This is a genomic window from Actinoplanes sp. HUAS TT8 (genome assembly GCF_051380535.1).
GTDB lineage: Bacteria > Actinomycetota > Actinomycetes > Mycobacteriales > Micromonosporaceae > Actinoplanes.
Genome location: NZ_CP195646.1, coordinates 9,612,335 through 9,670,005 on the forward strand (window position 1 = coordinate 9,612,335; position 57,671 = coordinate 9,670,005).

At 70.2% G+C, this 57,671-nt stretch carries 49 protein-coding genes (2 of these 49 running past the window's edge); 30 read left to right on the forward strand and 19 right to left on the reverse strand.

The genetic code is table 11. From position 1 onward, the window contains the following. Positions 1–850, forward strand: the 3' portion of a protein-coding gene (locus ACSHV8_RS42795; protein WP_436525657.1) for a serine/threonine-protein kinase. 131 nt of this gene lie to the left of the window's left edge; the window shows 850 of its 981 coding nt (coding positions 132–981); its start codon lies off the left edge, out of view; it ends in the stop codon at positions 848–850. A gap of 678 nt (positions 851–1,528) precedes the next feature. Here ACSHV8_RS42795 and ACSHV8_RS42800 read toward each other — a convergent pair. The 3 genes from ACSHV8_RS42800 to ACSHV8_RS42810 all read right to left on the reverse strand — a co-directional run bounded on the left by ACSHV8_RS42800 (position 1,529) and on the right by ACSHV8_RS42810 (position 5,865). Beyond that, the gene (locus tag ACSHV8_RS42800; protein ID WP_436525659.1) at positions 1,529–3,532 is read right to left on the reverse strand and encodes an acetyl/propionyl/methylcrotonyl-CoA carboxylase subunit alpha; all 2,004 of its coding nucleotides are present in this window, start codon (positions 3,530–3,532) and stop codon (positions 1,529–1,531) included. 11 nt (positions 3,533–3,543) lie between these two features. Next, a complete protein-coding gene (locus ACSHV8_RS42805; RefSeq protein ID WP_436525661.1) occupies positions 3,544–4,914 on the reverse strand; it encodes a carboxyl transferase domain-containing protein in 1,371 nt (456 codons plus the stop codon). A 273-nt stretch (positions 4,915–5,187) separates the two neighbouring features. Beyond that, positions 5,188–5,865: a Crp/Fnr family transcriptional regulator gene (locus ACSHV8_RS42810; RefSeq protein ID WP_014447921.1), complete on the reverse strand. Its 678-nt coding sequence runs from the start codon at positions 5,863–5,865 to the stop codon at positions 5,188–5,190. A 205-nt stretch (positions 5,866–6,070) separates the two neighbouring features. Between ACSHV8_RS42810 and ACSHV8_RS42815 the strand changes: the two genes are divergently transcribed. From ACSHV8_RS42815 to ACSHV8_RS42835, 5 genes are all read left to right on the forward strand, one after another. Next, positions 6,071–7,276 (forward strand): CapA family protein, encoded by a 1,206-nt coding sequence (locus ACSHV8_RS42815; RefSeq protein WP_436525664.1) that lies wholly within the window; start codon positions 6,071–6,073, stop codon positions 7,274–7,276. A 93-nt stretch (positions 7,277–7,369) separates the two neighbouring features. After that, entirely contained in the window at positions 7,370–8,212 is an 843-nt protein-coding gene (nth, locus tag ACSHV8_RS42820; protein WP_436537193.1) for an endonuclease III, read from the forward strand. Next, entirely contained in the window at positions 8,209–8,760 is a 552-nt protein-coding gene (locus ACSHV8_RS42825; RefSeq protein WP_436525666.1) for a TlpA family protein disulfide reductase, read from the forward strand. Before nth ends, ACSHV8_RS42825 begins: the two co-directional genes overlap by 4 nt. 58 nt (positions 8,761–8,818) lie before the next feature. After that, a complete protein-coding gene (locus ACSHV8_RS42830; RefSeq protein ID WP_436525668.1) occupies positions 8,819–9,529 on the forward strand; it encodes an NUDIX hydrolase in 711 nt (236 codons plus the stop codon). Positions 9,530–9,556: 27 nt separating this feature from the next. After that, positions 9,557–10,735, forward strand: coding sequence for a MarP family serine protease (locus ACSHV8_RS42835; protein WP_436525670.1), 1,179 nt, complete (start codon positions 9,557–9,559; stop codon positions 10,733–10,735). Positions 10,736–11,062: 327 nt separating this feature from the next. Here the strand turns inward: ACSHV8_RS42835 and mycP are convergent, their stop codons facing one another. Both mycP and eccCa read right to left on the reverse strand, forming a co-directional pair. Further along, a complete protein-coding gene (gene mycP, locus ACSHV8_RS42840) occupies positions 11,063–12,568 on the reverse strand; it encodes a type VII secretion-associated serine protease mycosin (RefSeq protein ID WP_436525672.1) in 1,506 nt (501 codons plus the stop codon). A gap of 69 nt (positions 12,569–12,637) precedes the next feature. Continuing rightward, a complete protein-coding gene (gene eccCa / locus ACSHV8_RS42845; protein WP_436525674.1) occupies positions 12,638–16,543 on the reverse strand; it encodes a type VII secretion protein EccCa in 3,906 nt (1,301 codons plus the stop codon). Positions 16,544–16,674: 131 nt separating this feature from the next. Here eccCa and eccD point away from each other — a divergent pair, with 131 nt between their 5' ends. Then, positions 16,675–18,057, forward strand: coding sequence for a type VII secretion integral membrane protein EccD (gene eccD, locus ACSHV8_RS42850; RefSeq protein WP_436525676.1), 1,383 nt, complete (start codon positions 16,675–16,677; stop codon positions 18,055–18,057). Positions 18,058–18,129: 72 nt separating this feature from the next. Here eccD and ACSHV8_RS42855 read toward each other — a convergent pair whose 3' ends face one another. Further along, positions 18,130–18,633: an inorganic diphosphatase gene (locus tag ACSHV8_RS42855; protein WP_436525678.1), complete on the reverse strand. Its 504-nt coding sequence runs from the start codon at positions 18,631–18,633 to the stop codon at positions 18,130–18,132. 493 nt (positions 18,634–19,126) lie between these two features. On the opposite strand from ACSHV8_RS42855, the gene dacB reads away from it, so the two are divergent. The 6 genes from dacB to folE all read left to right on the forward strand — a co-directional run bounded on the left by dacB (position 19,127) and on the right by folE (position 26,398). Next, on the forward strand, positions 19,127–20,707 hold the full coding sequence (dacB, locus tag ACSHV8_RS42860; protein ID WP_436525680.1) for a D-alanyl-D-alanine carboxypeptidase/D-alanyl-D-alanine endopeptidase: 1,581 nt from the start codon (positions 19,127–19,129) through the stop codon (positions 20,705–20,707). A gap of 60 nt (positions 20,708–20,767) precedes the next feature. After that, positions 20,768–21,826, forward strand: coding sequence for a zinc-dependent metalloprotease (locus ACSHV8_RS42865; RefSeq protein ID WP_436525682.1), 1,059 nt, complete (start codon positions 20,768–20,770; stop codon positions 21,824–21,826). A 2-nt stretch (positions 21,827–21,828) separates the two neighbouring features. Then, the gene (gene tilS / locus ACSHV8_RS42870; RefSeq protein ID WP_436525684.1) at positions 21,829–22,803 is read left to right on the forward strand and encodes a tRNA lysidine(34) synthetase TilS; all 975 of its coding nucleotides are present in this window, start codon (positions 21,829–21,831) and stop codon (positions 22,801–22,803) included. A 65-nt stretch (positions 22,804–22,868) separates the two neighbouring features. After that, complete coding sequence (gene hpt / locus ACSHV8_RS42875; RefSeq protein WP_436525686.1) at positions 22,869–23,444, forward strand: hypoxanthine phosphoribosyltransferase; 576 nt, start codon at positions 22,869–22,871, stop codon at positions 23,442–23,444. Positions 23,445–23,741: 297 nt separating this feature from the next. After that, positions 23,742–25,754, forward strand: a complete 2,013-nt coding sequence (ftsH, locus tag ACSHV8_RS42880) for an ATP-dependent zinc metalloprotease FtsH (RefSeq protein ID WP_436537195.1) — start codon at positions 23,742–23,744, stop codon at positions 25,752–25,754. A gap of 5 nt (positions 25,755–25,759) precedes the next feature. Continuing rightward, positions 25,760–26,398: a GTP cyclohydrolase I FolE gene (gene folE, locus ACSHV8_RS42885; protein WP_436525688.1), complete on the forward strand. Its 639-nt coding sequence runs from the start codon at positions 25,760–25,762 to the stop codon at positions 26,396–26,398. A gap of 492 nt (positions 26,399–26,890) precedes the next feature. On the opposite strand, the gene ACSHV8_RS42890 is transcribed toward folE, so the two are convergent. The 3 genes from ACSHV8_RS42890 to ACSHV8_RS42900 are packed head-to-tail and all read right to left on the reverse strand — an operon-like array spanning position 26,891 to position 30,464. Then, complete coding sequence (locus ACSHV8_RS42890) at positions 26,891–27,151, reverse strand: hypothetical protein (RefSeq protein WP_436525690.1); 261 nt, start codon at positions 27,149–27,151, stop codon at positions 26,891–26,893. A 20-nt stretch (positions 27,152–27,171) separates the two neighbouring features. After that, positions 27,172–27,873: a hypothetical protein gene (locus ACSHV8_RS42895; RefSeq protein ID WP_436525692.1), complete on the reverse strand. Its 702-nt coding sequence runs from the start codon at positions 27,871–27,873 to the stop codon at positions 27,172–27,174. Then, positions 27,870–30,464, reverse strand: coding sequence for an FtsK/SpoIIIE domain-containing protein (locus ACSHV8_RS42900; protein WP_436525693.1), 2,595 nt, complete (start codon positions 30,462–30,464; stop codon positions 27,870–27,872). Before ACSHV8_RS42900 ends, ACSHV8_RS42895 begins: the two co-directional genes overlap by 4 nt. A 216-nt stretch (positions 30,465–30,680) precedes the next feature. On the opposite strand from ACSHV8_RS42900, the gene ACSHV8_RS42905 reads away from it, so the two are divergent. Beyond that, on the forward strand, positions 30,681–31,280 hold the full coding sequence (locus ACSHV8_RS42905) for an Rv0361 family membrane protein (protein ID WP_436525695.1): 600 nt from the start codon (positions 30,681–30,683) through the stop codon (positions 31,278–31,280). Here the strand turns inward: ACSHV8_RS42905 and ACSHV8_RS42910 are convergent, their stop codons facing one another. The 7 genes from ACSHV8_RS42910 to ACSHV8_RS42940 are packed head-to-tail and all read right to left on the reverse strand — an operon-like array spanning position 31,281 to position 39,570. Next, entirely contained in the window at positions 31,281–31,877 is a 597-nt protein-coding gene (locus ACSHV8_RS42910; RefSeq protein ID WP_436525697.1) for a hypothetical protein, read from the reverse strand. Continuing rightward, positions 31,874–32,995, reverse strand: coding sequence for a M23 family metallopeptidase (locus tag ACSHV8_RS42915; protein ID WP_436525699.1), 1,122 nt, complete (start codon positions 32,993–32,995; stop codon positions 31,874–31,876). The genes ACSHV8_RS42910 and ACSHV8_RS42915 overlap by 4 nt, the downstream gene beginning before the upstream one ends. After that, positions 32,992–33,537: a hypothetical protein gene (locus ACSHV8_RS42920; protein ID WP_436525701.1), complete on the reverse strand. Its 546-nt coding sequence runs from the start codon at positions 33,535–33,537 to the stop codon at positions 32,992–32,994. The genes ACSHV8_RS42915 and ACSHV8_RS42920 overlap by 4 nt, the downstream gene beginning before the upstream one ends. Positions 33,538–33,540: 3 nt before the next feature. Then, complete coding sequence (locus ACSHV8_RS42925; RefSeq protein WP_436525703.1) at positions 33,541–35,526, reverse strand: MFS transporter; 1,986 nt, start codon at positions 35,524–35,526, stop codon at positions 33,541–33,543. A 1-nt stretch (position 35,527) separates the two neighbouring features. Then, on the reverse strand, positions 35,528–38,878 hold the full coding sequence (locus ACSHV8_RS42930; RefSeq protein WP_436525705.1) for an ATP-binding protein: 3,351 nt from the start codon (positions 38,876–38,878) through the stop codon (positions 35,528–35,530). A 31-nt stretch (positions 38,879–38,909) separates the two neighbouring features. Beyond that, positions 38,910–39,272 carry a hypothetical protein gene (locus tag ACSHV8_RS42935; protein WP_436525707.1) on the reverse strand — a complete coding sequence of 121 codons (363 nt, stop codon included), beginning with the start codon at positions 39,270–39,272 and terminating at the stop codon, positions 38,910–38,912. Between the two features lies 1 nt (position 39,273). Then, on the reverse strand, positions 39,274–39,570 hold the full coding sequence (locus tag ACSHV8_RS42940) for a hypothetical protein (protein ID WP_436525709.1): 297 nt from the start codon (positions 39,568–39,570) through the stop codon (positions 39,274–39,276). Positions 39,571–39,936: 366 nt separating this feature from the next. Between ACSHV8_RS42940 and folP the strand changes: the two genes are divergently transcribed. The 7 genes from folP to ACSHV8_RS42975 all read left to right on the forward strand — a co-directional run bounded on the left by folP (position 39,937) and on the right by ACSHV8_RS42975 (position 44,422). Beyond that, on the forward strand, positions 39,937–40,746 hold the full coding sequence (folP, locus tag ACSHV8_RS42945) for a dihydropteroate synthase (RefSeq protein ID WP_436537197.1): 810 nt from the start codon (positions 39,937–39,939) through the stop codon (positions 40,744–40,746). Between the two features lie 66 nt (positions 40,747–40,812). Then, positions 40,813–41,178, forward strand: a complete 366-nt coding sequence (gene folB, locus ACSHV8_RS42950) for a dihydroneopterin aldolase (protein WP_436525711.1) — start codon at positions 40,813–40,815, stop codon at positions 41,176–41,178. Continuing rightward, entirely contained in the window at positions 41,175–41,702 is a 528-nt protein-coding gene (gene folK / locus ACSHV8_RS42955; RefSeq protein WP_436525713.1) for a 2-amino-4-hydroxy-6-hydroxymethyldihydropteridine diphosphokinase, read from the forward strand. Before folB ends, folK begins: the two co-directional genes overlap by 4 nt. After that, positions 41,699–42,232, forward strand: coding sequence for a DUF3180 domain-containing protein (locus tag ACSHV8_RS42960; RefSeq protein WP_436525715.1), 534 nt, complete (start codon positions 41,699–41,701; stop codon positions 42,230–42,232). Before folK ends, ACSHV8_RS42960 begins: the two co-directional genes overlap by 4 nt. Before the next feature lie 126 nt (positions 42,233–42,358). After that, complete coding sequence (locus tag ACSHV8_RS42965; protein WP_436525717.1) at positions 42,359–43,582, forward strand: ABC transporter permease; 1,224 nt, start codon at positions 42,359–42,361, stop codon at positions 43,580–43,582. 16 nt (positions 43,583–43,598) lie between these two features. Next, positions 43,599–43,880 (forward strand): hypothetical protein, encoded by a 282-nt coding sequence (locus tag ACSHV8_RS42970; RefSeq protein WP_436525719.1) that lies wholly within the window; start codon positions 43,599–43,601, stop codon positions 43,878–43,880. A 47-nt stretch (positions 43,881–43,927) separates the two neighbouring features. Then, a complete protein-coding gene (locus ACSHV8_RS42975) occupies positions 43,928–44,422 on the forward strand; it encodes a hypothetical protein (protein ID WP_436525721.1) in 495 nt (164 codons plus the stop codon). A gap of 18 nt (positions 44,423–44,440) precedes the next feature. On the opposite strand, the gene ACSHV8_RS42980 is transcribed toward ACSHV8_RS42975, so the two are convergent. Beyond that, the gene (locus ACSHV8_RS42980) at positions 44,441–45,439 is read right to left on the reverse strand and encodes an ABC transporter ATP-binding protein (RefSeq protein WP_436525723.1); all 999 of its coding nucleotides are present in this window, start codon (positions 45,437–45,439) and stop codon (positions 44,441–44,443) included. Between ACSHV8_RS42980 and ACSHV8_RS42985 the strand changes: the two genes are divergently transcribed. From ACSHV8_RS42985 to ACSHV8_RS43000, 4 genes are all read left to right on the forward strand, one after another. Then, positions 45,412–46,134, forward strand: coding sequence for an ABC transporter permease subunit (locus ACSHV8_RS42985; protein WP_436525725.1), 723 nt, complete (start codon positions 45,412–45,414; stop codon positions 46,132–46,134). The two genes, ACSHV8_RS42980 and ACSHV8_RS42985, sit on opposite strands and share 28 nt — an antisense overlap. After that, positions 46,131–46,847, forward strand: a complete 717-nt coding sequence (locus ACSHV8_RS42990) for an ABC transporter permease (RefSeq protein ID WP_436525727.1) — start codon at positions 46,131–46,133, stop codon at positions 46,845–46,847. The genes ACSHV8_RS42985 and ACSHV8_RS42990 overlap by 4 nt, the downstream gene beginning before the upstream one ends. 107 nt (positions 46,848–46,954) lie before the next feature. Then, the gene (locus tag ACSHV8_RS42995) at positions 46,955–47,956 is read left to right on the forward strand and encodes a glycine betaine ABC transporter substrate-binding protein (RefSeq protein WP_436525729.1); all 1,002 of its coding nucleotides are present in this window, start codon (positions 46,955–46,957) and stop codon (positions 47,954–47,956) included. A gap of 97 nt (positions 47,957–48,053) precedes the next feature. Continuing rightward, positions 48,054–49,958, forward strand: a complete 1,905-nt coding sequence (locus ACSHV8_RS43000) for a hypothetical protein (RefSeq protein WP_436525731.1) — start codon at positions 48,054–48,056, stop codon at positions 49,956–49,958. A gap of 6 nt (positions 49,959–49,964) precedes the next feature. Here the strand turns inward: ACSHV8_RS43000 and ACSHV8_RS43005 are convergent, their stop codons facing one another. Beyond that, the gene (locus tag ACSHV8_RS43005; RefSeq protein ID WP_436537199.1) at positions 49,965–51,089 is read right to left on the reverse strand and encodes an NADH-quinone oxidoreductase subunit D; all 1,125 of its coding nucleotides are present in this window, start codon (positions 51,087–51,089) and stop codon (positions 49,965–49,967) included. Between the two features lie 237 nt (positions 51,090–51,326). Continuing rightward, entirely contained in the window at positions 51,327–52,298 is a 972-nt protein-coding gene (locus ACSHV8_RS43010) for an SAM-dependent methyltransferase (protein WP_436537201.1), read from the reverse strand. A gap of 488 nt (positions 52,299–52,786) precedes the next feature. On the opposite strand from ACSHV8_RS43010, the gene ACSHV8_RS43015 reads away from it, so the two are divergent. From ACSHV8_RS43015 to ACSHV8_RS43035, 5 genes are all read left to right on the forward strand, one after another. Then, positions 52,787–53,644: a Rossmann-like and DUF2520 domain-containing protein gene (locus ACSHV8_RS43015; protein ID WP_436525733.1), complete on the forward strand. Its 858-nt coding sequence runs from the start codon at positions 52,787–52,789 to the stop codon at positions 53,642–53,644. Between the two features lie 55 nt (positions 53,645–53,699). Next, positions 53,700–54,533: a pantoate--beta-alanine ligase gene (panC, locus tag ACSHV8_RS43020; RefSeq protein WP_436525735.1), complete on the forward strand. Its 834-nt coding sequence runs from the start codon at positions 53,700–53,702 to the stop codon at positions 54,531–54,533. Further along, positions 54,533–54,961, forward strand: a complete 429-nt coding sequence (gene panD / locus ACSHV8_RS43025; RefSeq protein WP_436525737.1) for an aspartate 1-decarboxylase — start codon at positions 54,533–54,535, stop codon at positions 54,959–54,961. The genes panC and panD overlap by 1 nt, the downstream gene beginning before the upstream one ends. 91 nt (positions 54,962–55,052) lie before the next feature. After that, the gene (locus ACSHV8_RS43030; RefSeq protein WP_436525739.1) at positions 55,053–56,051 is read left to right on the forward strand and encodes a septum formation family protein; all 999 of its coding nucleotides are present in this window, start codon (positions 55,053–55,055) and stop codon (positions 56,049–56,051) included. A gap of 62 nt (positions 56,052–56,113) precedes the next feature. Further along, on the forward strand, positions 56,114–57,671 hold the 5' portion of the coding sequence (locus tag ACSHV8_RS43035) for an L-aspartate oxidase (protein ID WP_436525741.1). The gene runs 89 nt beyond the window's last position; the window shows 1,558 of its 1,647 coding nt (coding positions 1–1,558); the start codon lies at positions 56,114–56,116; its stop codon lies off the right edge, out of view.

Here is a 57,671-nt window from a genome sequence, read left to right on the forward strand (position 1 = left end):
CATCAAGATGGAAAACCGGACCCTGGACAACGCTCGGGACCAGGCCCGCTTCCTGCGAGAGGCGCGGGCCGCCGGGCGCATGTCCTCGCACCCGCACGTGGTCGACCTGTTCGACGTCGGGGTGACCGTCGACCAGCATCCGTACCTGATCATGGAACTTTGCGACGGGTCGTACCTGGACCGCATGCGGGTCAAGCCGCTGACCCCGGCCGAGGCCCGCGACGTCGGCGTGAAGATCGCCGACGCGCTCGTGCACACCCACGCCAACGGCGTGCTGCACCGCGACGTGAAGCCCGCCAACATCCTCTACTCGCAGTTCAACCAGGCCGTGCTGGCCGATTTCGGTCTGGCCGTGCTCGGCGAGATGCGGGACTCCTCGGTCACCCTCGAGGTGCTCACCCCGGCCTACGCGCCACCCGAGATGTTCCGCCACGAGCAGCCGTCCGGCGCCGCCGACGTGTACTCGCTGTGCGCCACCCTCTACGCGGTGATGAGCGGCCGGCCGCCGCGCTGGGAAACCGACCGCAGTCCGAGTCTGATCACCCTGATGGACCTGTTCCTGCGCCCCATCCCGGACCTGCCCGGCGTGCCCCGCACCCTCACCGACATCCTGCGCCGCGGCATGCACAACGACCCGCGCGGCCGGCCGTCCGCGCAGGACCTGTTGCAGGAGCTGAACAACCTGCACCTGGACCCGAACGGGCCGCCGCCGACCGTGTACCGCTCGGCCTCGACCTACACGTCGGCGCCGCGGCCTCGCCCGGTTCCGCCGTCGACGCCGACGCTCGACGAGACGCCGACCGTCAACACCGACCGCAAGGGCTTCTTCGCCAAGTGGTTCAGCTGGTAAAACCCAACCCCTGAAGATCAAATTCTTCATTGCCTCGGTCCGCCGGGGTACAGACCGTCGCTCCCGCGGGGACCCTTCCGGGCTTCGCAAGGGCCGCGGGCGGCCCAGAACGCAAAGCCCTCCAGGGCGACGTAGTCGGTTGGTCGCGCTCAAACCACAAACCCACCCACAACGCCCCCACCCACCACCGTCCCGCCCGCCGGCCCACGCGACGCTGCGGCCTACCCAAGCCCCAGCCGCGCTCCCGCCCGCCGGCTGGTGCTGAGGGCTGTAAAACGGGCCGGATACAGCCCTCAGTGCCAGCTGAGCCGGTGACCCGCGTCGTTGGTTGACCCGGGCGGGCGTCGCGCGGGGTGGCTGCCGCGCGAGGCCTCGGCCGCGCTCCCGGCCGTCGGCTGGTGCTGAGGGCTGTAAAACGGGCCGGGTAGAACCCTCAGTGCCAGCTGAGTTCGTGGACCGCGTGGCGGAGCTGGGGTGGCCGCGGCCTTGCGTGGGGCGGGGCACGGAACGTCGGTGGGCGGCGGGCGTTGTGGGTGGGTTTGTTGCTCTGAGCGTGACCAACAGCGGACGTCGCCCTGGAGGGCTTTGCGTTCTGGGCGCGCCAGCGCCCTGCGAAGCCCGGAAGGGTCCCCGCGGGAGCGACGATCTGGACCACGGCGGACATAGGCAATGAAAAAGTTACTCTGGGTCTAGGACCGCGAGCAGTTCGCCGGTGTCGACCTCGGCGCCGGGATGGACCGGGAGTGAGGCGACGACGCCGGCTGAAGGGGCGTGGACGGGGTGCTCCAGCTTCATCGCTTCGAGAGTGAGCAGCAGTTCACCGGCTCGGACACGCTGGCCCGGGACTACCAGGACGCGCCGGACGGCGCCGGGCAGGGGTGCGATCAGTGAGCTTTCGGCGGCTTCGGGGGCGGGCAGCGGGAAGCGGGAGATCTCACGCAGCGTGACCGAGCCTTCGGGGCTGTCGACGTAGGAGACGTCGCCGACGCGGTGCACCAGGACCGCCAGGCGGATGCCCTGGACGTTGAGGACGACGCGGTCGCGGCTGGCCGAGACGACGACGATCGGTGGGTGTTCGTCGACCGGGGCTTGACCGAGTCCGGCCAGGTCAAGTTCCTCGGGGTCGACCGAGCGGACCCACCAGCCGGCGAGTTCGCCGTGCCGGTTCATCCGGTAGCCGACCTCGACCGGGCCGGTCGGGCCGTCGTAGACCGCGGTCTGCGAGCCGGACGGGACGTTGCGCCAGCCGGACGGCAGCGTGCTCAGCACGGGTGCGCTGGCGCGGCGGTCGGCCGCCCCGGCCAGGGCCGACGCCAGGCAGGAGAGCCGGACGGCGTCGACCGAGGAGAGCAGCGGCGCGAAGACTTCGGGGTGCCGGTCGAGGAAGCCGGTGTCGATGTCGCCGGCCCGGAACGAGTGGTGCCGCAGTGTGCGGACCAGCAGGTCCCGGTTGGTCACGACGCCGTGCAGCTGGGCCCGGGCCAGCGCGGAGGCCAGCATCCGGGCCGCCTCCTGGCGGGACGGCGCCCAGGCGATCAGCTTGGCCAGCATCGGGTCGTGATGCGGTCCGGTGATCGAGCCGTCGGCGACGCCGGAGTCGAGGCGCAGGCCGGGCTGGGGTAGCGGGCGGAACGCGCCGGCGACGTCCGGCACCGCGAATCGGTGCAGCGTGCCGGCGCTGGGCAGCCAGGCGTAGGCCGGGTCCTCGGCGCAGATGCGCACCTCGATGGCGTGCCCGCGGATCGGCGGCGGCCCGGGCATCGGCAGGCTGCCGCCCTCGGCGACGAGCAGTTGGAGCCGGACCAGGTCGTAGCCGGAGGTGCACTCGGTGACCGCGTGATCGGTCTGCAGGGTCGGGGTGAGCTCCAGGAACCAGAAGTCGCCGTCGGCGTCGAGCAGGAACTCGACCGCGCCGGCCCCGACGAAGCCGAGGGCCCGGACCGCGACGATCGCCGCCCGGCACAGGTCCTCGCGCAGGGCCGCGTCGACCGCCGGGGACGGGGTCTCCTCGACGATCTTCTGGTAGCGGCGCTGCACCGAGCACTCGCGCTCACCGAACGGTACGACCGCACCCATCGCGTCGGCCAGGATCGGCACCTCGATGTGCCGCACGTTGGCCACGTAGGGCTCGCAGAACACGTCGCCGTCGACCTCGCGCCGGGCCGACGCGACCGCCTCGGCCAGCGTGGACGCGTCCCGGACGACCCGCATGCCGGCCCCCCCGATGCCGGCGTCCGGTTTGATCAGGACCGGGAAGCCGGGCACGGTCGCCGGGTCGGTGAAAGTCGGCAGGACCGGGACCTTGGCCTCGGCGACCAGTTTCTTCGTCTCGGACTTGCGGTGCAGGGTGCGCAGCGTCGCGGCCGGCGGCCCGACCCAGATCATCCCGGCGTCGGTGACCGCGGCGGCGAACTCGGGGTCCTCGGCCAACGTTCCGTTGCCCGGGTGCACCGCGTTCGCCCCGGCCCGCTTGGCCGCCGCGATCAGTGCGTGCTGTTCCAGGTACGTCGTGGCCGGGGTGCCACCCTCCAGGTGGACGGCGTAGTCGGCCTCGTTGACGTGCGGAGCGTCGGTGTCGACGTCCGAGTAGACGGCGACCGTCTCGATACCGACCAGACGGCAGGTGGCGAACACCCGGCGGGCGATCTCACCACGGTCGGCCACCAAGAGGCGTCGGATCACTGGTCTACCTTTCAAGGTCGGAACACGCCGACGTGTTCGGCACCAGCCACGGCGGCGCTGTGCACTGCGGAGAGGCAGAGGCCGAGGACCGTACGGGTGTCGCGGGGGTCGATGACGCCGTCGTCGGCCGCGGCGGGCTCCGCCGGGGGACGCGGCCAGCTGAACTGGAATCGGGGCTGGTCGGCGCGGTCGGCCTGGTCGACCGGTTCCGGTCCGATGGTGAGGACCAGGTGCGGCACGGTCGACTTGGCGACCGCGTGGACCAGGGGGGCGTCGTGCCGTACGTCGGCCTCGTCGCTCGTCTTGATTTCTCCGGGGTGTCGCAGGAACAGGACCGGGGTGGCCGTGGCATTGGCCAACTGCAGGAAGTGGACGGCCTTCTGGGACTCGGCCGGGGACAGCCAGGTGCCGGGGCCGGCCAGCACCCCGATCGGGTATCCGTGCAGCTCACCCCAGCCGGCCACGAGTACGCCGCCCTGGCCGGGCTTGAACTCGTCGAAGTCGGAGTCGTCGAGGATCCGGGCCAGCACCTCACGGGCTTCGAACCCGGCCGGGCCGGTCGCGGCCAGGCTGAGCAGTGCCTCGGCGGTGTAGCGGGGATCACGCGGACGGGTAGTCCGGGGCGGGGGACCCTGCTTGCGCCAGTTGAAGCGGCGTACGCACTGGCGGGCCAGCCGCAGCCCGTCCCGCTCGTCCTCGGCCAGCTGGTCGGCCGGACCGGGCGGGCCGGCCGGCACCACCGGGGTGGCCCGTACTTCGACGCCGCTGCGCTGCGGGTGGATGGTCAGCACTTTGGCGTGACCCCGCACCACGATCGTGTAGTCGGAGAGGGCCGGCAGATAGGCCGCGTCCCCGCTCGTGGTCCCGAAGACCACGCAGACGGTCGGCACCCGGTCCGCGGTCAGCCGGCTCAGTTCGCGGGCGATGCTCCCGGCCGGTGCCGCCTCGCCGGACGACTCGACCAGGTTGACCAGCGGAAGCCGGTTCTCCGAGGCGATCCGCGCGGCCCGGCGGATCTTCTCCGCGGTGTACGGATTCACCGCGCCCCCGGCCACCGTCGGGTCGTTGGCGATCACCACGCACTCGACGTCCTCGACCGCGCCGATGCCGGTGACCACGCTCGCGCCGACCGGGAACTCCGAGCCGCGGGCGGCCACCGGGGACAGCTCCAGGAACGGGCTGTCCTGATCGAGCAGCATCTCGATGCGCTCGCGGGGCAGCAGTTTCCCGCGCGCGTGATGCCGGGTCACCCACTTCTCGCCCCCGCCGGCGCGCGCCTCGTCGAGAGCGCCCTCCAACGCGGCGAGCCACTGCATGGTGGTGCCGCGACCCTCCAGGTATGCGGGGTCGCGCGGGTCCAGCGTGGTGTCGAGCACGGTCACGTCGACACCCCGATGCCCGCTACGCGCCTACCTGCGTCCAATGCCGCGCCCTTCCCTGTCACGCCGGTGCCTCTCGGCCACCTCCGTAACGAGCGGCTGTGCGGGCGCGACACGGATCACGGGTTCTGGGCCCGGTCACCAGGAAGGGTGAACTTTTTTCAAAGATGGCCAGGTGGGCCCGGGGGCTCGGACCGGCCGCGACCTTGAAAAAGGTTCATCGGATCAAGCACGTTTAAGGGGCTGTCCGTGTGGACAGCCCCTTAAAGCGGTGGGTCAGACCCGAGCGCGCCGAGCGAGACGCTCGGGGTCGAGAATGATGACGCTCTTGCCGTCCAGCCGCAGCCACGCCCGCGAGGCGAAGTCGGCCAGAGCCTTGTTCACCGTCTCGCGGGACGCGCCGACGAGCTGGGCCAGCTCCTCCTGGGTCAGGTCGTGCGTGACCCGCAGCACACCACCGTCCCGGGTGCCGAACCGGCCGGCCATCTGCAGCAGGTTCTTCGCCACCCGGCCGGGCACGTCCGTGAAGATCAGGTCGGCCAGCGCGTCGTTGGTCCGCCGCAGGCGGCGGGCCAGCACGCGGAGCAACTGCTCGGCGATCTCGGGCCGGTTGTTCAGCCACGGACGCAGCGACGACTTCTTCAGCCGGGCGAGCCGGCTGTCGGTCACCGCGGTCGCCGTGGCCGTACGCGGGCCGGGGTCGAAGAGCGAGAGCTCACCGAGCATGTCGGACGGGCCCATGATGGAGACGAGATTCTGCCGTCCGTCCGCCGCCCGGCGACCGAGCTTGATCTTCCCGGACAGAACGATATACAGGCTGTCGCCGGCCTCGCCCTCGTTGAAGACCACGTCGCCCTTGCGGACTTCGATCGTGTCCATCTCCTTGGCGAGCGCCTCTGCGGCTTCCGGGTCAACGCCCTGGAAGATTCCGCTGCGCGCCAGTACCTCATCCATCGCCGCACCTCCGAAACGCGCAACGTCTGCGCTCGATCAGTCTAGGCGCACGCGGGCGGGAAACGGGCGGCCACCCCTTGATCCAGATACTGGACGGTAACCAGATTTGCCGAGACCGGCGGTGACAATTCGACGGTTCCGGCATATCGGGACGGCACTTTCGTCGGTCGCTCCCGCTTGCGAGCCGACGGTATCGTCCCGGTCGATGAATTCGGAACCCCGGTCCCACCGCAAAAGCGCTTCTGGGCGTTATGCCCTATATATCACGCTCGTCGGCGTCGTTGTCGCGGGCGCTGCCGTGGGCGGGGTCGCTCTGCTCAACCAGGGTGACGAAGCCGACGCGAGCTGGCATTCCTCCTCCAAGACCCCGGCCGCCGCCGGGACGTCGACCGCCCCCGTTCCCGGAAAGACCGCGGCGGTCCGCGAGGAGTCGACCACGGTCGAATCCCTGACACTTTCGGCCACCGGCGACATCATGATGTCGAGCGCGCCGAACGGGTTGCCCCCGAAGAACGGTGACGGATTCTTCGACGGCGTCCGCAAGGATCTCGCCTCCGATCTCGTGATGGGCAATCTCGAACAACCGCTCACCGACGACACCGGCGCCTCCAAATGCGGCTCGCCGGCCCGATCCGGCTGCTTCGCCTTCCGTTCCCCGCCGTCCTATGCCGGGCACCTCAAGGACGGCGGCTTCCAGCTGATGAACCTGGCCAACAACCACGCCAAGGACTTCGGTACGACCGGCAACCGCAACACGATCAACGCGCTGACCGGCGCCGGCCTGAAGTACACGGGCACGGAAGACCTGATCACCACGGTCGAGGTCAAGGGCATCAAGGTCGCCGTGATCGGCTTCGCGCCGTACGCGGGGTCCAACAACCTGAACGACCTGGCCCACGCCAAGTCGATCGTGGCCAAGGCCAAGACACAGGCCGACCTGGTCATCGTGCAGGCCCACATGGGCGCCGAGGGCGCGACCATGAACCACGTGAAGCCGGGCACCGAGAACTACCTCGGGGAGAACCGGGGCGACCCGGTCAAGTTCACCCACGCCGTGATCGACGCGGGCGCCGACCTGGTCATCGGCCACGGGCCCCACGTGCTCCGGGGCATGGAGTTCTACAAGGGCAAACTCATCGCGTACAGCCTCGGGAACTTCGCCGGCGGCGGGCACACGCTCTCCAAGGACGGCATTCTCAAGTACGGCGGGATCCTGCGCGTGACGCTGAACTCCGACGGCTCGTACGGGGGTGGCAAGTTCGTCTCCACCTACCTGAACAGCTCCGGTCTGCCCACCCGGGACTCCGCCGGCGAGCACGGCCGCAAGCTGGTCACCGACCTCACCGCGGCCGACTTCCCGGAGAGCGGAGTGAAGATCGGCACCGATGGGACGATCAAGCCGTCCGCGTGAGGCGAAGCGGTGGGCGGGCCGACGTACTCTTTACCGGTGACACGTCCCCGCACCGCGCCCGCCGACCCCGGGACAGCCGTGCTGGCGCGGTCGATGAAGCGCTTCGCGAAAGAGACTCCGATCGGGCGCAAGCGCCGGGCCCGCAAGATGGCGCAGGTCCTGGCCGACACTCACCCGGACGCGCACTGCGAGCTCGACTTCACCACGCCGCTGGAACTGGCCGTGGCGACGATCCTCTCCGCGCAGACCACCGACGTCCGGGTCAACCTGGTCACGCCGGTCCTCTTCCGGAAATTCCGGTCCGCGGCGGATTACGCGTCGGCCGACCGCGCCGAGATGGAGGAGATCCTCCGGCCCACCGGGTTCTTCCGCGCCAAGACCAACTCGCTGATAAACCTCGGTCAAACCCTAATTGCTTCGTACGGTGGTGAGCTGCCCCGCAAACTCGACGAGCTCGTCAAGCTGCCCGGCATCGGGCGCAAGACGGCCAACGTGATCCTGGGCAACGCGTTCGACGTCCCCGGCATCACCGTCGACACCCACTTCCGGCGGCTGACCAACCGGTTCGGCTGGGTCGACGAAGAGGACCCGGTGAAGATCGAGTTCCTGGTCGCCGACCTGATCGAGAAGCGCGACTGGACGATGCTCTCGCATCGGGTGATCTTCCACGGGCGGCGGGTGTGCCACGCGCGCAAGCCGGCCTGCGGGGCCTGCACGCTGGCGGCGTCCTGCCCGTCGTACGGGACCGGTCCGACCGAGGCGGCGCCGGCGGCGAAGTTGCTCAAGGGTCCGCGCGCCCGTGACCTGGCCGTGGCCGCCGGTGTGGACCCGGATCTGGTGCCGGCCGCGGCCGCGCTCGCCCCGGAGGAGCCGCTCGCCCCGGAAGGATCGCTTCTCGCCCCGGAGGAACCGCTCCTCGCCCCGGAGGAACCGTGAGGGCGTTTCTGCCGATCGTTGTCGGTGTTTCGCTGCTGGCCGCCGGGTGCACCGCGGCCGCGAGGTCTGAAGAACCGGAGACGCCTTCGCCGTTCGCGGCCTGTTCGCCGTCCCCCGCTTCCTCGTCTTCCGGAGCCGGTGCCCTGCCGGACATTTCGCTCGAGTGTTTTGCCGGGGGCGAAGCCGTGAAACTCCGTGACCTACGCGGCCCGGCTGTGATCAACTTCTGGGCGTCCTCCTGTGGGCCGTGCCGGGAAGAGCTGCCGGTCATGCAGAAGCTGGCCGACACCGGCAAGCTGACCGTGCTGGGCGTCGACACCCGGGACACCCGGGCGGCCGCGGCCTCGTTCGGCAGCGACCATGGAGTCAGCATGCCGACGCTCTTCGACCCGGACGCGAAACTGGCCGCCGCGCTCAAGGTGTTCGCCCTGCCGAGTACGGTCTTCGTCGACCCCGCCGGGAAGATCTACGTGCACCGCTATCCACTCGATGCTGCCGGCCTGGAAGAGCAGGTCAAGGTGCACGCCGGGCTTGAGGTGGAGCTGTGAGGGCGGGGCGGTCGGCACGACGTACGCGGAAATTGGTGTTGATCTTGGGGTTTGGCGCATGAGTCAGGGTGTGGTGCTGGATCGGCCCGATGACCTGCCGTCGTGGTTCGAGCCGCTGCTGACCCGCGTCGGCCAGTGCCGCACCGAGGACTTCAGCGTGCTGCGCAAACCGAGTGGCACCAACGGGCGATCGAGCGCCGTGCTCGTGCTGCTCGGCGAGGGTGACACCGGCCCCGACCTGCTGGTCCTGCAACGGGCCGCGACCATGCGCAACCACGCCGGCCAGCCCGCCTTCCCCGGCGGTGCGACCGACCCGGAAGACGCCGACGTGGTCGCCACCGCGCTGCGCGAAGCCAACGAGGAGGTCGGTCTCGAACCGGCCAGCGCCCACGTCCTGGCCCTGCTGCCCGAGCTGTGGATCCCGGTCAGCCGATTCACGGTCGCGCCGGTCCTGGCCTGGTGGCGGCAGCCGCACCCGGTCCGGCCGCGGCAGGTGACCGAGGTCGCACATGTGGCCAGGTTGCCGATCAGTGAACTCGCCGACCCCGCGAACCGTATCCGGGTGCGACACCCGAGCGGCTGGATCGGACCGGCCTTCCAGGTCCGCGGACTGCTCGTCTGGGGTTTCACGGCGGGGGTGATCTCGGTTCTGCTGGACATGGCCGGCTGGGCGCTGCCCTGGGAACCGGGTCGCGTCGTCGACCTGCCCGACGCCGAAGCCCCGGTTCCGGCGGCGCGCGGCGGCGCCCCCGACGAGGTGGTGCCGTGACGTGCGTCTGACTTCTATGTTGAGTGAGTGCCCGTGGTCGATGTCATCCTGATCGTGCTGATGCTGCTGTTCGCGATCAGCGGCTATCGCCAGGGCTTTGTGATCGGCGCGCTGTCGCTCGGCGGCTTCTTCAGCGGCGTGCTGATCGGGCTGCAGCTCGGCCCGTTGCTGGCCAAGCAGTTCGCCGACGGCACGACCCGCATGATCGTCGCGCTGGCCGTGATCCTCGCGCTCGCCGTGCTCGGCCAGACCCTGGCCGGCTGGCTCGGCACCAGCCTGCGCAAGGCCATCTTCAACCGGCCGCTGCAGCACCTCGACGACGCCGGTGGTGCGGTCGTGTCCGTCGTCGCGGTCCTGATGGCCGCGTGGCTGGTCGCCGTGCCGATGGGCTCCACCCCGTTCCCGGGCATCAACAAGGCGGTCCGGAGCAGCGCGATCCTCGGCGGCATCAACGGGCTCATGCCCGAGCAGGCGCAGGCCCTGTCCTCGGCGCTGCGGGAGACGCTGGACACCAACGGCTTCCCCGACGTGTTCGGCGGGCTCGCCCGCACCCAGGCCAAAGAGGTCGCCGAGCCGGATCCCGCGCTGCGTAACTCGAAGATCGTCCAGACCTCGAAGCAGTCGGTGCTCAAGGTTCTCGGCGCCGCGCCCAGCTGCTCCCGGCGCATCGAGGGCACCGGGTTCGTCTACGCCGACGAGCGGGTCATGACCAACGCGCACGTCGTCGCCGGCACCAAGGACGTCGTCGTGGAGACCACCCGCGGCCAGCTCGAAGGCACCGTCGTGGTCTACGACCCGAAACGCGACCTGGCGGTGATCCGGGTGCCCGGGCTGAAAGCGCCGGTCATGCCGTTCATCACCAAGAAAGCGGCGTCCGGGGCGAGCGCCATCGTGCTGGGGTATCCGCAGGACGGGCCGTACAACGCCCAGTCCGCCCGCGTTCGCGACGTCGGCGACATCACCGGGCCGGACATCTACGAGTCGGGCGACGTGACCCGGGAGATCTACACGATCAAGTCCCTGGTCCGCAGCGGCAACTCGGGCGGCCCGCTGATCTCCCCGGCCGGCGAGGTCCTCGGCGTGATCTTCGCGGCGGCGGCCGACGACAAGAATGTGGGCTTCGCCCTGACCGCGTCCGAGGCGGCACCGATCGCCAAGTTGGGCCGCGAGAGCACCCAGGCCGTCAAAACCGGCGAGTGCGCCTGACCCCACCGCGCCGCCCGCTGTCGCATCGAACCACCCGCCACCCGCCACCCGCCAGGTTCCAGCTGGCGCTGAGGGTTGTCTCGCGGCCCTTGAAGCAGCCCTCAGTGCCAGCTGGTGAGCCTCAGCTGGTGCTGAGGGTTGTGTCGGCGGGCTTGAGGCACATCTCAGGACCAGCTTGCGGATTCGGGCTGGCTCGCAAGGGTGTGTCGGTGGCTGGGGGTGATGGGCCGGGCCGGTGGCGTGGGGGCGCCGGCCCGGGCCGCCAGCGGGGTGAGGCGCCGGCGTGGTGGGACGGCGGCTGTGAGTGGCTGAGTGCGACTGGGTTGGTCAGCCGGCGGTGCTGGCGAAGCGGCGAATGGTGACGGCGGCGGCCAGAGCTGAGATCACGAACAGGGCGATCGCGATGAACCGGCCCCGATGCGACCCGCTCGGTTCGGCGGTTGTCGGCGCCGCCCAGCCTCCGGCGTTCGACCCGGGTGCGGCCGCGGCCGGCTGCTCGCCGGTGCCGGCGTCCGGCGCGGACTGGGCCTCACCCGAGGCCGGCGCGCTGCCGAACCGGGCCACCCCGACCGGCGGCGTCGTGTCCAGCGGATTGTTCAGTGCTTCGGGCACGGTCGCGGTCAGCGCCCCGGTCGGGTCGATCAGCCCGAACCCGAACACGTCGTCGCGGCCCGGCGCCCCACGGTCCTTGGCGGTCCGGATGATCCGGTTGATCACGTCACTGGCGGACATGTCCGGCCAGCGGGAGCGGATCAGCGCGGCTGTCCCGGCCACCATCGGCGCGGCGAAGCTGGTGCCCTGCACCCGCCAGTAACCGCCCGGTTTGGCCCCGACGAGTTCGGTCGCGGGCGCGGTGACCACGGTTTCCTTGCCGGTGATGGAGCCGGACCACAGGTCGGTGCCGTTGCGTTCCATGCCGGCGACCGCGATCACGCCGGGTTCGCGGGCCGGGTACCACACCCCGCGGTTGCTGGTCGAGGATGCGCTCACGTTGCCGGTGCAGGCGACGACCACCACGTCCTTGGCGAACGCGTAGTCCAGGGCGGCGGCGAGCGCGGGACTGTTCGCGCTGCCTCCGAGCGACAGGTTGACGACTCGGGCACCGTGGTCGACGGCCCAGCGCAGGCCTTTGGCGACGATCAGCGCGTCGTCGTACCGGTTCTCCTCGTCCAGAACCCGTACGGGAAGGATCTTGGCTTTGGGGGCGATGCCGACAACGCCGGTGTTGTCGTCGTTGCGGCCGGCGATGATCGCGGAGACCGTGGTGCCGTGGCCGACCGGGTCGGTTTCGCCGTCGTCCTTGGTGTTTACCAGGTCCAGCCCGGGCAGGACCTGGCCCTCCAGGTCGGGGTGGTGCGCGTCGACCCCGGAGTCGATGACGGCGACGGTGATGCCGGTGCCGTCGGCATACGTCCACGCGTCGGCCAGGTCGAGGGTCTGCAACTGCCACTCGTCGGCGCGGACCGTGTCGATCGCGGCGCCCGGGTCGGCCAGCGGCTTGCTGAATGTGGTGTCCTCGATCACCTCGTCGGCCGCGCCCGGCTCGGCCAGCGGCAGCCCACTGACCGAGAGCGGCGCCCGGCCGAGAGCAGCCGACCCGCCGATAGCGGCCGACCCGCCGAGGGGGGAAAGGCTGCCGAGGGGAGAAGGGCCGGTTACGGGCGGGGCCGCGAAGGCGGGCGCGCTCACCGGCGCCAACGCGATGAACCCGGCCAGGGCCGCCGCCCCGAGTCGCCGTCCGCTCACCAACGGGCACCGCCGAAGGGCGCACCACGCCACGGCCGCAGCGGCCGGATGGTTGTGCTCACTCTGGTCACGGGTCGGCGTCGCCATTCTCATGATGGTCAGTCGATGGGGGGAGATTACTCCGAAACCGTTGCGCGTCGCTGCGGTCCGAGGTCCCTAATCGCACTGGGAGTCTGTCCCTGCCTCGGATTCCGGAATCGCCAGCTGAATCAGGCGAATTCCCTCACGACGGGTGATGAGCCGGCCACGCCCCGGCGGCATCCGCTCCGGCCGTACGGTGCCGATCAGCGCTCCCTCCTCGGGTGCCCCGGACATGACCAGCCCGGGCGCGGACAGTTCCCGCAGTCGTTGCAGCACCGGTTCGTAGAGCGCCCGCCCAGCCCCGCCGGCCCGCCGGGTGAGGACGAGGTGCAGCCCGACGTCCCGGGCCTGCGGCAGGTATTCGAGCAGTGGTGTCAGCGGGTTGGTCGGCCCGGCCACGACCAGGTCGTAGTCGTCGACCAGGACGAACAGTTCCGGCCCGGTCCACCAGGAGCGCTCCCGCAGCTGCTTGGCGGTGACCTCGGGTCCGGGCAGGCGCTTCGCCATGTAGCCGGCGACCGAGTGCATCAGGTCGAGGGTGGGCTGGGCCTGCATCCCGTACCCGATGCGGTGTTCGGTCTCCGGAAGGTCCATCAGGCTGCGGCGGTAGTCGACCAGAATGATCCGGGCCTGCTCGGGCGCGAATCGGCTGGTCACCGACGTGGCCAGGGTTCGGAGGAAGGACGATTTGCCGCACTCGGCGTCGCCCAGGAGCAGGAAGTGCGGATCGGTCGCGAAGTCGATGGTCACCGGCTTCAGATCGGCCTCGGCCAGCCCGATCGGGATGCGCAGGCCCGTGCCGGCCGACGCGATCTCCGCGTACGCCACCGTGTCCGGCAGCAGCCGCACCCGTGGCGCGACCGCCCCCGACCAGGCCGCGGCCACGGCCTTGACCAGCGCGGCGGTGTCGCCCAGGGAGATCACCTCGGGCCGCACGGTGAGCAGGTGCAGCCCGTTCCCCTTGATCGTCGGGTGCTCGGTCACGCCCCGGCCCGGCTGTTGCTCCGGGACGGCTCCGGCGGCGCGGCGCCCGACGTGCGAGTCGGAGGTGTCGCCGAGTCGCAGCTCGACCCGGGAGCCGAACAGATCCCGTACGGCCGGGCGGAAGTCCATCCATCGGGAGGCCCCGGCCACCAGGTGGATCCCGTACGACAGCCCGCGCGTCGCCAGGTCGGTGAGCACCGGCTCAAGCTCCTCGAAGTCGGTCCGCACGGTGGCCCAGCCGTCCACCACCAGGAACACGTCCGCCCCGGCCCGGGACCGCCGGAACTCGGCCATCGACCCGACTCCGAGCTCGGCGAACGAGCGTTCCCGCTCGGCCAGCAGGGTGACCATCTCGCCGACGGTCCGGCGCACACCTTCGGCCTCCAGCCGCCCGAACACCCCGCCGACGTGCGGCAGCCCGCGCAGCGAGCCGAGCGACCCGCCCCCGAAGTCCAGGCAGTACGCCTGAGCCTCGGCCGGCGTGTGGGTCAGCGCCAGCCCACAGATCAGGGAGCGCAGTGCGGTCGATTTGCCGCTGAGTGTCCCGCCGACCACGGCCACGTGCCCGGCGGCCCCGCCGAGCTGCAGCCACAGCACGTCCCGCAGTTGCTCGCGCGGCTTGTCGACCAGCGCGATCGGCACCTGCAGAGCACCCTGCAGGGCCGGGTTGGCGCAGGTCAGCCCCCGATCCGCGTCGATCACGGGCGGGCCGAGCAGGTCGTCCAGCGCGGCCGAGGAGTCCAGCGGCGGCAGCCACACCTGATGGGCCGGCGGTCCCTGCCCGGCCATCCGGTCGACCAGCACGCTGAGCAGGGTCGGCCGGTCCTCGATCGGCTCGGGGGCCACCGGGAGAGCCGCGGGCGCCGCGACTGCCCGGGTGGTGTAGGCGAGCACCCGTGTCTCGGCGGCCCGGCCGGGGGTGCCGGCCCGGCGCATCGGCCCGGAGACGAACGACCCGCGGAACCGGGTGAGCGGTCCGCTGCCGAACTTGAGATAGGCGTGACCGGGCGCGCTGGGCAGGTCGGCCGCGTCCGGCACCCCGAGCACGACCCTCGATTCCATGCCGTTGAAGGTCTTCAACCCGATCCGGTACGACAGGTGAGTGTCCAGCCCGCGCAGACGCCCCTCCTCCAACCGCTGGCTGGCCAGCAGCAGATGCACGCCGAGCGACCGCCCGACCCGCCCGATCTGCAGGAACATCTCGATGAAGTCCGGCTTGTGCAGCAGCAGTTCGGCGAACTCGTCGACGATCACGAACAGCGACGGCAGCGGGGGCAGGGTCGCGCCCGCGGCCCGGGCCCGCTCGTAATCCGGCAGGCCGGCGAAGTTCCCGGCCTTGCGCAGCACCTCCTGCCGCCGGATCAGCTCGCCGTCGATCGCCTCGGCCATCCGGTCGACCAGCGGCAACTCGTCGCTCAGGTTGGTGATCAGCGCGGCCGTGTGCGGCAGCCGGTCCAGCGAGGCGAACGTCGCCCCGCCCTTGAAGTCGATGAGCACGAAGTTCAGCGACTCGGAGGAGTGCGTGCCGGCCAGGGCCAGCACCAGCGTGCGCAGCAGCTCGGACTTGCCCGAGCCGGTGGCGCCGATCAGCAGCCCGTGCGGGCCCATCCCGTCCTGGGCCGACTCCTTCAAGTCGAGCTCGACCGGCAGACCCTCGGGTGTGACGCCGATCGGCACCCGCAGCCGTTCCCGGGCCGATCGTGGCCGCCAGCCCCGGGCCGGCCGGAAGCTCTCCGGGTCGCCGAGGCCGAGCAGGTCGGTGAACCCGGTCTCGGCCGGCGCCGGTGTCCCGTCCGGATCGCCGGCCGCGGCCAGGCGCAGCGGGGCCAGCCGCCGGGCGACCGCCTCGGCCGCGGGCACCGGAAGGGCGTCGGCCCGCCCGGCCTCGGTCTCGACGTCCATCGTGGCGGTGCGCAGGGCGCCGGAACGGTCCACCTCCAGCGCCAGGGTGGTCCGGTCGAGCAGCCGGGGCGGCGGTGTGTCCAGGTCGAGCACGGTCACGCCGTCCAGGCCGTCGTCGCCGGCGAGCGGCCCGGGGCCGTCCCGGACGATCACCACGTGCGGCCCGGACCGGCCCGGCGCGCCCGGCTGGAACCGCGGACGGCCGCCGATCACGTCGTCGAGCAGCCGGTCCAGCTCGGGGCCGGAGGCGGCCACCAGCCGCAGCGGGCCGAGCGCGTCACCCCGCCGCGGGTGCAGGGCGTGGGGCAGCCACTTCACCCACTCCCACTCGGAGCGCCGTTGCGGCCCGGCGCAGATCGCGATCAGCAGATCGTCGGGCGCGTGGAAGACCGCGAGCTGGGTGATCACGGCCCGGACCAGGGCGCGGGCCGGCTCGCCGCCGACCAGGCAGACCCGGGCGAACCCGCGCAGCGACATGGCCACCGGCAGATCGGGCACCACCGAATACGCGTCCAGGAAGCGGCGCAGCGCGCCCGCGGCCATCGGCTCCAGCTCGTGCAGCGGCCGGGTGGACGGTGGCAGCAGCGGGGTGGCCAGGGACTGCGGCCCGAGCCCGACCCGGACCACGCCGAAATCCGGATCGTCGGGTCGGCGCTCCCAGACCCGGTGGCTGGCGACCGTGGACCACAGGCGGGTCGGGTCGGGATGACGGTAGAGCAGCCCGGCGCGCTGGCGGCGCACGGTTTCCCGGACCCGGCGCCGCAGGACGGCCAGATGCCGCAGGTAATCCCGGCGGGCGGCGGCCATCTCGGCCCGGCGTGGACCGGTGGCCGAGCCGAACGAGGTGGCCAGCATGGCGAGCGAGGAGACCCCGAAAAGACCACCGATCACGTACGAGTAAGCGCCGCCCCGCCCCTGCCCCATCATCATCGCCATGGCGACCGTGCCGCCCAGCATCGGCAGCACCATGAGCGCCTGCTGCCAGCGCCCGGCGAGCCGGGCCGGAGTCTCGGGCGGCGCCTCGACCGGCAGGTCCCCGAACGGGATCTCGGGCGCCGGTCGCCGCTCGGCCCGCTTGACCACCACGGTGCCCATCCGTCCGCCGCCTCTCCGTCGCGGAACGTGCCCCGGCGATCACGGGGCATCACGACGCGCCCATGCTAGATAAAGTTCGGTCGATCCGGCAGCATCGATTCCCTCCCCTGTGGACAACCGAAAGGCGCCTGGTGGACACCGGTCTGGCTCGCGTGACGATCAGCGCTCCGCAGCGCCGTGTCGACGTGGCGCTGCCCGAGCACGTGCCCCTGGCCGAGCTGTTGCCCGAGGTGCTGAAACACGCCGGTGAGGACCTGGCCGACGCCGGTGAGCGACACGGCGGCTGGGTGCTGCGGCGGGCCGACGGCGCCGCCCTGGAGGTCGGCCGCGGACTTTATCCACAGGGTGTGCGCGACGGCGAGGTGCTGCATCTGGGCCCGGCCCACGACGACTGGCCGGAGTTGGAGTACGACGATGTCGTCGAGGCGATCGCCGAGGGCGCCCGCCGCCGCGGCGGAGTCTGGACCCCGGCCGCCACGCGAATGTCGGCCCTGGTCGCGGCCGGTGTCATCCTCACCCTGGGCCTGTCGGCGCTGCGCGGCGACCCCACCGGATGGATCGGACTGGGCCTGGCCACGCTGCTCGTCCTCGCCGGGACGATCACTTCCCGCGCGTACGGCCTGGCCACCCCGGCCGTGGTTCTCGGCGCCTTCTCGATGCCGTATGCGTTCTCCGGCGCCACCGCCTGGGTCGCCGAGCCCGGCCGCCCGTGGATCAGCGGCCCGGCGCTGCTGGCCGGCTCGATCGCGGTGCTGCTGGCGGCGACCGCGGGCGGGGCCGGGGTGGCGGCCGGCGCCCGAATCTTCACGGCCGGCGCGACGGTCGGCCTGCTCGGTGCCGCGACCGGTCTGACGACCCTGGCCGGCGGCCCGGCGGCAGGCGCCGCGACCCTGCTGGCGGTGCTGGTCTGCGGGGTCGCGCTGCTCCCGATGCTGGCCCTGCGTCTGGGCCGCACCCCGACACCGCCGGACACGCTGCCCGACGACACGCTCGACGACCCGGCCGGTGCGGCCCTGGAGGCGATGCGCCGGCGACCCGACCGGGCGGTGGTCTTCGCCGCGGCCCGTCGCGCCGACGAGTTCCTGGCCGGTCTGCTGCTCGGCCACGCGGTGCTGGTGGCCGGCGCGGCGGCGGCGCTGGCCGTGATCGGCACCCCGGCGGCCCGGATCCTGCTCGCGACCGGCGGGCTCGCGCTGCTGTCGCGTTCCCGGTTGTTCCGCGCGGGACGGCACCGGCTGCCGCTGCTCGCCGGTGGGCTGGCCGCGCTCGTGGCTCTCGGGACGGGCCTGCTCGCCGCCGCGCCCGCGAGCGCCCGGCCGGTGGTGACCGTGGGGTGCGTGCTGCTCGCCCTGACGATCGTGGCGGCCGGGGTGACCTGGTCCGACCGCCCGCCGTCACGCTCGCTGAGCCGGGCCGCGGACCTGCTCGACGTGCTGGCCACGGTCTCGGTGATCCCGGTCGCGTGCGCGGTCGCCGGGCTCTACGGCGCGATCAGCGGACTCACGATCGGATAGCCATACGACCGCACCTGCGAGGCGTGGAGCCCCGCAGGTGCGGTCGTCAGCGGTATCAGGGGATGCGAACGGTCAGTGCTCCCCTTCTTCGGCCTCGGCGTCCTCGGCCCGCTTGAAGGAGGCGCGGATCTCGGCCTCGGCCTCGACGCGGCCGACCCAGGTCGCGCCCTCGACCGACTTGCCGGGCTCCAGGTCCTTGTAGACCGTGAAGAAGTGCTGGATCTCCATCCGGTCGAACTCGCCCAGGTGGTGAATGTCGCGCAGGTGCTCCTGACGCGGGTCCTCGAACGGCACGCAGAGAACCTTGTCGTCGCGGCCCTTCTCGTCGGTCATCCGGTACATGCCGATCGCGCGGGAGCGGACCAGGCAACCGGGGAAGGTCGGCTCCTGGATCAGCACCAACGCGTCCAGCGGGTCGCCGTCCTGGCCCAGGGTGCCCTCGATGAAGCCGTAGTCGGCGGGATACTGTGTCGCCGTGAAGAGGGTCCGGTCGAGCCGGATGCGACCGGTCTTGTGGTCCACCTCGTACTTGTTGCGCTGCCCCTTGGGGATCTCAACCAGAACGTCGAAATCCATTATTTCGCTCCCCTTATGCTTGCCCGCTTGATGAGACCGGGCCGCCGGGCGGGGAAGCGGGGGAGTGGAAGCAGGCCCGCAGGATCCGCGCGCAACGGTGTGCCGGATGTCGCTAGTCTCCCCTAAGTCTGACGCCACGGGCGAGGAGGGGCGTGTGACGAGGCAAGATTCACAGAACGGTCCGGACTACGACGGCGTGTCGAGCGGGGCGAATCACCCGGATGACGGTAAAAGGCCGCCCGGGTGGTCGAGCGCGCCCACGTCGCCGCTGCAGCCGGCGAGTCCCGGCTGGGCCGGTGGCTTCCCGCCGCCGTCGCCGGATTCGCAGACGACCGTGCCGATCCCACCCGCGGGCGCCTATCCACCCAGCGCGCCCCAACCGCCCCAGCCCATGCCGGCGCCGCCACCTGCGGCTCTGCCGGCTCCACCGCCCGTGGCCCCGGCCGCGCCGGCGGCGAGTGGGGGCGGCTCACCGTCGTACGGGAAAGCCTCTGTGCCCTTGAACACCGCGCGCCCGGCGGTGCCGCCGCCGGTCGGCGGAGCCCGGCCACCGGCCCCGCCGAAGCCGGTGGCGGCGGCCGAGAGTGCCCCCGGCGAAGGCCCGTCCGAGTCCGCACCGGGGTTCTTCTCCAGCACGAAGACGGCGTCGATCGTCCTCGCCGCGGTGGTCCTGCTCGCCGTCGTGGTGGTCGGCGTGGTGGAGAAGCCCGGCCCGATCGCCGGCTGGTTCGGCGACTCGGCCACGCCCAGCCCGGCGGCGACCACGCCCGACCCGAAGCCCACCCCGGTGCTCGCCGCGGCGAACGCGCAGGGGAAGGCGCCGACCGCCGCGGCGGTCCAGGCGGCGCTGGATCCACTGGTCAAGTCGTCCGCGCTGGGTTCGACCGTGCACGTCTCGGTCCTGGACGTGACCTCGTCGCAGGTCCTCTACGCGCAGAACGCCGACATCCCGACCACCCCGGCCTCGACCACCAAGATCCTCACCGCGGTGACCGCGCTGGCCGCCCGTGGGCCGGCCTATCGCCTGGCCACCCGCGTGGTGGCGGGCGAGAACCCGGGCGAGGTGGTGATCATCGGCGGCGGTGACCCGACCCTGTCGATCGACGCGAAGGGCCAGTTCCCCGGCGCGGCCCGGCTCGACCTGCTGGCCAAGCAGGTCAAGGCCGCGATGGGCGCCACCCCGATCACCAAGGTGACGGTCGACACCTCGCTGTTCAGCGGCCCCGAGACGGCGACCGGCTGGTCTTCCGACGACATCTCGCCGAGTGGCCAGGTCGCCCGGATCCAGGCGCTGATGACCAACGCGGGCCGCATCACCCCGGTGCATAACGAGAACGGTGGTGATCCGCGCTTCAGCAACCCGTCCATCTCGGCCGGCAAGTCCTTCGCGAAGCTGCTCGGCGTGGCCGCGTCCAAGGTCGTCAAGGGCAAGGCCCCGGCCGCCGCCGCCGACAACGCCTCGGCCCCGGCCTCGGCCGCCGCCGGCGCGGCGACTACTCCCGGCCAGGAGCTGGGCAAGGTCGAGTCGCCACCGCTGGTGCAGATCCTGGACTGGATGCTGCAGCAGAGCGACAACACCATCGCCGAGACGATGGCCCGGCAGGTGGCGATCGCGGCGGGCAAGGAGGCCAGCTTCGACAGCGCGTCCGAGGCGATGATCGACAAGCTGCGCGAGCTGGGACTTCCCGGCGACGAGGCCGATTTGTACGACGGCAGCGGCCTCTCCCGGCACGACGGCATCAGCCCGACCCTGCTGGTGCAGACGCTGGCCCTGGCCGCCGGCGGCACCAAGCCGGAGCTGTCCGCGATGTTCAACGGCCTGCCGGTGGCCGGCTGGTCGGGCACGCTGCGGACCCGGTTCGTCACGCCCAGCCCGAACCAGGCCGCCCAGGGCATCGTGCGCGCCAAGACCGGCACCCTGAGCGGAGTGAACACGCTGGCCGGAGTGCTGATCACCAAGGACGGGCGGGTGCTGGCCTTCGCGATCATGGCGAGCGCCACCTCGAACGCGTCCACCGCCAAGGCCGCGCTCGACAAGGTCGCGACCCGGCTGGTCGCCTGCGGGTGCTCGTAGGGACGGGCATCAGGGTTTCACCGGAGTGCGCTATGGAGCCGCGCGGGTACTGTCGGCTGCATGGCGCAGTTCGTTGACTGGGACCTGGCCGCCGCAACCGCGGGCGCGCTGTCCAAATCAGGCCCGGCGGTCTCCTACGACGAGGCCGCTCAGGTGGTGTCCGAGCTGCGGCAGCTGACCGAGGAGGCAGCCGGCCACGTGGCGGAGTACACGGGGCTCACCTCGCAGGTCGAGGTGCCCCCGGTGCGGGTGGTCGACCGGCGCGACTGGGCGAAGGTGAACATCGCCGGCCTGCAACAGGTGATCAACCCGCTGGTCACCAAGCTCTCCGGGGAGAAACCGCCGGGCGCGTTCGCCGAGGCGATCGGTTCCCGGGTGACCGGAGTGCAGGCCGGGACGATTCTGGCCTATCTGTCCGGGCGCGTCCTCGGGCAATATGAGGTGTTCTCCGGCGACCCCGGTCAGCTGCTGCTGAACGCGCCGAACATCGTCGAGGTCGAGCGCAAGATCGGCGCCGATCCGCGGGACTTCCGGCTCTGGGTCTGCCTGCACGAGGTCACCCACCGCACCCAGTTCACCGCCGTCCCCTGGATGCGGGGTTATTTCCTCGGCCAGGTGCAGGCGTTCGTCGACGCCTCGCAGGGCGGCGAGCACGTGCTGGAGCGGCTGCGCCGCGGCGTGGCCACGGTCTCGGACGCGCTGCGCGACCCGGAAAGCCGGGTCTCGGTGCTGGACATCGTGCAGACCCCCGGGCAGAAAGCCGTGCTGGACCGGCTCACCGCGCTGATGACGCTGCTGGAGGGCCACGCCGAGTTCGTGATGGACGGCGTCGGCCCCGAGGTGATCCCGTCCGTCGAGTCGATCCGGGCCAAGTTCAACCGCCGCCGCGAGGGCGGCAACCCGCTGGAGAAGACGGTTCGCCGCCTGCTCGGCATCGAGGTCAAGATGCGGCAGTACGCGGAGGGGCACAAGTTCGTCCACGGCGTGGTCGAGCGGGTCGGGATGGACGGCTTCAACAAGATCTTCGAGTCTCCGCTGACCCTGCCCTGGCTGGAGGAGCTCGGGGACCCGGACGCGTGGGTCGCGCGGGTGCACGGCGCGCGCCCGGCGCTCGACTGACCGTGGCCCGGATCCCGGCGCCGGTCGCCGCGGTCCGCACGGCGGTCCGTCGTGGTCTGGCGGATCTGCCGTCCGGTGCGCTCGTGCTGGTCGCCTGCTCGGGCGGCGCCGACTCGCTGTCGCTGGCCGCCGCCGCCCGCTTCGTGGGCGCACGGGTCGGCCTGGTCACGGTCGATCACGGCCTGCAGGAGGGCTCCGATCGCCGGGCCCGCTCGGTCGCGGCCTGGGCCCGGGATGCCGATTTCGATCCCGTACGGGTGTCGACCGTCACCGTCGCCGGTTTGCCCGGCGGCCCGGAGGCGGCCGCCCGCACGGCCCGTTACGCCGCCCTCGAAGCCGCCGCCGGTGAGCTCGGGGCGGCCGCCGTGCTGCTCGGGCACACCCGCGACGACCAGGCCGAGACGGTGCTGCTGGCGCTGGCCCGGGGCGCCGGCCCGCGTGGGCTGGCCGGGATGCCGCCGCGCCGCGGGGTGTTCCGCCGCCCGCTGCTCGACGTGGCCCGCTCGGACACGCGGAAGGCGTGTGCCGCCCTGGGCCTGGCGCCCTGGGAGGATCCGCACAACACCGATCCGGCGTATGCGCGTTCCCGCGTCCGGGCCACCGCCCTGCCCACCCTCGTCGCCGAGCTGGGCGCGGCCGTGATCGGCAACCTGGCCCGGACGGCGGCGCTGCTCGCGGCCGACAACGAGACGCTCGACGGCCTGGCCGCCGAGGCCCTGGAACGGGCCCGGTCCGGTGACGGCCTGTCCGTGCCGGCGCTGGCCGGGCTGCCCGACGCGATCCGTGGCCGGGTGCTGCACCGGTGGGCGCGGGAGCTGGGGGCGCCCGGGGGTGCGCTGGCCTACGGGCACGTGATGTCGCTGGACGCGCTGGTGACCGACTGGCACGGCCAGGGTCCGGCCTGCCTGCCGGGCGGAATCACGGTCGGGCGGCGGGAAAGTGACCTCGTTCGGGTGGTTCCGCCCCTTATCAACTGAGCGATCCCGTACGGAATCCGGCCCCGTTTCACGAACGGTAACCTCCATGCGGCAGGCTTAGGCCCATGGCTGATGGCTCTTGGTACGACCGCGACATCGACCACGTGATCATCTCGGAGGAGCAGATCCGCGAGAAGATCGAGGAGCTGGCGAAACAGGTCTCGGTGGACCACGCCGACGCCGCCGACGGCATCCTGTTGGTCTGTGTGCTCAAGGGCGCGGTCATGTTCATGGCCGACTTCGCCCGCTCGCTGGGCCGGCACGGTCCGTCCACCGAGATGGAGTTCATGGCGGTCTCCTCCTACGGGCAGGGCACGACCTCGTCCGGCGTGGTCCGCATCCTGAAGGACCTGGACCGTGACATCGCCGGCCGGCACGTGCTGGTCGTGGAGGACATCGTCGACTCCGGGCTGACCCTGTCCTGGCTGATGAAGTACCTGGAGTCGCGCCAGCCGGCCAGCGTCGAGGTGGTCGCGCTGTTCCGTAAGCCGGACGCGGTCAAGGTGCAGGTCCCGGTCCGCTACGTGGGCTTCGACATCCCCAACGAGTTCGTGGTCGGTTACGGACTTGACTTCGCTGAGCGTTACCGGGAGTTGCCGTACGTGGGCGTTCTCCGGCCCGAGGTCTACGCCCGTAGCTGAACCGCTTTCTCAGCGTGTTCTCAGTAATGGAGGTTATGGGCCGTTTTATTACTGAAACGCGCTGGATTGCGGGGGGTTACGTGGAGTTCGCCCTACAGCCTCACGGGTTCGCAATGCGTGCCCACGGTGTACGGTCGAGTGACCGATGGCGTGGTGTCACGAGCGCCGGAGGGGCCGGGAGTGATTCACCGCCACCCAAGCGGGGCAATTGATCCCGGCGGCCGCCGGTGGGCGGCGACGTTGAGGTGACCAGGACGCCGATCAGGAGGGTCCGGGCGCTTGGCGCCCGACAACAGTATGGAACGTACGCGTTTCTTCCGCCGCCCGGTGGTCTGGATCATTCTGGTGATCATCGGCGTAGTCGCGCTGAGCTCGATCTTCACCAGTGGTCCCAGCTACCAGCGGGTAGATACTTCGGTCGCTCTTGAGCGTCTGAATCAGCCCGGCATTGAGAAGGTCGTCCAGAAGGACAAGGAGCAGACGCTCCAGATCGATCTCAAGAGCCCTGAGCAGTTCAACGGCAAGACCACGAAACAGATCGAAACCCAGTATCCGTACGAGGTCACCGACAAGATCTGGGACACCGTCGAGCAGGCCAAGTCGGCCGGGCGGATCACCGGGACGATCAACGCAACGGTCTCCGGCGACAACATCCTCCTCAGTCTGCTGATCAACCTGCTGCCGATCGCCATTCTGGTGGTCCTGCTGCTGCTGTTCATGTCGCAGATGCAGGGTGGCGGCTCCCGGGTGCTCAACTTCGGCAAGTCCAAAGCGAAGATGATCACCAAGGACACCCCCAAGACGACGTTCGCCGATGTGGCGGGCGCCGACGAGGCGGTCGAGGAGCTTCAGGAGATCAAGGACTTCCTGCAGAACCCGGCGAAGTACCAGGCACTCGGCGCCAAGATCCCGAAGGGCGTTCTGCTCTTCGGCCAGCCGGGTACCGGTAAGACGCTGCTGGCCCGCGCGGTCGCCGGCGAGGCCGGGGTGCCGTTCTACTCGATCTCCGGCTCGGACTTCGTGGAGATGTTCGTCGGTGTCGGCGCCAGCCGGGTCCGCGACCTCTTCGAGCAGGCCAAGTCGAACGCGCCGGCGATCGTCTTCGTCGACGAGATCGACGCGGTCGGCCGGCACCGTGGTGCCGGCATGGGCGGCGGTCACGACGAGCGCGAGCAGACGCTCAACCAGCTGCTCGTCGAGATGGACGGCTTCGACACCAAGGGCGGCGTGATCCTGATCGCGGCCACCAACCGGCCCGACATCCTGGACCCCGCGCTGCTGCGTCCCGGCCGTTTCGACCGGCAGATCCCGGTCGACAACCCGGACATGGAGGGCCGCAAGGCGATCCTCCGGGTGCACGCCAAGGGCAAGCCGTTCACGCCGGACGTCGACCTCGACTCGGTGGCCCGTCGCACGCCCGGCTTCTCGGGGGCCGACCTGGCCAACGTGATCAACGAGGCCGCGCTGCTCACCGCGCGTAACGAGAAGCGGGCGATCTCGAACTACTTCCTCGAAGAGGCGATCGACCGGGTCATCGCCGGCCCCGAGCGCCGCACCCGGGCGATGAGCGACAACGAGAAGAAGATCACGGCGTACCACGAGGGTGGTCACGCACTGGTCGCCTACGCGTTGCCGCACTCCGCGCCGGTGCACAAGGTGACGATCCTGCCGCGTGGCCGCTCGCTGGGCCACACGCTGGTGCTGCCGACCGAGGACAAGTACACCCAGACCCGCGCCGAGATGATCGACACCCTGGCGTACGCACTGGGTGGCCGGGCCGCCGAGGAGCTCGTCTTCCACGAGCCCACCACCGGCGCCGGCAACGACATCGAGAAGGCCAGCGGCCTGGCCCGCGCCATGGTCACGCAGTACGGCATGAGCTCCAAGCTGGGCGCCGTGAAGTACGGGACCAGTGGGGACGAGCCGTTCCTGGGCCGCAACATGGGCCACGAGCGGGACTACTCGGACTCCGTCGCCGCCGACATCGACTCCGAGGTGCGGGCTCTGATCGAGCTCGCGCACGACGAGGCGTGGGAGATCCTGGTGGAGTACCGGGACGTTCTCGACGACATGGTCCTGGAGCTGATCGAGAAAGAGACGATCACCCGCGAGGACATGGACCGCATCTGCGCCCGGGTGCAGAAGCGTCCGCCGATGGCTCCGTTCAACGGTTTCGGCAAGCGCCTGCCGTCGGAGGCCCCGCCCGTGCTCACCCCCGGCGAGCGGGAGAAGCTGAAGGCGCAGGCCGAGTCCGACGGTCAGCTTGCCGTCGGGCCGAACGCGAACGGCACCATCGAAGGCAGTAACTGATCAGCGTGCCCGACGAACTCGACTATCTCGCCGCCCGGCTGGTCGACGGCAAGGTCACCGGAACACCGGTGGAGCAGGCCGTCGACCTCGGGCGGATCGAGAAGGCGGTCCGGGAAATCCTCATCGCGATCGGTGAGGACCCGGACCGGGACGGCCTGGAGCGGACCCCCGCCCGGGTCGCCCGCGCGTATGCGGAACTCTTTGCCGGCCTGCGGGTCAACCCGGCGAGCGTGCTCACCACCACCTTCGAGGCGGACCACGAAGAACTCGTCCTGGTCCGCGACATCGAGGTGCAGAGCATGTGCGAGCACCACCTGCTGCCGTTCAAGGGTGTGGCCCACATCGGCTACATCCCGGGCGTCGACGGGCGCATCACTGGCCTGTCGAAACTGGCCCGCCTGGTCGAGGTCTTCGCCCGGCGGCCCCAGGTGCAGGAGCGCCTCACGTCGCAGATAGCCGACCTGCTGATGTCGAAGCTGGGGGCGCGCGGCGTGATCGTGGTCCTCGAATGCGAGCACCTGTGCATGGAGATGCGCGGCATCCGGAAGGTCGGCGCGCGGACGCTCACGTCGGCGGTTCGCGGCGCGTTCCAGACCGACGGCAAGGTCCGGGCCGAGGCCATGGCGTTGATAAACGCCCGCTGACCCCGCCTCACCACCAGCAACCATGAGCACCAGCCGACTGCGGCTGGTGCTCATGTCGCTTCCCACCCGCACCGGTCCAGCTTGCGACGCGACTCCCCGCCTCAGCTGGTGCTGAGGGCTGTTTCGAGGGGCTGATACAGCCCTGAGCGCCAGCTCGGCACCGCGAGCTTCGCGCGGGTCCGGCTTGCGCCGCGGGTCGCCGGCTCAGCTGGTGCTGAGGGTTGTTTCTGGCTGGTTTTAGAGCCCTCAGTGCCAGCTGGCGGGCGGGGGCGCGGCTGGGGCTGGGGTGGGGGCCGCAGCCTTGCGTGGGCCGGCGGGCGGGACGCTGGTGGGTGGGTTTGTTGCTCTGAGCGTGACCCGAAGACCACGTCGCCCTTTCGGGCGTCGCGTTTTGGCCGCGCCAGCGGCCTGCGAGGGTCGGAAGGGTCCCCGCGGGAGCGACGGTCTGTACCCCGGCGGACCGAGGCAATGAAGAATTTGATCTTCGGGGTTCTAGATCATGCCGCGGAACTGGTTTGCGGAATCCATCGCGGCCCGGGTCAGCTGGGTCGCCTCGTCGAGGCGGCTGCGGGCCTGCTCAAGGTGGGCGATGGCGGCCGCCGCGGCCGGGTGGAACGAGCCGATCGTGGTGAGACGCAGCAGGGCCAGCGACTGGTCGAGCTGGTCGGCGACGATCTGGATGCCGGCGATCGCGCGGTTCGAACCGTCGACCGACGCGGCGATGTTGACCTTGACCTCTTCGACGCTCGCCAATGCTCTGGTCCTCTCGTGACTCAGCCGAGCAACTGTTGCAGGCCGACACCCATGCAGGTGAGCAGTACCGGGATCAGGCAGGTGACGATGCCGAGCACGGGCGTGCGATCCACGCTCGGCCCGCTCTGCTCGCCGTCAGCGCCCCAGACGAAGCCGATGGTGGCCCACCCCAGCCCGAACGCGAGCAGCGGCATGCTGAGGCCACACAGCAGCGCGTACGTGGGCAGTGTGCCGCTCGGCGCCACCAGGTAGAGGATGATCTGGATGATCAGGACCGCGGCGGCGAACGGGCCGTAGACCAGAAGGTTCCGCGCCCAGGGGCGACCACTTCCGGCCGGGAGCGGACCGATGAACGCGTGATCGGCGGCGTCCGCGGTGACCCTGGCCTGCCGCAACGCGGAAAGCACGGCGGGCGGACCACCGGTCACCGCGGCCAGCGCGGTTGCCCGTTCACCCTCCAGAGGAACAAGATCGATTTCCGGTACGCCGAAATCGCGCACCAGACGCGCACGCTGCGGCGCCAGCCTCGCGCGGACCGCGGCAAGCTCCTGCCGGGCGCCGGTGACCGTGGCGGCCTGCTCACCGGCGACCGAACTGGCCGCCCGGCGGACCGCGTCCAACTCCCGGGCGGCAGCCAGATACGCCGCCCAGGGACCGTCGGCCGGCGGCCCGGCCTGGGCCGGCACGACGCCGCGCTGCTCGGCCTGCTCCTGGTCCGTCATGGATTGTCGCCCTCCGGCTGCACGAACGGAACCACGGTGACCGTGCGGTCGGTGTGCCGGTCGTGGAGCAGAGCCCGGTTCGCCCGCGGCTGCCAGTCCACCGCCCGGCCCAGCATCAGCGTCACATCCGACTGCGGAACATTCAGGAAGAGCAGGCCGGCCACATCCTCCCGGCCCAGGCTGCCGCCGGTCTCCTCACTGAACCGGCGCAAGCCGCGCCACCAGGACAGCAGGTGCGCGCCGCGGCTCGGCCCCTCGCGCAGCAGCTGCCGCAGGCCGGACAGCGCGCCCGGTGGAGCCGCGTCCATCCCGAACACCACCAGGTAACCCGGCTGGTCGGAGGCGAACTCGGCGGCCAGGCCGGACGCGTCCACCACGACCACCTCCTGCCGGTGCGCGATCTCCTCGGCCAGCTCGGCGGCGAGCACGTCGCCCTCGGCGACCAGGGAAGCGATCACGAACCGGGTGGTCCGCGGCGCGTGACAAGCGGCCACGCTGCGGGCCGCCGCGTCCAGCACCTCGGAGCCGGTCGTCTGCGAACCCAGGATCGCCAGGTGCCGGCCCGGCGACGAGTCCAGCGGGAACGCGGCAGTCGTCAGACTCACGTCGATCATGCGGCCGAGCAGGGCGGTCGGCCGGCTCGCGCGACCGGCCAGCGCGGCCCGGTAGGTCGGATCGTCGGCCAGGTGCTGAAGCGCATAACCGGCGAAGATGCGCGGCGGAATCGACTCCGGATCGCGGGCGCCCCACAGCTTGTGGCGCAGGTCGCTCAACAAACCCTGATCGGCGTGCGGATCCGGGAACCGAACCACCCGTTCGTGTCCCCGCGTCGCCCCGCGTGGCCCGCCGAGACCCCCGGCCGTGTTCACCACCGCGCTGCCCAGAGGCAGGCCGGCCGCCGAATCGTTGGTCGGCTCCAGCACATCGCCGCCACCCGGCAGCGCGATCCGGACCGGGAACTGACCGAAAATCGAATCGCGTTTCGCATAGAGCGCCTCGACGCCCAGCACCGTCTGACTCGCGAGAACCAGATGGATTCCGTACGACCGGCCCTTGCGCGCCAGCGACTCGAGCAGCCCCACGGCCTCGGCCGCGGTCGGATCATTGCCGGCCAGCAACACCTGGAACTCGTCGATGACACACAGGACCCGAGGCAGCGGACGCCCCCGCCCCTCCTCCGCGGCGACCGCGCGCAAGTCGGCGAAACGGGAGACACCGGCCCGCTTGTACGCCATCGAGCGGCGGCCCATCTCGGCGTCCAACTCGCGCAGAACGGCCAAACCGTACTCCCGGTCGGACTCCACGCCGACCGCCCGCGCGTGCGGCAGCCAGGTGCGATCCCGCTGGGTCGGCACGAACTCGGCGAACGACACGCCCTCCTTGAAATCGAGCAGGTAAAGCGCCAGCTCGTCCGGGGAGTAGCGGGCGCCGAGCCCGTACAACACGTTGATCAGGAAGGCCGTCTTGCCGGCACCCGAACGGCCGCCGACCATCCAATGCGGGGTCAGATCGTTGAAACGCAGCACCAGCGGCACGTCACCGTGATGCCCGACCACCGTCTCCACCCCGGCCGACGCATCAGCCGACCACAACTCCTCGGTCGGCTCCGGCAACAAATCGGCCAGCGTCACCCGGGAAGCAGCCGCACTGTGCGCCGCCAACTCCCGGCAGACCGCGTCGACCAGATGCGGCGGAGGCTCCTCGTCCAAGAAAACCGGCGCGTTCAACCACGGAGTTTCCGGAGTCGACCCGAAAGAACCCCCGGGCGGGTCACCGACGACCGCGAACGGATTACGCACCGAGACCGCCGTGGTCCGCGGCAACGGGGCCTGCGTGGTCTCCGCGGTCAACGGCGGAGGCGGCCAACCGGCCACAATCAGGTGCAAGCCGGAATCCGGGCCCTGCTGGGCCAACGCGGCAATCCGGCGCAACTCCTCGCCCTCGGTCATCTCCGGCAGACTGGCGATGACCACCAGCAGCATCCGATCCCGCCGGACCCGCTTGCTGCCCGTGCGGGCCGGACGCAACCACTTCTCGGCCTCGGCCAGCACATCCCGCAGCCCCTGCCGATCAACCGCCGGCGGCGACATCAAACCCGCGTCAGCCAGCTCCTCGAACGGCTCGAAAACGGCGCCACCACCCACCCCGTCCACCGTGCGGACCAGCAGCGACCCGGCCGGCGCAGTCGCCAGCATGCGCAACAGAAGCGACCTGAGCAGCCCGAACACCCGCGGATCGGTGGCGCTGGCATCGACCGTGAGATGACCCACCCCGAGCAGCGGCACAACCGCCGGAAACCGCACATCGTCGAGCGGCTGGGCCAGCCCGATCCGCACGAACTGCGGCCCCGAACCCCCACCGAGCGGCGCCTTGGGCGTCAACGCGTCCAACGGCGCCCCCAGCCAGCCCGGAGCAACCTGCGCCGCGGCCTGCTGAAGCCGCTTGGCCAGACGATGCTGTTCCCTAGGGTCGGCGGTGCCCGGCGCATACGCCTCCAGGGCAGCGGCGGCCGCATCTGCCGTCGCCACCGCCTGCCGGTGCAAAGCAGCAGCCTGCCGGACCCGCAGAGCCGAATCCGCCACTGCTGTCACCTCCTGTCGCGCGCATAAAACCTATCCCAGACCAGCGGGGGACCACGCAATGCGGTCCCGGCGCGGTTTGCTGCCATCCGGGCGGATGGATCCCGTGATGTCCGCGGGGTGTGTCCTATCAGGAGCTTGCGATCATGGGTACGGGCGCGGGGGTTGATACGGTTCGGCCCTCGCCCTGCAGTGATGAGCGAGCGATGACGAATTAGTGTCGTATGTATGCAGCCGCACGAGCCGAACCCCGGAGCCGAACCAGCCTCCTCGAGCGTGCCGTCGGTACCCGCCCGGGAGCCTAAGCCAGGCGGGATCCTTCCTGAGGTAGTCACGGTCGGTGCTGACGTGCGCCCGAAACGTCGTGGGCGGCTGCAAAGCCGCCGGGCCCGTCTTTGGCTCGCATTGGGTATCGGAGTCGCAGCCCTGCTGTGTCTTGGCGGAGTCGGGGTTTTTGTTGCGCTCTACGACAGCGCGACCAAAATCGAAAGGTCCGATCCGAGTGTTGTAATGGTTAACTTCCTGGGTGCCTACATGGCTCATCGCGACGACCAGGATGCCGCGCTTTACACGTGCAAGTCAGGCAGCGATCTCAGTAAGCTAAATTCATTTCGAAATGAAATTCAAGCTGCTGAGGATAAGTATTCTATCCAGGTGGTGGTTACCTGGAGGAACCTAAATGTTCAGACTTCAGGTGATCGTGCCGTTGCGACTGTTGACATAGTGCGCACAGTTTCGGATGGATCCGAAAGGACCTTTGATCCTTGGCGGTTCGATTTATTTGATGACGGTGACTGGCGGGTTTGTTCTGCAGCTCCCGGACCGTAGTTATTCGATCCAGAGAAGTTCTGCAGGAACCTCCAGGGTTTGAGGAAATCGTCCATTCCAGGACCACCTGTACCACTCCAGCTCGTTCGCTACTCGAGCGCAGATGTCGCCACTTTCGCTGGTGTAGAGCTCAGTGGTCACTCTTAGGTCGCGCTGTTCACCGCCGTCATCGAGGAGTCTGACGGCGCGACATCCCGTCAAGGAGTTTGCGTGGGCTGCCGATGTCGGAGGCCGTCTAGATGGCTCGTCGAGCGAGACGAGTTGATTTCCGTTCTGCCTTGATGAACCGGATATTCCAAAGTCCTCGACCCAGACCCTATCGACAGGAACAAGGGCGGCAAATACTTCAGTCTTTTCCGATTCTGCTCTATACCATTCGGACTCGGGCATGACGGGGACGTATGTGCGACTCCCCTGGATCACTTTTTCATCGGCTCTAAGGTCACTTCGCCAACCGAGCCCAGGAAGTCCAATAAGCACACGCTTGCCACGTAGGTTGCCGCTCATGATGGCTGGGATGGGGATAATTGGGCGAGGTGGATCGAGCTCCCAAGAGCTATTCGCGGCCAACGGATCGGGGAACGCCTCGCCTGTCATCCTGCATTGCCTAGGGGTGCGCCTTGTTTTTGCATGAACGGCACGGGGTTTGTTGCGCCCGCGCTTGACCGGTCGTTGTTGTAGTGAACCTCGAAGTGGAGATGCGGGCCGGAAGAGTTCCCGCTTGTGCCGACCTTGCCGATGACCTGGCCGGCAATCACCTTCTGATTCACCGTGACAAAGGGTTTCTGCACCATGTGACAGTAACGGGTCATCACGTTGCCGGCGTGCTGGATCTCCACCATCCAGCCGCATCCGCCCTTGCCCGGGTAGCCGTCGACGTTGCAAGTCTTGCGGCCCTTGAAGTCTTCATCGCATTTCACCACGGAGACGATCCCGCTGGCAGCGGCAACGATCGGCGTGTAGCGGGAGACGATCAGGTCGACGCCTTGGTGGTTCGGCCTTTCGGGGCTTCGGAAGCCGGATCCCACCTCTGCCTTCACCGGGACAGTCCATCCGGAGGCGGCGATCTGCCCGGCTCCCGCGCACGACATCGAGAGCGAATTCCCGACGGCGTTCGCCGCGCCGTGGGCCAGCATGTTCACGATCTGGGTGGCCGCTGGCTCATGCTTTGCGTACGCGTCCGGATAGGCGCTGATCTGCACGGCTTGCGCCGCCCGGGTCAGCGACATGTCCTCCCAGCCACTGATCGTCTTGAGCTTCTCGTAGAACTTCGTTGCGGCGTACTCCGGATTCTGGATTTCCTTTGGGGTTCCCCAGCCGGAACTGGGCCGCTGCTGAAACAGCCCGAGCGAGTCATGATCGTTGCGACTGCCCAGATTGCCGAGGTTGGACAGCCGGGACTCCTGCATCGCGGTGGCCACGGCGATCACCCAGGCCCGGGGCGGCATCTTCAGCTTCGCGCCGACATTGATGATGACAGCCGCGTTGCGAACCTGCTGAGCACCGTAATCGCGAGCCTTCGGCAGTTTGGCATTCGCATCGATCACCCCGCCCTGACCGCATTCGAACGAGGTGGCGTTCAGGTTGGTCTGGTCCTTGTTGTCCGCGAGCTCGCCGTAGAGGAGCAGCCCGACGCTTCCACCGCAGCACACCAACGCGAGCGTCACGACCAGGGCAGCCAGGAGTACGACCTTGCGGGGGCGACGGAGACTCATGCCCCCTCCCAATCGATGCCGTCGACCAGCCAATGGCCGTCTGGCGCGACCAGTCTGAGGCTGAGCTTGCCCGAGTTCATCGTGACGATCGCGTTGACCTGCGTCTCGTTGACGACGTCGAGGGTGGGGCGACCGATCACCTGATCTGCTGGGACGCCAGCCGGATCTACACCGCGGAGTTGGTCAGCGAGGTCGGTGGTGGCATTTGGCAGCAGCCGGTCCAGCCACTTCTTCGAGGTGACGTCGGTGTGGCTCACCCAGGCAGACGCGAAGGCATACGCGACTTGCTCTGGTTGAGCCCGCCCGGGACTTGTCTTCGGCTTGGGGGGCGGCTCGGCGGAGACGACGCTGTCGTCCTCGGAAGGATCAATACTGATGGCGGGTGCTGGAGATCCCAGGCCGACCGATGGACTGCTGGACTTACCGTCCGACAGGAGCCGACCGACGCCGACGATGCCCAACACGATGGCGACAAGGACCAAGGCGACGCCCAGACGGCTGCGGAAGAGCGCGTTGAGCCCGCGCGCGACTATTCCCGACATGTGTCACCTCGCCTCGGAACGCACCCGCGGGGTGACCGGCTCCTGGCCGGTGGAACCCGTAGCCGGCCGGTAGATCGTGTACGACGCCGGTTGTTCGGCTACGTCCGGTTCCGTCCACTCAGTGCGCCGCGTCCTCGGCCGAGTCGGTGCGGGCCGCACGGTATCGCCGGGGCCATCGCTGGGGGAGGTTGTCGCCGATTTCTCTGGGCGCACAGTCTCTTTGCCGTCGGGGCGTGTTGGCACCGGAAGCCTTGAGCCGTCCTCGGAGGTGACCCTAGTCGACTCGGTGCGGGTAGAACCGGAGTGTGATGGGTCTTCCAGCCGAGCTTCGGGGCGCATGTTGCGCGGCTCGACGAAAACTGTCCGCCTATCCTTCCCGAAGGTCGGCTCCCGCGTTCCGCCACCCTCGGCGATGTCGAGCTTTGCTGCCTCACGCATGTCACGGAAGAATCGCCGGTGCCAAGACCCGCCAGAAGCGATAGTCGCAGCACCGTCCTTGCCGCCGAGCTGTGTGATTCTGCGATACGGGCGGAGTAGTAGCCATCCAACTACGCCGCAGAGCCAAACCAGGACCACTTGAAGCCATCCTGGGAGTGTCGCGGTATTCATGATTAGGTCAACGGCGAAAAGATAGATAGCCGCACCCGTACCGAAAATTGTGATGTTGAAGATAGCTGCTACGACGGCATTTCCGAGGCGGCGAATTCCTGCGCTCGCGGGCCTGAGTAACCCTACCGTGCCGAGGATTGGTGCGACGATCACCGCCCAGCGGAAAACAAGGAATCCGAGTAGTACGAGAACAGAAGCCGTGATGTCGAACATCGCAAACATGAGCGCTGTAAGGGCGGCAATGAAGCCTGCCCCGATACGCTCCATGCCGTTAGTTCCCTGAAGGTATTCGTATGCCTCGGGGTCTTCCGTCTTGATTTGTGCAGAAAGTGCTTTCCATTCGGATTTCTTCAGCTCGATCATCGCGTCGCGCGTTTGAGGATTCTTTCGGATGTCTTCGATTTCGTCCCATTGGAAAGAATGTGCTCGGTACAGCGCAGATCCGTACTTTTGAGCAGTTTGGCTATCTGCGGATCCGAGGACACCGCGAAGCCAGTTTCGATAAAGCATGGTCTCTGTTACCGTGTCACTCGCTCGAACTGCGGGCGGGCGGTTGTCGACACATGCCTTGGGATCACCGAGCTTGCAGGTACTCTCGACGTCACCCTGATTCTGCGGATCGAGGGCGTTGTGAACAACATCCAATGATGTTACGAGACTTTGGTCCGCTAGGTTGGCTGAGCGGACTGGCCAGGCCGCAATTGCTGTAACAGCGACCATGACTAGGATTGCCCATCCGACGGTCGTTGTGGCTGCACCCATATCTGCCTGCCGCGATCGCCAAATCAGATATATTCCGATTACGGCAAGTGCGATTGCGCCGAAGACATGGAATACTTTCTCGTAAACCTCTTTGGTTGCCTGTTCTACGAGTTTGTCGGCCCAGCCCCATAGGGACTTGGGGTCCCAGGCTCGTTCCCGAAGTGCGTTAGACGCTCCGATGATTGCAGTTGCCACCATAAACTCGCCGTTGGCTATGGTTGATTCTGCCCTGGAGTCGGCTTCGGTGATGGGAGCAGCACACCCGCCATCTTGGTCATAATTCGGAAAATTGTACCCAGCGTACCCGTATTGAGTGTATCGGCCTGCGCGTCCGGTTGCGATTGCCGGCGCTGGCCTTTCGGCGAACCATCCTGCCAAGCCGGAATCGGGGGCGCTAGGTGTTGGTGCATTCTCGCAGCGGGCTTTATCTCCAACGGCTTTTATCAGCCGGTCTAAACATGAATCAAGTCCGTTGTGCCACTCCTCGACGCTACAAGCGCCGTCGGGAGCTTTGGTTGGTGCGGCATACGCGCCTCTTGGCGCCACCACCGCCCAGGCGACTGATGCCACCACCATCATGACCAGAGCTGAAAACAGCGCCACCCCCCGCCGCACCATCTCAAACCTCCAGGTCGGAAGGAAGCGGCAAAACCGCAGGCGCAGCCGTTCCAGGCGTGGTGTCCAGGTGTTCCAGCAACCCGTCGACGTACGACACGTCGACCCGGACTTTCTGGACCCGCCCGTCCACGTCCCGCATCACGAATTCCCGGAAGCCCAGCCGATGCTGTGACGACGTGTCCACCTGGGACAGCGACGCCAGCGTCGCTTCGTACCCGTCGTGCACGGGCACCCGCAGCAGCCGCAGGGCTTCGGAGGCGATTTCTTGGTCTTCCGCGATCCGGCCGACGAAGACGGTGGAGACCAGGTTCTGCACGTCCAGCCCGAGGATGTCTCGCGGGTTCTGCGATGCGACGAGGGCCGCCAGGTTCCATTTCCGGGAGTCCCGGGCGAGCCGCACCAGGAATGACCGGCCGGATCGCCAGCCTTCCATGAAGTGGGCTTCGTCGAGGCCGACCATTTTGCGTGACGACATCGAGCCGCCGTAGCAGCGGCGTACGGCCAGCCGGTGTGCGGTGTGCAGCATCGGCAGGGCCAGTGATTCTTCGGCCGACCAGTATTCTCGCTCGATTTTGAGGTCGGGCAGTCGCAGGCCGGCCATGGTGATGACGGTGAGCGCGGCGTCGGCGCCGAGCAGGTGTTTCGGGGGGCGGCCGAAGAAGAGCAGCGCGAGTGGCATCTCGGCGGTGTCGAGCAGCAGGTTGGCCAGTTCGCGGCCTTCGTCGTTGTCGAGGCCTTGGAGGGTGGTGACCACGTCGTCGAGGGTGGAGGTTTCTTCGGCCGGGACTTGCCGCACCGCGTGCCGCAGCAGGGTCGCGGTGGAGGCTTCTTTGGCGACCTGTGGGGGCACGAGCATGGAGCAGATGTCCTGGACGAGCATGCGTCGTTCGGCTCGTGCGTTGGAGACCGCGATCTCGTATTCCCGGTCGCCGCCGGGCCCGGTCGGGAATTCGGATCGGATCGGAGTGGGGATCAGCGCATAGGGTGCGAGGGTTCCTTGCTCGGATCCGGTCAGATTCAGGACTCGGCTGTACGGCTTCAGCTCGGGCATCTGGCACAGCCGGGCGAGCGGACCGGACGGGTCGAGGAGTGTGACCTGGACTCCGCGGCGCGCGTTGAGGTAGCCGAGCGCGCCCATCAGGGTCGACTTGCCACCTCCGGGTTCGGCTACGAAGACGCCGAGTCCGGAGCGTTCCCGCACTTCCATCGGGAAGTGCAGGTCGAGGAAGACGGGCCGGCGGCAGGTTCCGGCGGTCCGCCCGATCAGGTCGCCTCGGCGGTCGCCGACGGTGGAGGCGGCTTGGGGGAGGGCTGCGGCCAGCAGTTTGACCGGCATGCGGCGGACGTATCCGGTGTTGGCGATGGGTTCGCCGGGGATGAATTCGCGGGCCAGCTGGTCCTGGTTTTTCGGGTGTTGCAGGGAGATCCGCAGTTCGCGGGAGTAGAGCTGGATCAGGCGCCGGGCGCGTTCCAGGCATTCCTCGCGGTTGGCGCCGCTGACCGCGATCCGGTGCCAGCCGTGGGCCCGGGCCGAGTCGGTGGGCAGGCCGGTGGTCATCTCGTCGCCGATCACCAGGGCGCGCTTGGCCAGGCGTTCCAGTTCCGGCGGGGCGTCGATGCCGTGTTCGGCGTAGTCGAGCTGCTGTGAGCGGATCATCCGGAGCCGGTGCTCGAGGTTTTTGAACGAGCTGTTCGATCCGAGGATGTCGAGCCGGGAGGAGAGTTCCATCGGCCAGGGCAGCCGCTCGTGGAAGTGCATCCACGGCTCGTGCCGCTCGGGGATTTCGAGGGGTTCCATGCGGCCGACCGAGAGGACCGCGACGTGGCGTTCCTCGCCGGTCATCCGGTTGACCAGTTTGACCGTGGAGCCGTACGGCGTCCGGTACCGCTCCACCTGTTCGGTCAGCGCGAGCAGGTCACCGGTTTCCCAGTGCCCGTTGGAGACCGGGGAGAGCAGTCCGGGCGGGGCCATGCCGAGCGCCACCGAGCGGAACAGCAACCATTCCAGTTCTTGCGGGGTGACCCGCCGGCCGCGCATGCCGAACGCGTTGAGCACCTCGTCGAACTGCTCGACGGTCCGGCCCAGCTTGCGGCGCTCGTTCTCCGAGGTGCCGCGGCCGAAGGCGCGCAGGACCCGCTCGGAGAACGTGTCGCCGAGGGAGCGCCGGGCGAAGGTGACGCCGAGGTAGGTCTGCCCTTCGGCGTGGTTCACCGAGAGCAGGTGTCGCTGGGCCGCGACCAGATGGTCCGACCAGGAGGTCGCGCCCTGCACGTCGGGCAGCGGCCGGGCGGTGAACGAGTCGACCGTGCGGGCCCACTCGTCGGCCGGGAACGGCCGGGTGGTGCGCCGCAGGTGCAGGCGGAACCCGGCCAGGCCCGCATACTGCTCGGAGATGGCGCTGAGCAGCGCCTCGCGTTCGGCGTCGGGCCGGAACGCCCAGCGCACCTCGGGCAGCGAATACCAGGCGGTGACCGTGCTCTGGGTGAACGTCAGGTGCCCGGCGATCTCACTGATGGCCAGCTCGATGGCGGGGTCGCGGTCGTTGAACTTGAGCTTCTGCGGGCGCAGGGTCGCCGGCTTCGGCGCTTTCGGCTCCTTGCGGGCGACCTGCTTGGATTCGCGCCGGGCCGGAGCTTTCTCGGTGCGCCGCGCGGGTGCCTTTTCCGGCACCGGAACGGGCAGTGGCGCCGGTGCCGGCGCCAACCCGGGCCCGCTGGTCAGCGATGCCGCGGGGGACGGCCCGGAAACGGGGCCGGTCGTGCGGGGCGACGGGGAGCCGCTGGGCCGCGGCGGCCACTCGTCGAACTCGGCCCAGTCGTCCTCATCGGAATCGTTGACGACCGCACCGGATTCCGGGTGGAAGTCGGGCTCGGGCCCGGCCGGCGCACGCGTCGCGGACGCGCCGTTCCACCCGTTGGTGGCCGGCGGATCGGCCGCGACCGGAGGGATCGCCGGACCGGCCGGCAACGGCGCCGGCCCCGACCCGTTGGTCCCTCGGCCGTTGGTTCCGCGGCCGTTGGTGGGGGAAGGGGTCGGCAGGGTCGGCATCGGTGCCGGATTCGCCGGAAGATCACTCGTCCGGGTCGGCGCCGGCGCCGGCACTCCACCGAAGAGGTCGAGGAAGGGCGAGTCGATGTCCAACGTGGTGTCGACCGGCCCGCTTGAGGATCGGACCGTGTTCGGCGCCTGGAACACGCCGACGCCCCCGTGCCCGGGTGCGGCGACAAGTTCTTCGGCCTCTTCCAGGGAATCCGCCGAGGAGTAGTCGTTCGGGCGCACACCGTTACTCTGTCTGCCCGGCGTGGACGCGCCCGCGCGGGGACGCCCGTGCGGAGGGGGATTCGTGCTCATGCGCGAACACCACCGGGGATGGCCGAACCGGTCATACCAACTCCTCCCGAACCCGGATGCGAGTGGCGACAAGTCTGGGGTCGCGCCGTTCCACCGCGGGTTCGCGGGTGCGGCGCCAGTCGGTGAGTGCGGTGCGGATGACGACCCGGGCCGGCCGATCCGGGTCGACGTGCCGGAACACGTACGACGTCGTGACCATGGCCAGAGCGATCTCCCAGGCCGGGAACGGATCGAAGCTGAACGTGATCAGGTAGTGCAGAACCATGAACACTGGCACCAGCACGACGAACATGCCGTACTGCGCGTACGGCAAGTGGATGGGCAGTGTGTAGCCGGGCGGGCCTAGATAGACCAGGCGAGCCCGGTAGATGTCGTCGTCGGTCCGGAGCCGCATCTCAGTTGAAGATCAACTTAATCAGGGCGTCGCCGACGAAGAACAGTGTGGCCGCGCCAGCGATGAAGGCCAGGCCCACGATCGCGATCGCGGAGCTGGTGAGCACCTTCGAGACCTCACCGCGGCTGGCGCGGCCGATGAAGATCACGCCGAGCACCGCGAGCAGGATCGGCGCGATGTTCTTCGCGAAGAAAGTGACGATGCCCGACGTGTTGATGCCGGTCGGCTCGGCCGCAGCGGCGAGCACACCGCTATGGAGCGCCGTCGCGACCTGACCGGCGAGCTCAGTGGCGATCATCGGTAAACCTCCCCGTGTCCGGTATGGGGGTTGCGGACACGCTGCAGTTGTGAAGCCGTACGGCACTGCCCATATCGTGCTGCCTGTAGCTCACCACGTCGAGTGAGCCGTTCGGGCACTGCCATGCTCGTCTCTGCTCTCTTCGGTCACTTCATGATGCCCAGTTCCGAAGAGTACGGCCCGTACTTGCGAGCAACAAGCGTCCGTTTCGTTACCCAAGGTGAAGGAATGGATGAATGAGAGTCACCGAGGCATCGTACACCTGTTCGAAAGACCCTGGCCCCGTACGCTCGACGGGTGCTCACCCCGCCGACAGAAGCGCAGGTCATTGCGGCTGAACTGCTGCATCGGGATCACCCGGTCGTGATGGGCGTCCTGAACGTCACGCCGGACTCCTTCTCGGACGGCGGCCGTTGGTCCGACCTGGACTCGGCCGTCGAACATGGCATTTCTTTGTTCCGCGAGGGCGCGGACATCGTCGATGTCGGAGGCGAGTCCACCCGCCCCGGCGCGGAGCGTGTCGACGCCGCCACGGAGGCGGCTCGTGTCGTTCCGGTCATCGAGCGCCTGGCCGCCGCCGGGGTGCCGCTGAGCATCGACACCACTCGCGCCGCGGTCGCCGAGGCCGCGCTCGCGGCCGGCGCCACGGTGATCAACGACGTCTCCGGCGGCCTGGCCGATCCGGGCATGGCCGCGGTCGCCGCGGCGGCCGGCTGCCCGTGGATCCTGATGCACTGGCGCGGCCACTCCCGCGACATGCAGCGACTGGCCACCTATCAGGACGTGGTTTCCGAGGTCCGCGACGAGTTGCGGGTCCGCGCGGACGCCGCGGTCGCGGCCGGCGTCGACCCGGGGCGGATCATCCTCGATCCGGGCCTCGGCTTCGCCAAGAACGCGGAGCACAACTGGGCCCTCAGCGCCCACCTCGACGTCCTGGTCGGCCTCGGTTTCCCGGTCCTCTTCGCGGCCAGCCGCAAGACCTACCTGGGCCGACTGCTGGCCGGCGAGGACGGCACGCCTCGCCCGGTCGACGGCCGCCAGGCCGCCACCCTCGCCACCTCGCTGCTGGCCGTCGCCGCCGGCGCCTGGGGCGTCCGGGTGCACGAGGTCCGCGAGACCGCCGATGCCCTGGCCGTCTGGCGCGCCACCGGGTCGCCGAGAATTTCCAAGATCTAAACAATTATTGGGTACGGCGTCAGCCGCGCTCGGCGTAGGCGAGCGGAGCGAGACAGGGGGACCCGGATGACCGGGCGCATCACGCTGACCGGGCTGCGGGCCCGTGGCCGGCACGGTGTCTACGACTTCGAGCGCGAGCAGGGCCAGGACTTCGTCGTCGACGTCCGGCTCGACCTGGATCTGAGCCGGGCCGCCGCGACCGACGACGTGACCGACACGGTTCACTACGGCGAACTGGCCTCCGCCCTGGTCGAGGTGCTCACCGGCGAGCCGGTCAACCTGTTGGAGCGTCTCGCCGACCGGCTGCTCGACGTCTGCCTGGCCGACTCCCGGGTCGCCGCGGCCGAGGTCACCGTGCACAAGCCGCAGGCGCCGATCCCGCACGAGTTCGCCGACGTCTCGGTGACCCTGCGCCGGACGCGGGCCTCGTGAGCCGCGCCGTGCTGTCGATCGGCAGCAACCTCGGTGACCGGCTCGGTCACCTGCGGGCGGCGGTGACCCTGCTCGGTGCGAGCGTCCGGACGGTCTCCGGGGTCTACGAGACGCCGCCGTGGGGCGACGCGGACCAACCGCCGTACCTCAATGCCTTGATTCTCGTCGAGGATGCCGCCGCGGCGCCGCATGATTGGCTGGAGCGGGCCCGGGCCTGCGAAGCGGCCGAAGGTCGCGAGCGGGATCCGGAGCGACGCTTCGGGCCGCGGACCCTGGACGTCGACGTGATCACCGTCTGGGATGCCGACGGCCGGCCGGTGCACAGTGACGATCCCGAGCTGATCCTGCCGCACCCCCGCGCTCATCTGCGAGCTTTCGTGCTGCGCCCGTGGCTCGACCTGCGGCCGGACGCCGAGCTGCCCGGCCACGGTCCGCTGGCCGCTCTGCTCGCCGCGCCGGGACTCGCCACGGATGTCGCCGGGATGACGCCGCGTCCGGATCTGTCGCTAGAGTCGACGGCGTGAGCACCAACCCCGACGGGTCCCCGAACGGGCGCCCGACCGACCCGTCACTGCGACCGACGAGCGTCTCGGCTCTGGTGCTGGCGGCGCTCGTCGGCGCGGCCCTGGGCTGGCTGCTGCTCGGTTACAACGAGCTGTTCTACAAGCTCACCCCGCTGCCCTGGACGGCCGCGGTGGTGCTGTTCGCGCTCGCCGTGGCCGAGGGCTATCTGGCGCAGAACACCGCCGCCCGGATCCAGCGCAAACCCGGCGCCCCGCGCGTCGAGCCCCTGGTCGTGGCCCGTTACGTGGCTCTCGCCAAGGCGTCCTCCCTGGTCGGCTCGCTCACCGCCGGATTCTCGGCCGGCATCCTCATCTGGCTCGTCATGGAGCCGACCGATTCGGCCCACTCGGACGTCCCGACGGTGGCCACCACCGTGGTCGCGGCGGTCGCGCTGATCGGCACCGCGCTCTGGCTGGAGCGCACCTGCCGCGTGCCGGACGACCCGGACCGTGAGGGCAACGACTCCGGCCGCCCCACCGGCCGGCGCTGACATCCGTCAAAGCGTCGCGCGCTCTGAACTGAGGCCGTCTCGTATCCGTATCCTGTGCGGCGGGTCACCCGACCCGGAGTAGCGTGCGCCTCGAACCGCTGTTGGGGGCGTAAGGAGGCGCGGACCATGGCGTACGACGAAACTACGTTCCGTCGGCCCGGCGAGACCACCGGCGATACGGACCCAGCTGCGTATCGGCGCCGCGTCCAGGTCGACGACACCACCGGGAACACCCTCGACCAGTCGCTACGCGCCCCCGTGACCGCCTCGGCCGAGGACGACGGCCGCGACCGGCTCGGCGTGCACCTCGGCTGGGAGATCGTCCTCCTGGTCACCGCCGGTGTGCTCGGCTTCCTGCTCTGGCGGGAGAACTCGGCCGCGCTGCAGCGCCCGGCCCTGGACGGCCTGCTCGTCGCCGGCGCCGCGATCGGCCTGATCACTCTCGGCGCGGGTCTCTCCCTGCGGGCCGGTGTGCCGAACCTGGCGATCGGCCCGATCGTGCTGGCCGCCGAGTTCCAGTTCGCCGAGAACGGTGACAAGGGCATCCTCCAGGCCCTGGTCCCGGCCCTGATCATCGCCGCCGCGGGTGGCCTGATCGTCGGCGTGCTGATCCTGGTGCTGCACGTGCCCGGCTGGGCGGCCACCCTGGCCGCCGCGCTCGGTGTGATCACTTTCGACCAGCTCCGGGTCAATGCCGTCGTGGTGCAGGGCGACTGGGAGCCCACCAACCGTGCGTTCGTGCTCTTCGGCGGCTTCGCGATCCTGGCCGTCCTGGGTGCCGGGCTGGGCGCGATCGGGCCGGTGCGCCGCTTTTTCGGCCGGATGCGCCCGGTCGGCGACCCGGCTGGTCGCCGGGGCCCCGCGGTCGTGCTGCCGGTCCTGGTCGCACTGATCGGCTCCTCGGTCTTCGCGGCCGGCGCCGGGGTGATCCTGGCCGCGCAGTCCACCGCACCGATCCGCCCCGGCACCGGCCTGGAATGGACCGGCATCGGCCTGGGCCTGGCCCTGCTCGGCGGCACGAGTGCCTACGGTCGCCGCGGCGGGATCTTCGGCACGCTGTTCGCGGTCATCGCGCTGACCCTGTTCCTGGACTACCAGGCCCGCAAGGATCTGCAGATCTCGCTGTTCGCGATCGCCGGCGTGGTCTTCCTGGCCGGCCTGGTCGCCACCCGCATCGTCGAGTCCTACGGCCGTCTGGCCGGTGCCGTGGCCACCCAGGACTGGAACGCCGCGGCCTCCAACGGGCTGGACACCAGCTGGTCGCCGACGATGCCGGAGACGTGGAACACCCCGGCCCAGCCGGCCCGCAGCGAGCGTTGGGACGAGGGCCCGTGGGGCGCCACCCGCTGAAAGTATGCTTTCGGTCATGACCACGCCCGGCTTCGCCGAACTGGACGCACTGCCCACCGAAGAGCTGCGGGAACGCGCTTTCACCAAGGCGCGGGAGAAGCGCGACGTCCGCTTCTTCTGGTCGGTGTTCAAGCACCTGCCCGACGCCGACGAGGCGGCCGCGCTCGACGGCGCGCCGAATTCGATCGGCCCGACCGTCGACGAGGCGGTCGCGCTCTGGCGCGAGCTGGAGGGTCGCGACCTGGGTGAGCAGGAGCCGCTGCTGCGGGCCGCGTTCATCGACTATCTGAGCAGGTAGTGACGGCCGTCGTTTGAGAGCTCGGCCCCGCTGGGAATAGCGGGGCCATGGCTCTCGGAAGCAAGTACAAGACTGCGCCTGGTGCGGGCACCATCGCCGCGCTCATACTCGTGCTGGTCTTCGGCAGTCCCTGGTACGGGAACTGGGCCGCGGACAACACCAACGAAAACACCGCCGGCGGCTGGTGGCTGCGTCTGCTGCACTGGCCGGCCTGGCAGTTCGACACCTCGGACTCGCTGCGCGACGTGGTCGTCGGCGACCTTCGCGCGATCCTGCTGGTCGTGCTGACGTTCCTGTTCCTGGTCCTGCTGCCCGGTTCTCAGCTGGCGCGGGCCCGGGGCACGATCAGCCAGTTCTTCGCCGGCTGGGCCGCCTACATCTTCGCGGGTGGCTTCGCGTCCCTGCTGGCCACCCTGTTTCTGGCCAACCCCTCACTGCTCGGAGCGTTCCGGGCGGCCGGCAGCGGCGCCCAGTACGGCCTGTTCGTCGGCTGGGTCATCGGTTTCGCCAGCCTGGGTGGCTGGCGCGGCACAAGGTCCTAGTGACCGGTAGAACCGCCCCTAAACCGCGGATTCCGCCGGAGTTTCGAAGACGGCCGTCCGGGTCACCTGACCGATCGGGCGGCCGTCCTCGATGACCAGGACCGCGTCCGCGTCCTCGGTGAGCATCACGGCCAGCGCGTCGTGCAGCGAGGCGGCGACGTCCACGGTGGGCCGCCCGTCGGCCGGACCGTCGAACGCGGACATCACGTCCCGCGCCGGCGTCACGGCCAGGCGCCGGATGCCGCGGTCGGTGCCGACGAAGTCGCGGACCTCGGCCGAGGCGGGCCGGCTGAGCAGTTCGGCCGGCGTCGCGTACTGCAGCAGCCGACCGCCCTCGGCGAGCACGGCGATCCGGTCGCCCATCCGCACGGCCTCGTCGATGTCGTGCGTGACCAGGACGATCGTCTTGCGGACGGCGGCCTGCAGGCGCAGGAACTCCTCCTGCAGCCGGGCCCGGACGATCGGGTCGACCGCCGAGAACGGCTCGTCCATCAGCAACACCAGCGGGTCTGCGGCGAGCGCCCGGGCCACGCCGACACGCTGCCGCTGGCCGCCGGAGAGCTCGTGCGGGTAACGCTTGCCGTACCGGGCCGGGTCGAGCCCGACCAGCTCCAGCAGCTCGTCGGCGCGCGAGTTGACCCGCTTGTGGTCCCAGCCGAGCAGGCGCGCGACCGTACCGACGTTGGCCCGCACGTTCTGATGCGGGAACAGTCCCACATTCTGGATCACGTAGCCGATCTGCCGGCGCAACTGGACCGGGTCCTGCTTCAGCACGTCCCGGCCGTCGATCGTGATCGTCCCGCGGGTCGGCTCGATCAGGCGGTTGATCATGCGCAGGATGGTCGACTTGCCCGAGCCGGACGCGCCGATCAGCACCGCGAGCTCGCCGGCCCGAACCTCGAGACTGAATTTGTCCACCGCGACGGTGCCGTCCGGATAGACCTTGCCGACGTCCGCCAGGGTGATCGATGCCGCGGTAGCGTCCACGTATGTCTCTCCTGTCCTGGGGACCGGCATCTCTGACGCCGGTGGCCGCACCCGCCGATGACGGCCCGGGGAATCCGTGGTTCTCCTGGCGGTACGTCCACGAGAACGCCGACACCATCGGCACCGCCCTGCGTTTCCACGCCGGGCTCACCGCGCAGACCGTGCTCCTCGCACTTGTCGTCGCCGTGCCGCTGGCGGTCGTCGCCTACTGGATCAAACCGCTGACCGCGCCGATTCTCGCACTCTCCGGCATTCTCTACACGATCCCTTCGCTGGCTCTGCTCTCGCTGCTGGCCCCGCTGGTCGGCACGACGAGCACCACGTCGGTCCTGATCGCGTTGGTGCTCTACGCCCTGCTGGTCCTGGTCCGGAACTCGCTGGCCGGCCTCACCCAGGTTCCGCCCGAGGTCATTGATGCGGCCACCGGTATGGGGTACGGACGTTTCGGCCGCCTGCTGCGGGTCGAACTGCCCCTCGCGCTGCCCGGCATCCTGACCGGCCTGCGCCTGGCCACGGTCTCTACTGTGGCGCTGGTCACGGTCGGGTCGCTGATCGGGCAGGGCGGTCTCGGTGACCTGATCCTCGGCGGTTTCCGGAACAACTTCTACAAGGCGGAGATCCTCACCGGGACGCTCCTCTGCGTGGCCCTGGCGCTGGTCCTGGACCTGCTGCTGGCCGGGCTGGGCCGGGCGCTCACCCCGTGGACCCGGGGGCGGGCCGCGTGAGCTACTTCCAGGAGGGCATCACCTGGCTCAACGACCCGCTGAACTGGACGAACCCGGGCGGCTTGCTCGACCGGCTGACCGAGCACCTGGTGATCAGCCTGTGGGCGGTGCTGCTCGGCTGCGCGGTCGGCTGGCCGATCGGCATCTGGCTCGGGCATCGCGGCCGGGGCGGTGCGACGGCGGTCACGGTGGCCAACCTCACTCTCGCGATTCCGACGCTGGCGCTGCTGACGATCCTGCCGCTGACCCCGCTCGGCTTCGGCAAGCCGCCGGTCGTGGTCGCTCTGGCCGTCTTCGCGGTGCCGCCGCTGCTGGCCAACGCGGTGACCGGGCTGCGCTCGATCGACCCGGAGACCCGGGAGGCGGCCCGCGGCATGGGCCTGTCCGGCGGCCAGCTGCTGCGCCAGGTCGAGCTGCCGCTGGCCGTGCCCTATCTGGCGGCCGGCCTGCGTACGGCGGCGGTCCAGGTGGTGGCGACGGCGGCGCTGGCCGCCCTGGTCAACGGCGGCGGCCTGGGGCAGATCATCAGCGCCGGTTTCGGCATCGGGATGAGCAACGGCGGCGGCGGTCAGATCGTGGCCGGCGGTCTCGCTGTGGCGCTGCTCGCACTTCTGGTGGAGGGCCTGCTGGCGATCTTCCAACGCCTGGTTACCCCGCCTGCGCTGCGGGTACGGAAGCGTCGCCGCAGCGCTGTGACGGTGACCACGCCATAACGCTCCGGCAACAATAGGTGATCTTGTCATACCCCCTTGGTAGGAATGACCTGAACACCACGCGGCATCGCCATCCGGGCGGCGTCGGGACACTGAAGGCGGCAGTAATGCGTCAAACCCTTTTCCGTACGGCCGGTGTTCTCGCCGCGGCCGTCGTGGTCCTGGCCGGCTGCGGCAAGGCCGGCTCCTCGGGCACCGAAGCGCCCCCGTCGGCCGCGGCCGGTGCGGGCGCCGGCTGTGCCCCGGTCGCGGGCGACAAGCTGGTCGTCCTCACCGACGACAAAAAGCTGCAGAACACTGACAACGTCATACCGGCCATCAACAAGAAGGCGTCCAGCCCTGAGCTGATCGCCGCCCTGGACAAGGTGTCGGCCGCGCTCGACACGGCCAAGCTGGTCGAGCTGAACAAGGCCGTCGACATCGACCGCAAGTCCTCCAAGGCCGCCGCGCAGGACTTCGCCACGGCGAACAACCTGACCGCCGGCCTTACCAAGGGCAAGGGCGGGGCGGTCACCGTCGGCGCGGCCAACTTCAGCGAGAACGCCACGCTCGGCGAGCTCTACGGCATCGTCCTGACCGCGGCCGGCTACACCGTCAAGGTGCAGCAGATCGGCAACCGCGAGCTCTACGAGCCGGCCCTGGAGAAGGGCGACCTCACGGTCGTGCCGGAGTATGCGGCGACCCTCGCCACGTTCCTCTCCGGCAAGGTCGACAAGAACGCGGCCGACCCGTCCTCGCCCGACCTCGACACCACGGTGACGAACCTGAAGGCGCTCGGCGACAAGGCGGGCCTGACCTTCGGGCAGCCCAGCCAGGCGCAGGACCAGAACGCGTTCGCCGTCACCACCGCCTTCGCCGAGAAGTGGGGCCTGACCACCCTCTCCGACCTGGCGTCGAAGTGCTCGGGCGCGGCGACCGTGCTCGGCGGCCCGGCCGAGTGCCCGCAGCGGCCCAAGTGCCAGCAGGGCCTGGTTTCGGTCTACAACTTCCAGGCCGGCAAGTTCGACACCCTGGACGCGGGTGGTCCGCTGACCAAGACCGGTCTGAAGCAGGGCACCATCTCGGTCGGCCTGGTCTTCAGCTCGGACGGCGCACTGGCCGCGGGCTGACGAACGGTCGAATGTTTGTTCCGAACGCCGGGTCGGTGTGTGCCACCCGGCGTTCGGCCGTTTCGTCCCGGGCGCACTCTCGGTAACATCAGCGCCCATGCCGGAACGCGACTCCCAAGCGGGACACAGCGCACGCCTGCTCCGTGGCCTCCTGTGGGCGGGGGTGATCCTCGCGCCCCTGGCTGCGGCCCTTGTGCTGCTCGGTGGGAGCCCGGGATCGATCCGGTTCGCGGTGCTCCTGATCGCGGTCAGCGTTGTGCTGGTCGGCGCATCGGTCCTGATCCGCAGCGATCCGGTGCTGCTCAGGATGGATGTCGAGGATCGTGTCGCCGAGGAGATCGACCGGCTCCGCAAGGAGCTGACCGCGGAGATCTCGGCCCGGGTCGCCGCGCCCGGCGCCGCCGGCCCGGATCAGAACCGGCCGCCGCTGACGCCGCGCAAGCCCGGCAACGGGCGCGCTCAGGTCGGCGTCGCGGCCGGAGGCCCCGGCGGTTACGGTCCGCAACCGGGTCGGGGCGCTGAGCAAGGGGTGGAGTTCGGTTTCGCGCCGGACGGGTCCTCGAACGGATTCTTCGACGACCAGCCGGGCGGATACGAGGACCAGCCGGGCTTTAACGGCCAGCCGGGCTTCGACGGTCAGCCGGGTGCCTATGAAGAGCAGCCGGGCTTCAACGGCCAGCCCGGGCAAGAGGACGGTCAGGCCGGCTTCAGCGGCCAGCCGGCGATGAACGGTCAGGCCGGCTTCAACGGGCAGCAGTCGATGCAGGGCCGGCCCCGGTTCATCGGCCAGCCACCCATGAACGGCCAGCCCGGCTTCGACGACCAGGCCGGCTTCGACGGCCAGCCCGCCTTCGAGGAGCCGACTACCTACGGTCCGGGCCCGAACGCCGGCTACGACGCCGAGCCCGCCTACACCGACCAGCAGCCGGACGAGTACTACGACGAGTACGGGCAGCCGGTCGCCCCGGAACCGCCCCGCCCCAGCGGCGGACGCGCGGTGGTGGCGGGCAGCGCCCGCCCGATGTCTCCCGGCGGCCCCGCCGGTCGCGCCTCGGCGGCTGTGCCCACCGGCGCGGCCTCGGTCGGAGCGGCCTCGGCCGCAGTGGCCCCGCCGCCGACCGGCTCGATGCCCCGCCAGCGCGGCGCCGCCTCGGTGCCCCCACCGGCCGCGGCCCGAGCCTCGGTCACCCCGCCCGCTCCCGGCGGCCCGATTCCCGCCCAGGGCGGCCCGATGCCCGGCCCCGGCGCAGCGATGCCCGGCCCGGGCAATGGCCGGCCCGGCCCCGGCGGTGGCATGCCCGGCAACGGTCGGCCCGGCCCGGGCGGAATGCCCGACCCGGGCGGCGTGCCCGGCGGCAACGGCCTGCGCGGCCCGGCCGGCGGAATGCCCGGCCCCGGAATGCCCGGCCCCGGAATGCCCGGACCGGGCGTGCCCGGCCCCGGCGGGATGCCCGGCAACGGCGGAATGCCAGGCAACGGCGTCCCATCCCAGGGCGGCCCGAAGCCCGGCCCAGGTGGCGTCTACGGCGGCGGAGGCCAGCCCCCGGTCCCAGGCCAGCGCGCCTCCGCCTCGGTCCGCCCAGGCCCCGCCTACGGCCGCCCGGACGCCCCGAACGGCGACTTCGGCGCTTCCAACGGCTACGCCGACGCGGGTGACGACTTCGCCCCCGGCTACGGCGGAAACGGAAACGGTCCCGACAACGGCTATGGCCCGGACAACGGCTACGGCGCGGAGAACGGTTACGGCCCCGACAACGGCTACGGCCCGAACGACGGCTACGGCGCGGAGAACGGTTACGGCCCCGACAACGGCTACGGCCCCAACGACGGCTACGACCAGGACAACGCCTACGGCCCCGAGCAGGGCGACCCGTCCGGCAGCGACTCCGGCGCCTACAAGGCCCGCCGCCACCGCCCCTCGGCCAACGACACGAACGTCGGCTCCCTGGCCGATTTCGCCAACATGCCCGGCTACCGCGACGACGCCCAGTCCGGTTGGTAGCAGCCCCTACTTGTCGATGTCCCCGACCACGAAGAACATCGATCCGAGGATCGCGATCAGATCCGGCACCAGGCATCCGGGGATGAGCGTCGCCAGCGCCTGCACGTTCGCGTAGGAGGCGGTTCGCAACTTGAGCCGCCACGGCGTCTTGTCCCCGCGCGACACCAGGTAATACCCGTTCACCCCGAGCGGGTTCTCGGTCCACGCGTACGTGTGCCCCTCGGGCGCCTTGACGACCTTGGGCAGCCGCACGTTGACCGGGCCGCCGATCCGTTCCACCCGGTCCAGGCACTGGTCGACCAGGTCGAGCGACACGTACACCTGCTCCAGCAGCACCGCGAACCGCGCGTGGCAGTCGCCGGCGGTCCGCGTGACGACGGGCACGTCCAATTCTCCGTACGCCAAATATGGTTCGTCCCGGCGGACATCGAAATCGAGACCGCTGGCCCGCGCGACCGGACCGGATGCTCCGTAGGCGGCGGCGTCAGCCGCCGGCAGGACTCCGACGCCGACGGTCCGGGCCAGGAAGATGTCGTTCTTGTGGATGATGTGGTCCAGGTCGGGCATCCGTTTCCGGACCGCCGCCACCGCCTGCCTCGCCCGTTTCGTCCACCCGGCCGGGACCTCCTCCTTCAGCCCGCCGACCCGGTTGAACATGTAGTGGATGCGCCCGCCGGACACCTCCTCCATCACCGTCTGCAGCGTCTCCCGTTCGCGGAACGCGTAGAACATCGGCGTGATCGCGCCGATCTCCAACGGGTACGAGCCGAGGAACATCAGGTGGTTCAGCACCCGGTTGAGCTCGGCCAACGCCATCCGCAACCACACCGCGCGCTCCGGCACCTCGATGCCCATCAGCCGTTCGACGGCGAGCACCACACCCAGCTCGTTCGAGAACGCGGAAAGCCAGTCGTGCCGGTTGGCCAGCATGATGATCTGCCGGTAGTCCCGCACCTCGAACAGCTTCTCGGCGCCGCGATGCATGTAACCCACGATCGGCTCGCAGGTCACCACCCGCTCCCCGTCCAGGGTCAGCTTCAGCCGCAGCACACCGTGCGTCGACGGATGCTGCGGCCCGATGTTGAGCACCATGTCGGCCGTCTCCAGCCCGGACCCGGTCCCAACCGTCATCTCCCGCAGCGCATCCGTCACAGGGGCATCCTAAATTCAAACCCTTTGCGCGTACGGCCGTAGAGCCCCCCGCCCTCACCCGCCGCCCGCCAAGCGGCAACCCCACCCGCGCTCGCCGCCCGTCAACCGCCCGCCCTTGCCCGCGCCCGCCGCGCCCGCCGCCGCCCCGCCTCCGTCAGGTGGCCACGGCGGCACGCGCGCCTGCGGTTCGTGCCCCGGCGTCACGGCCGCGAGTGCTCAAACCAGCGGAAGCTCGATGCCGACCGGTTGCCAGAGCCACCAGTGCGCCCCGAGCCCGGTCTCCGACGTCAACTCGGCACCCTCGCCGGCCCCGGAGAGCGCCCGCAGATAGGCCAGCGGATCCCGATCGGCCAGTTCGAGGGGAGGCCGGCCCCCGCTGACCCCGAGCGCCCGCAGCGCCTCCCGCTGGCGAACCAGCTCATACGGAATCCCGGAACCGAGCGCCACCGAGTCCATCGCGACGTGCGCGGTCACGTCGCAGCGACCGTCCGGAACCGGGGGCACCTGCCGCCCCGCCCGGAACCCGGTGAGCGTCCCCAGCGGCGGCCGCTCGTCCCGCCGATGCCCGTAGTCCACGCAGAGCGCCGCCCCCCGCCGCACCCGCGTGACCGCATCGGCCCAGGCCGCGTCCCGAGTCGCCCCGATCTCCACCCGCCCCGGCCCGGGCCACCAGCGGGCCGCCCAGAACACCTCGGCCGGGTCGGCCGGACCACCCGGCGTCTCCACCCCGGTCTGCCGATCCACCAGAACTTTCCGCAGCCGCCCGTCCTCATCCGTCTCCACGACGTCGAGCGGCACGTTGTCCAGCCACTCGGTGGCGATCAGCAGCCCGGTCACCGCCTCCGGCACGTCCCGCCGCCAGCCGATCCGCTCGTCCAGCCCGGCCGGCCGGGGCGCCGCCTCCACCGCGGTCGGCCGCACCCGCGCGGCCAGGTCCGCGGGCAGCACCGGGCCGATCGCGGTGAGCAACTCGCCCCGGCCGGCGCCCACGTCCACCAGGTCGAACCGCTCCGGCCGCCCGAGCGCCGCGTCCACCCGCTCGACCAGCCCGGCCAGCGCCCGCGCGAACATCGGTGACGCGTGCACGCTGGTCCGGAAGTGATCAGCGGGCCCGCTGGACGGCCGCACGAAGAACCCCTCCGGCCCGTAGAGCGCCGACTGCATGGCGAGCCGCCACCCGATCCCCACCACAGGGCCCACCCTCCTCAGGGGGTGAACCCCCGCGACCATTCTCGCGAGAATTGTGGATCTCTGCCGAACCCCTGTGGACAACCCCGCGCTGTGGACGAACTCGGCCCGCCGGCACGCCCGGCCCTGTGGACAACCCCGCGCGGCCGGCGCCGGCCCGGCAAGAATCGGCGGAGCTGGCGGCCGGCTGGTGGAAGGCGGCCAGGCCGGCGGGGTGGCTGATGAGAGGCGGCCAGGCCGGCGGTGCGGATGGTGGGAGGCGGGCGGTCGGTGGGAGACGTGACGGGGAAGGAGGGAGCAGCGGCCCGGTGTGAGGAGCCGCCACGACTAACAGAGCCCCGGAAACGGCCGGGCCTCAGCGAACCGGTCCGGCGTCCGAAAGGTCACCGGAAGCACGGCGGTGCGGTTGTTCACACGTGGTTGTCACCGGCGTGTTACAGCGGCGCATACTGGCCCCCGACCGGTACCCGAACGTGAGGACTGGATCCATGAGGACATTGACCGTCGGCGTGGTCGGCGCCGGGCGTGTGGGAGCGATCCTGGGCGCGGCCCTGAGTGCCGCCGGGCATCAGGTGGTCGCCGCCGCGGCCGTTTCGGGCGCGTCCCGGGAGCGGGTGGCCCGGCTGTTGCCGGGGGCCGCGATCCTCCCGGCCGACGAGGTTGCCCGGGCCGCGACCGATCTGCTGCTGATCGCCGTTTCGGATGACGCGTTGCGTGGTGTGGTCGCCGGGCTGCACAGCACCGGTGCGCTCCGGCCGGATCAGGTTGTTGCTCACACCTCGGGCGCTCACGGGCTTGATGTTTTTGGCGATGTGAACGGCATGGCCCTGCATCCCGCAATGACGTTCACCGGCGCGGATTCCGATCTGGCCCGCCTGCCGGGGATCGCCTGGGGGGTGACGACCCGGGACCGGGCGTTCGCCACTCGCCTGGTCGCGGATCTGGGCGGGGTCCCGGAGTGGATCGCCGAGCAGGCCCGTCCGGTCTATCACGCGGCGCTCGCGCACGGGGCGAATCACCTGGTCACGCTGGTCAACGAGGCGGCTGACACGCTGCGCGCGGCCGGTGTCGAGGAGCCCGCGCGGGTGTTGACGCCGTTGTTGACGGCGGCGTTGGACAACGCGCTGCGGATGGGGGACGCGGCGTTGACCGGGCCGGTCTCGCGGGGCGACGCCGGCACGGTCGCCAAGCATCTGGACCGGTTGCCCGCCGAGGCCGTACCCGCGTATCTGGCTCTGGCCCGGCGCACCGCGGACCGTGCCCTCGCGGCCGGGCGGTTGCGCCCGCAGGACGCCGCGGCCCTTCTGGAGGTCCTCTACCGGGCCGAGGTCGGGAGTCCCGCGTGACCGAAGTTGTTCAGACCCGCGACGAGCTGTGCCGAGCCGAGGTTGGGAGTCCCGCGTGACCGAAGTTGTTCACTCTCGTGACGAGCTGGCCGCCGCTCTGGGGCGGGCGACCGACGAGATCGCCGTCGTGATGACCATGGGCGCGCTGCACGAGGGGCACCGACAGCTGATCCGGGTCGCCCGGGAGCGTTCGGCCTTCGTGGTCGTGACGATCTTCGTGAACCCGTTGCAGTTCGGCCCGAACGAGGACTTCGACAAGTATCCGCGGACGCTGGAGCAGGACCTGGAGGCGTGCCGGGCCGAGGGCGCCACGGTGGTTTTCGCGCCGGCGCGGGACGACGTCTATCCGGGCGGGGCGCCGTCGATCACGATGAATCCGGGGCCACTCGGTTCGATCCTGGAGGGCGCGAGCCGGCCGGGCCATTTCTCCGGCATGCTCACCGTGGTCGAGAAGCTGTTGCGACTCACGCGCGCCGATGTCGCGTTCTTCGGCGAGAAGGATTTCCAGCAGCTCGCGTTGATCCGGCGGATGGCCGTCGACCTGGAGCTGGGCGTGGCGATCGAGGGCGTTGCGACCGTACGGGAAATTGATGGTCTTGCCCTTTCCAGTCGGAATCGGTTCCTCTCGCCGGAGGAGCGCGTTTCCGCGCTGGCGCTCTCTCGCGCCCTGCGTGAGGGGGCCGCGCACGACGATCCGGAGGCGGTTCTGGCCGCCGCCGGCAAGATTTTGGCCGAGGAGCCCGGCGTCCGTGTCGACTACCTCGAGCTGACCGGCGCCGACCTGGGCGACGTGCCGGTGGAAGGACCCGCCCGCCTGCTGGTGGCCGCCCGGGTGGGCGCCACCCGCTTGATCGACAACGTCCCGATCGTTCTCCGGAAGGAAGCCTGATGCTGCGCACCATGCTGAAGTCGAAGATCCACCGGGCCACCGTGACGCAGGCCGACCTGCACTACGTGGGCTCGGTGACCGTCGACCTCGACCTGATGGAGGCGGCCGATCTGCTGCCCGGCGAGCAGGTGGCGATCGTCGACGTGACCAACGGCGCGCGCCTGGAGACCTATGTGATCCCGGGCGAGCGGGGCAGTGGCGTGATCGGCATCAACGGTGCCGCCGCGCACCTGGTGCACCCCGGTGACCTGGTCATTCTCATCTCCTACGGGCAGATGGACAACGCCGAGGCCCGGTCCTACGAGCCGCGGGTCGTGCACGTGGACGCCGACAACCGGGTGATCGAGCTGGGCACGGATCCGGCCGAGGCGGTCGCCGGGATGGCCGACGATCTGGTCCGGGGTGATCTGACGCTCTCCGCGCGCTGAGAGGCTGACTTTCCCGAACGCCACCGATGAACCGCACCGATCCCCATATGATCGATAAATCGGACATCGGTGGCGTGCGGGAGGGTCCTTCATGCGAGACTGGCGGGCCCGATTCAAAGAGCAGGGCTTGCGCGTACGGCGCCGAGCCGCCCGCCTCCGCGAAAGGCATGTCCGTTCCGGCCCATGGCTCGGCTTCGACCTGGCCGCCACCCTGGGCGTGATCGTGCTGGTCGCGGCCGGCTGCGGAAACACCGGCAACCTCGACGGCGATCTCACCAACGACTGGGGTGCGATGGCCCCGGCGACCGGCTTCGAGCCGCTGGCCGACACGTGCCACCTGGCCAACTTCGCGAAGACCGGCCCGCGCGCGACCTATGAAGAGGTCGACTGCGCGGTCCAGCACCGCACCGAGACCGTTTTTGTGGGCGCGTACACCGGGGCGGCGGCCGAGGCCGAGCAGCCGCCGTCGGACACCTCGGCCGGCGCGCGGGCCGCCTACGCGACCTGCGATCAGAAGACCAGCACGTACGTCGGCGGGCCGTGGCGGACCGCCCGGCTGTGGATCGGCGTGACGCACCCGTCGCCGGCCGCCTGGACCGGCGGCTCCCGCTGGTTCCGCTGCGACGTGGTCGAGCTGGACTCGATCGAGGACAACGGCGCGCTCGTCGAGCGGCAGGGCAGCCTGCGCGGCGTGCTGACGGCCGGCTCCGATCTGGAGCTCGGCTGCTACGCGATCAAGCTGAAGGACGGCGGCGCGATCGACACCATGCCCCCGTCGCCGTGCGGCGAGAGGCACAACGCCGAGTTCGTCGGGGTGTGGGAGGCGCCGTCCGCCGAGGCGTACCCGAGGGGCGACGCCGCCTGGGAGAAGTTCCACGACGGCTGCCGGACGGTGGTCGCCACCTGGGCCGGTGTTCCGGACGACAAGAACCTTCAATTCCGTACGGGTGTGGTGTCCCTGCCCGGGAATGCCGACGTCTGGGCCGAGGGTGACCGGGGCGTGCGCTGCTACCTGTGGCTGGACGGCGCCGAGCTGACGACCTCGCTGAAGGGCAAGGGGACCCGGTCCCTGCCGGTCCAGTACAAGTAACGGTGACCACTGATGGTGCCCCCGCCGTGACGGGTGCGCGCGAGCGGAGTGTACTGACACACATGTCACCTCTCGCGGATCTGCCGGCTCTGCCGCGCCGGCTCGCCGCCGCCGAGCCGGGCTGGAACGAGACCACCGACGTGGTCGTGGTCGGATCCGGCGTTGCCGGGCTGACCGCCGCGCTGCATCTGCGCGAGCTCGGCCTGCACGTCACGGTGGTCACCAAGGTCAACATCGACGACGGCTCGACGCGCTGGGCGCAGGGCGGGATCGCCGGCGTCCTCGACCCGCTGGACAGCCCCCAGGCGCACGCCTACGACACCGAGATCGCCGGTGTCGGGCTGTGCGACCCGGAGGCGGTGAAGGTCCTGGTCGAGGAGGGCCCGGCGCGGATCCGGGAGCTGATCCGCCGGGGCGCCGAGTTCGACCGCCACCCGGACGGCTCGCTGATGCTGACCCGGGAGGGCGGCCACCGGGCCGACCGGATCGTGCACGCCGGCGGCGACGCGACCGGCGCCGAGGTGCAGCGCGCCCTGCACGAGGCGGTCCGCCGCGACCCGTGGATCCGCCTGGTCGAGCACGCCCTGGTGCTGGACCTGCTGCGTTCGGCCGACGGCCGGGCCTGCGGGATCACCCTGCACGTGCTCGGCGAGGGCTCGGAGGACGGTGTCGGCGCGATCCTGGCCCGTGCGGTCGTGCTGGCCACCGGCGGGATGGGGCAGATCTACGCGTCCACCACGAACCCGTCGGTCTCCACCGGCGACGGCGTGGCGCTCGCGCTGCGGGCCGGCGCGGCGGTCACCGACGTGGAGTTCGTCCAGTTCCACCCGACCTCGTTCGTCAGCTCCGGGGTGAACTCGGTGCAGCGGCCGCTGATCTCCGAGGCGCTGCGCGGCGAGGGCGCGCACCTGGTCGACGAGAACGGCACGCGCTTCATGGTCGGCCAGCACGAGCAGGCCGAGCTGGCCCCGCGCGACGTGGTCGCCAAGGGCATCTACCGGGTGCTGCGGGCGACCGGGGCCGACCACGTCTACCTGGATGCGCGGCACCTCGGCAAGGAGTTCCTGGAGGGCCGCTTCCCGACGATCATGGCGTCGACCCGGGCGGCCGGGGTGGACCCGGCGACCGAGCTGATCCCGGTCGCGCCGGCCGCGCACTACGCCTCCGGCGGCGTCCGGACCGACCTGCACGGGCAGACCAGCATCGCCGGTCTCTACGCGTGCGGCGAGGTCGCCTGCACCGGCGTGCACGGCGCCAACCGGCTGGCCAGCAACTCGCTGCTGGAGGGCCTGGTCTTCGCCAAGCGGATCGCCGACGACATCGGGCGGGACCTGCCGGCCCAGGCCGAGCCGGTCCGGGTGAACATGACCCCGGCCTGGGTCGCCGACCCGGCGATCCGGTCCGACGTGCAGCGCACCATGAGCCGGGGCGCCGGTGTGCTGCGCACGGCCGACTCGCTCGACACCGCGGCCAAGGAGCTGTCCCGGCTGGCCGAGTCCCGGGCCACCCCGAACACCGCGGCCTGGGAGGCGACGAACCTGCTGACCGTCGCCACCGCGCTTGTCGCCTCGGCCCGCAGTCGCCGCGAGACCCGCGGCTGCCACTGGCGCGAGGACTTCC

Bases quoted from the DNA above. Each gene is read 5' to 3' on its own strand.
- ACSHV8_RS42810 (WP_014447921.1), bottom strand. From the start codon at position 5,865: ATGGATGAGGTACTGGCGCGCAGCGGAATCTTCCAGGGCGTTGACCCG.
- ACSHV8_RS42815 (WP_436525664.1), top strand. From the start codon at position 6,071: ATGAATTCGGAACCCCGGTCCCACCGCAAAAGCGCTTCTGGGCGTTAT.
- nth (WP_436537193.1), top strand. From the start codon at position 7,370: ATGAAGCGCTTCGCGAAAGAGACTCCGATCGGGCGCAAGCGCCGGGCC.
- ACSHV8_RS42830 (WP_436525668.1), top strand. From the start codon at position 8,819: ATGAGTCAGGGTGTGGTGCTGGATCGGCCCGATGACCTGCCGTCGTGG.
- mycP (WP_436525672.1), bottom strand. From the start codon at position 12,568: ATGGCGACGCCGACCCGTGACCAGAGTGAGCACAACCATCCGGCCGCT.
- eccCa (WP_436525674.1), bottom strand. From the start codon at position 16,543: ATGGGCACCGTGGTGGTCAAGCGGGCCGAGCGGCGACCGGCGCCCGAG.
- ACSHV8_RS42855 (WP_436525678.1), bottom strand. From the start codon at position 18,633: ATGGATTTCGACGTTCTGGTTGAGATCCCCAAGGGGCAGCGCAACAAG.
- ACSHV8_RS42865 (WP_436525682.1), top strand. From the start codon at position 20,768: ATGGCGCAGTTCGTTGACTGGGACCTGGCCGCCGCAACCGCGGGCGCG.
- hpt (WP_436525686.1), top strand. From the start codon at position 22,869: ATGGCTGATGGCTCTTGGTACGACCGCGACATCGACCACGTGATCATC.
- ftsH (WP_436537195.1), top strand. From the start codon at position 23,742: ATGGAACGTACGCGTTTCTTCCGCCGCCCGGTGGTCTGGATCATTCTG.
- ACSHV8_RS42895 (WP_436525692.1), bottom strand. From the start codon at position 27,873: ATGACGGACCAGGAGCAGGCCGAGCAGCGCGGCGTCGTGCCGGCCCAG.
- ACSHV8_RS42905 (WP_436525695.1), top strand. From the start codon at position 30,681: ATGCAGCCGCACGAGCCGAACCCCGGAGCCGAACCAGCCTCCTCGAGC.
- ACSHV8_RS42910 (WP_436525697.1), bottom strand. From the start codon at position 31,877: ATGACAGGCGAGGCGTTCCCCGATCCGTTGGCCGCGAATAGCTCTTGG.
- ACSHV8_RS42915 (WP_436525699.1), bottom strand. From the start codon at position 32,995: ATGAGTCTCCGTCGCCCCCGCAAGGTCGTACTCCTGGCTGCCCTGGTC.
- ACSHV8_RS42920 (WP_436525701.1), bottom strand. From the start codon at position 33,537: ATGTCGGGAATAGTCGCGCGCGGGCTCAACGCGCTCTTCCGCAGCCGT.
- ACSHV8_RS42925 (WP_436525703.1), bottom strand. From the start codon at position 35,526: ATGGTGCGGCGGGGGGTGGCGCTGTTTTCAGCTCTGGTCATGATGGTG.
- ACSHV8_RS42930 (WP_436525705.1), bottom strand. From the start codon at position 38,878: ATGAGCACGAATCCCCCTCCGCACGGGCGTCCCCGCGCGGGCGCGTCC.
- ACSHV8_RS42935 (WP_436525707.1), bottom strand. From the start codon at position 39,272: ATGCGGCTCCGGACCGACGACGACATCTACCGGGCTCGCCTGGTCTAT.
- ACSHV8_RS42940 (WP_436525709.1), bottom strand. From the start codon at position 39,570: ATGATCGCCACTGAGCTCGCCGGTCAGGTCGCGACGGCGCTCCATAGC.
- folP (WP_436537197.1), top strand. From the start codon at position 39,937: ATGGGCGTCCTGAACGTCACGCCGGACTCCTTCTCGGACGGCGGCCGT.
- folB (WP_436525711.1), top strand. From the start codon at position 40,813: ATGACCGGGCGCATCACGCTGACCGGGCTGCGGGCCCGTGGCCGGCAC.
- ACSHV8_RS42965 (WP_436525717.1), top strand. From the start codon at position 42,359: ATGGCGTACGACGAAACTACGTTCCGTCGGCCCGGCGAGACCACCGGC.
- ACSHV8_RS42970 (WP_436525719.1), top strand. From the start codon at position 43,599: ATGACCACGCCCGGCTTCGCCGAACTGGACGCACTGCCCACCGAAGAG.
- ACSHV8_RS42975 (WP_436525721.1), top strand. From the start codon at position 43,928: ATGGCTCTCGGAAGCAAGTACAAGACTGCGCCTGGTGCGGGCACCATC.
- ACSHV8_RS42985 (WP_436525725.1), top strand. From the start codon at position 45,412: ATGTCTCTCCTGTCCTGGGGACCGGCATCTCTGACGCCGGTGGCCGCA.
- ACSHV8_RS42980 (WP_436525723.1), bottom strand. From the start codon at position 45,439: ATGCCGGTCCCCAGGACAGGAGAGACATACGTGGACGCTACCGCGGCA.
- ACSHV8_RS42995 (WP_436525729.1), top strand. From the start codon at position 46,955: ATGCGTCAAACCCTTTTCCGTACGGCCGGTGTTCTCGCCGCGGCCGTC.
- ACSHV8_RS43000 (WP_436525731.1), top strand. From the start codon at position 48,054: ATGCCGGAACGCGACTCCCAAGCGGGACACAGCGCACGCCTGCTCCGT.
- ACSHV8_RS43005 (WP_436537199.1), bottom strand. From the start codon at position 51,089: ATGACGGTTGGGACCGGGTCCGGGCTGGAGACGGCCGACATGGTGCTC.
- ACSHV8_RS43015 (WP_436525733.1), top strand. From the start codon at position 52,787: ATGAGGACATTGACCGTCGGCGTGGTCGGCGCCGGGCGTGTGGGAGCG.
- panD (WP_436525737.1), top strand. From the start codon at position 54,533: ATGCTGCGCACCATGCTGAAGTCGAAGATCCACCGGGCCACCGTGACG.
- ACSHV8_RS43030 (WP_436525739.1), top strand. From the start codon at position 55,053: ATGCGAGACTGGCGGGCCCGATTCAAAGAGCAGGGCTTGCGCGTACGG.